Below are 44,018 nucleotides of genomic sequence, written 5' to 3'. Positions count from 1 at the left end.
CCCCCCCCCCCCCCCCCCCCCCCCCCCCCCCCCCCCCCCCCCCCCCCCCCCCCCCCCCCCCCCCCCCCCCCCCCCCCCCCCCCCCCCCCCCCCCCGGGCCGGTCTGCGCAGTGCGTCGAGGGCGGCGAGGAGGTCGGCCGGTTCGGCGCGCCTGGTGCAGGCGGTGTCGACGAAGGCCCAGCGGACGGTGCCGGCCCGGTCGATGACGTGGGTGGCGGGCAGCGGCAGGCGTGTGCGCCTCACCGGCTCCCGCCTGTGCACCCGCCTGCGCGGGAGGCCCACGGCCGTAGGCGCTCAGGAGTCCTTCGATGCGCTGGTTGTTGATGACTGCCGGTCATAAGGACACCTGGCGTGTCGGCTCAGCAGGACCTCGACGCTGTTGCCGGCCCGCTGGGCGACCTCGGCCGGGTCCGCGCCCGCGCACAGCCAGGTGGACGTGGCCGAGTGCCGCGGGTCGTACATGCGCTTCGCGAGTGAGGTGCTGGTCCGCCCACGTCGCGGCACCGTGCTGCGCGACCGCGCGGTCACCGGCCGGCCGGCCCTGGCCCGCGCCGACGATCTGCGGGTGATCACCTCGGCGGCCACCCTGGCGGAGGTGGTCCGCCCGCGGATCAATCGCCCGGCGCTGGAGTAGACCCTGTCCCGCCTGGTCGTCGAACCGGTCACCGAGCCGATCGCCCGCCACGCCGCCGTGCTCCTGGCCGGACTGAGATGCTTGGGCTGCGCAGCACGGCAGGGAATGGTCTTCGTTGAATTCCTGAGCAGGGGTGGGGCATGGGTACGGGTAAGCGGACGCGTCAGTTCATGGACTTCTCCGGAGAATGTTCCGGCACCTTTGATCTGACCTGGAGCCAGAAGCAGGTCTGCTCATGGATGGAGCAAGCGGCCCCGTACACAGCGAACATGAACCTGGCTGGACTGATCGACGTCGGGAGGGGGGTGCTGGTCGATGACGTCGTAGCGGCCCTGAGAGTCGTCGTCGAGCGGCATGAAGCCCTTCGGACGCGGATATTTCTGGACCCTTCAGGAGCATATCGCCAGGTCGTGTATTCCAGTGGGCGCATTCCCGTTGATGTCCGGGAATGCCTCACCGGTGATGAAGCGGACACAGCGCTCGCGGAAATCAAGGCGATGCCCTTCACATCCGTGGAGTGGCCCCTGCGCGTGTCCGTTCTCGTGTCCGCAGGGGAAGTGGTGAAGATCGCGATGTGTGTCTCACATATCGCGACGGACGGCTGGGGCATGGGCGTGCTGCACAGCGAGATGACCGAGCTTCTCTCGCGGGATACCGAGGCGAAGGAGGCCCTCCTGGAGAAGCCGGTGCTTCAACCGCGAGAGCAGGCGGCCTGGGAGCGGGTCGAAGGTGACGCGGCGACGCGTCGTGCGGAGGCGTTTTCCGCCGAGCAGCTGAGGCACTTTCCCAACCAGAGGTTTCCTTTGCCTCGCCAGGTGCCCGAGTCGCCCCGCTTTCCTGAGATCATGATGGAGTCCAGGGCCTCCGCCTTGGCCGTTGCGCAACTGGCCGAAAAGTTTCAGGTGACTCCCCCCACCGTGGTCGTGGGGGCGATATCGGTTCTGCTGAGTGCGCTCGGCCGTACGGACCGAGCCACCTTCCGCCTCTTCTGCTCGAATCGCCTCAACAAGGCGAGTCAGTCGTCCCTGGGCAGCTTCTATCAAGTGGTGCCGGTGAGTGTCGAGGTCGGTGACCTGCCGTTCCGTGAAGTGATCAAGAACGCCTGGAAGAAGACAATGGGTGCCTATCTCCTCGGGCCCGGTGACCCGGTCAGGCTCGACGCTCTCACGGAGTCGGCCACTCACGAGCGCGGAGTGAAGCCCGATCTTGAGTGCTTCGTCAATGTGCACAGCTTCAGGGCAGCAGCTGCCCTGGAGGCGGCGTGTGGCGTTGATGCGGAGGTGCGGGAGGCCACCAGGAGCTGGAAGAGGGGCGGAAACGAGGTATGGGAGCCAGGGAAGTTCTACTTTGATGTGTGGAGTGTCGAGGAAAAGCTTGTGGTATCCCTGTGGGGGGACACTGAGCTGTTTCCTTCGGGCGTTCTCTCGGAGATTCTTTTGTCTCTTGAGGGAATATTGGTGCGGGGTTCCGCCGATAGTGATCTGAGCGCGGGTCAAGTGGTCCAGGAAGTCGGGCATCTCCTTGACGCTCCCCTGCAGAGCGGCTTGGTTTTCGTCGACACATGCTGGGTGGACCTCGCTGAGGTGCGGCAAGCCCTGATCGAGTGCCTTTCCCCGGATGGCGTCGAGGTGGTTCTGGACCACGGAGCCGATACCGGTGAGGGGCGGATGACCGCGTACCTGGACCTGGGCGGCAGGGCACTTACTCCTGGGGAGATCCATCGGCTCGTGGTCGGTGGTCTCGTTGGCCGCAGGTTCGTGATGGCGCCACACCGGTATGTGATCTGCGACGGCTCTCCCGGTGATTCGGGTTCGCCGGAGGCATGGGCTCAGCAGGCAGTTCTCGCTGAAGGACCGGGACGGTGAGTGGACAGACCGATCACACGCTGAGGGCCGCCCGCACTGTCTGCTCGGCGGCCGTCCCGCCCTCGCCGGAGGACGTGACCCGGCCCGCCTCCAGCACGTAGTACCGCTCGGCCGCCCGCATGGCGAAGCCCACGTGCTGTTCGACGAGCAGGACGGACAGGCCGCCGCGCCGCGTCAGGGCGAGGATCGTCTCCTCGATCTCGGCGACGACGGAGGGTTGGATCCCCTCGGTCGGCTCGTCGAGGAGGAGGAGCCTCGGGCGGGTGATCAGGGCGCGGGCGATGGCGAGTTGCTGGCGCTGGCCGCCCGAGAGAAGGCCGGCGCGGCGGCCGGACAGCTCGCGCAGGACCGGAAAGAGGTCCAGGGCCTCCGCGGTGGCCTCCCTGCCGTCGGGGCGCCCGTCGGCGACGAGTTGGAGGTTCTCGGCGGTGGTGAGGTGCGGGAAGGACTGCTGGCCCTGCGGGACGTACGCCATGCCGCGGGCCACCCGCTGGTTCGGGGCGAGGCGCGTGATGTCCTCGCCGTCCAGCAGGACGGTCCCGCTCTTGGCCTTGAGCAGGCCCATCGCGGCGCGCAGGAGGGTGCTCTTGCCGGCGCCGTTGTGGCCGAGGACGGCTCCGACGCCGTCCTTCGGGACGGATACGCTCACGTCGTGCAGCACGGTCGTGCGGTCGTAGCCGGCCTGTACGGAGTTGATCTCCAGCATGGGCGTCACGCCTCCTCGGGGGCGGGTACGGAAGCGGCGGCCGGTTCGGAGGCGGGCCCGGGTTCGGCAGCGGGCTCGGGTTCGGAGGCGCGTCCGAGGTAGACCTCCTGGACCCTCGGATCGGCCTGGACCTCGGCGACCGAACCCTCGCTGAGCACCCTGCCGGCGTGCAGGACGGTGACGCTGCGGGCGAAGGAGCGCATGAAGTCCATGTCGTGCTCGATGACGACGACCGTGTGGTCCTCGCTCACCCGTCGCAGCAGGTCGCCGGTGGCCTCGCGTTCGTCGTGGCTCATGCCGGCGACGGGCTCGTCGAGCAGCAGCAGCCTCACGTCCTGCACCAGCAGCATGCCGATCTCAAGCCACTGCTTCTGGCCGTGGGCCAGCACACCGGCCGGGCGGTCACGGAGGCCGGTCAGGCCGGTGGTCTCCAGCGCCTTCGTCACCGGCTCGGGGATGCCCTTGCGGCGCCGGAGCATCGTCAGCGGGCCGCGCCCGGCGCCCGCCGCGATGTCGAGGTTCTGCAGGACGGTCAGTTCCTCGAAGACCGTGGCCGTCTGGAACGTGCGGCCGATGCCCCTGCGGGCGATGCGGTGCACGGGCTTGCCGAGGAGTTCCTCGCCGCCGAAACGGGCGGATCCGGTGGCCTTCACCAGGCCGGTGACCGCGTCGACGAGGGTGGTCTTGCCGGCGCCGTTCGGGCCGATGAGGAAGCGCAGGTCGCCGGGGCGGATGTCCAGGTCCACGCCGTCGACGGCCGTGAAGCCGTCGAACGTCACCCGCAGGTCGCGGACGGTCAGTCCCTCACCGCTCATGCTGTCTCTCCCGTCGGGTTCGTACGCGTACGGCGGCCGCGCAGGACGGTCACCAGGGACGCCAGTCCGCCGGGCAGGAAGCCCACCGCCACGACGAACAGCAGGCCCTGCAGGTACGTCCACGCGGCGGGGAAGGCGTCCGAGAGCGTGCTCTGCGCCCACGCCACCGCGACCGCGCCCAGCACCGCGCCCACCAGGGACGCCCGGCCGCCGACCGCCGCGCCGATCACGAAGCCGATGGACGGCACGATCCCGATCAGCGCCGGGGAGATGATCCCGACGGCCGGGACGAAGAGGGCGCCGGCCAGGCCCGCCATGCCGGCCGCGACGACGTACGCGACCAGCTTGACGTTGGCCGGGTTGTAGCCGAGGAAGCGGACCCGCTCCTCGGAGTCCCGTACGGCGACGAGGAGTTCGCCGTAGCGGCTGACGAACAGCTGGCGGGCGGCGGCCATCAGCACCAGCAGCACGGCGGCGATCACGAAGTACACCATCCGCTGGTTGACGGGGTCGTTGAGCGAGTAGCCGAAGAAGCCCTGGATGTCGGTCAGGCCATTGGTGCCACCGGTCGTCGCCTGCTGGCCGATCAGCCAGATCGACAGGGCCGCCGCCAGCGCCTGGCTGAGGATCGCGAAGTACGCGCCCTTCACGCGGCGGCGGAAGACGAGGAAGCCGAGCAGAGCTGCGACCGCCATCGGCAGCAGGACGGTCATGGCGAGCGCGAAGGCCGGGTCGGCGAAGGGCTTCCACCACCAGGGCAGCGCGTCGGAGGTGCCGTACAGCTGCATGAAGTCGGGCAGGGTCTGGCCGCTGTCGGCGGCGTCGGCGAGTTTGAGGTGCATGGCCATGGCGTAGCCGCCGAGGCCGAAGAACACGCCCTGGCCGAGGACGAGCAGCCCGCCGCGGCCCCAGGCGAGGCTGACGCCGACGGCGACGATCGCGTAGCAGAGGTACTTGGCGAGGAGGTTGAGCCGGAAGTCGGAGAGGACGAGCGGGGCGACGCCGATGAGCAGCACGGCGGCGAGGAGGAAGGCACCGGGCACCCGGAAGCGGGCCGACGGGGACGCCGGCGGCTGCGCCACGGGCGTCGCGGAGGCCGGGGTCGGGGAGGTCGTGGTCGTCATGCAAGGCTCCGGGTGCGCAGTGTGTACAGGCCCTGGGGTCGCCACTGCAGGAAGGCGACGATCGCCACGAGCACGATGACCTTGGCGACGCTGACCGTCGTCGAGTACTCCAGCACCGACTGCAGCACGCCCAGCGCGAAGGCCGTGATGACGCTGCCCTTGAGCTGGGCGACGCCGCCGACGACCACGACCAGGAAGGCGTCGACGATGTAGTTGGTGCCCATCGTCGGACCGATCGGGCCGACCAGGGTGAGCGCGACACCGGCCACGCCCGCCAGGCCCGAGCCGATGAAGAACGTCGTACGGTCCACCCGCTCGGTGGCGATGCCGGACACCTCGGCGAGGTCGCGGTTCTGCACGACGGCCCGGATGCGGCGCCCGAGCGGTGTCAGCCGCAGGAGCAGCGTGAGGCCGAGCACGCACAGCAGGGCCAGGCCCAGGATGAACAGCCGGTTGTTGGCGAGGGTGATGCCCGCGACCGAGAGGTTGCCGGTCAGCAGGTCCGGGGCGCGGGTCTGGACGTTCGGGGCGCCGAAGACGTCACGGGCGAGCTGCTGGAGCATCAGCGAGACGCCCCAGGTCACCAGCAGGGTGTCCAGCGGCCGGGTGTACAGGCGCCGGATGAGCAGCCACTCCAGCAGCGCGCCCATGGCGCCGGCGACCACGAAGGCGAGCGGCAGGGCGATGAGCAGGGAGACGCCGGCGCCGCTGATGGACTTCTGCAGCACGTACGTGGTGTAGGCGCCGGCCATGATGAACTCGCCGTGCGCCATGTTGATCACGCCCATCTGACCGAAGGTCAGGGTCAGGCCGAGCGCGATGAGCAGCAGGACGGCACCGATGCTGATGCCGGTGAAGGACTGGTTGAGGACGACCGTCATGAAGCGGCTCCGGAGAGGGACGGGTGTACCGGGTGCGTGCGGGATGCGCGGGCGCGGGGCGGACCCGGCCTGCGCCGGGGCCGGGTCCAACCGCTGGGGCGGGGCTCAGGAAAGGCCGGAGGCCCAGTCGTAGCCCTTCAGGTACGGGTCCGGCTTGATCGGCTTGCCCGAGTTCCACACCTCGGTGATCAGGCCGTCCGGGCCGACCTTGCCGATCCGGGCCGTCTTGTGGACGTGCTGGGTGGCGCCGTCGACGGTCACCTTGCCCTCGGGCGCGTCGAAGGTGATGCCGTCCGAGGCCGCCTTCACCTTGGCCACGTCGAAGGAGCCGGCCTTCTCGACCATCTCCTTCCACAGGTGGACCGAGACGTAGGCCGCCTCCATCGGGTCGGACGTCGGCTTGTCCTTCCCGTACGCGGCCTGGTACGCCTTCACGAACTTCTCGTTCGCCGCGCCCGGAGTGGTCTGGTAGTAGTTCCAGGCCGTCAGCTGGCCGTCCAGGTACTGGGTGCCGATGCTCTTGACCTCCTCCTCGGCGATGGAGACGGACAGCACCGGCAGGCTCTTGGCGGTGAGACCGGCGGACTTGTACTCCTTGAAGAAGGCCACGTTGCTGTCGCCGTTGAGGGTGTTGAACACGGCGTCCGCGCCGGCGTCCTTGACCTTGTTGACGATGGTGCTGAACTCCGTGGAGCCCAGGGGCGCGTAGTCCTCGCCCATGATCTCCATGCCGTTGGCCTTCGCGTACGCCTTGATGATCTTGTTGGCGGTGCGCGGGAAGACGTAGTCGCTGCCGACGAGGTAGAGCTTCGTCAGGCCCTGCTTCTTGAGGTAGTCGAGAGCCGGGACGATCTGCTGGTTGGTGGTGGCACCGGTGTAGAAGATGTACGGGGACTGCTCCAGGCCCTCGTACTGCACGGGGTAGAACAGCAGCGACTTGTGGCGCTCGAAGACGGGCTTGACGGCCTTGCGGCTCGCGGAGGTCCAGCAGCCGAACGTGGCGACGACCTTGTCGTCCGTGATGAGGGCCTCCGCCTTCTCCGCGAACGTCGGCCAGTCGGAGGCGCCGTCCTGGCTGACGGGCTTCAGCTTCTTGCCCAGGACGCCGCCGGCCGCGTTGATCTCCTTGACCGCCAGCAGCAGCGCGTTGTGCACCGTCACCTCGCTGATGGCCATGGTGCCCGAGAGCGAGTTCAGCAGACCCACCTTGACGGTGGCGCCGGAGGTGTCGGCCTTGGCTCCGGCGCCTGACGCCGTGTCGCTGCCGGTCTTGGCGCCGCAGGCGCTGAGGGCGGCGGACGCGCCGAGGGCCGAAACGCCCGCGAGGAGACCGCGTCTGCTGATGCTGAGCCCGGACATGCAATACCTCCTTGCCCCGAAGGGCGGTGTGAGCGGAGCGGAAGACTCTGGGGGGAGGAAGACTCTGGGGGGGAGGAAGACTCTGGGGGGAGGGAATGAAGGGGACGCGCTTCAGGGGGCGGCGGTGTTGGCGCACGGATCCCCAGCCGTTCCGGGGTGGCGTCCGGGCTGGTCGCTGAAGTGCGTCCACAGCCTGCGGCGGAACTGTTTCCCCCGCGTTGCGGAGCAATTGAAGAACAGTTTCCAGCGAAAGTATTGGCGCGGGTCAAAGAGAAAGGCTGTTACTGGAGGTGCCTGCGTGTCGGCACTCTCCAGGAACAGCCTTTATTGCTTCCTGCGGAAAGGATGTTTTTTCCCGGTTTCCCTGTCTGGGGTGCCGTGATCGCCGGTAGGCTCCCAGGCACCCCCGCCGTGGGGACATGCGGACGCGAGGTGAGGAGTGCGATGGCGAGGCGGCCTCAGGAACTGCTCCACCTGCTGACCCGGGCGGAGCGCCTCTGGGTGCGCCGAGTGCAGTCCGTGCTCGACGAGTTCGACTGCTCCGTCGAGGCGTGGCGGGTGCTGGACCTGCTCTCCGACGGGCAGGGCCACAACATGACGGCCCTCGCCGACCGCGCCTTCCTCCCGGCACCGACCCTGACCAAGCTCATCGACCAACTCGTCGACCAGAACCTGGTCTTCCGCCGCGTCGACCCCGCCGACCGGCGCCGCGTCCTGGCCCACCTCACTCCGCGGGGCATGGAGCGCCGGCAGCGGATCGCCCGTGAAGTGCGGGCCGACTGGGCGGAGTTGGCGCCCCTGCTCACCCAGGACGAAGGGGAGCGACTGGGTGTGCTGCTGGACAGGCTTGCCGGGGCGCTGGAAGGCGGCAGCGGCACGGTCACGACAACTCGTGCGGAGCGCGCAGCTGGGCGAGCACGGTGAAGTCGAGCCCGTCCGCCTGCGCCAGGTAGATGCGCTGACGCACATGGCGGCCGTCCAGGCTCAGCAGGCCGCGCGGACCTTCGTACGAGACGTGCTCGGCGGCGGCCCCGATGGCGGACACGTCCAGGGTGCGCGCCCGTTCGATGAGGGCGGCGAGCAGCAGGACGCCCTCGTAGCAGGACTCGCCGAGGCTGCCCGGGGTCGGGGCGTCGATCCCGAAGCGGCCGGCGTACTGGCCGTGGAAGTCCATGGTGTTCCGGTCGGCCAGTGAGGTGAAGAAGCCGGCCGTGCTGAACAGGTCGACGGTGGCCTCGGGGCCGCTTCCGAGGAGCATGTTCTCGTCCATCAGCGTGCTCAGCCGCAGGCACCGCTGATCGAGCCCGGAGGCGGCGAAGGCCCGGTTGAAGCGGACCGCGTCGCTGCCGACCAGGAGCATCAGCACGCCGTCGGCGTCCGCCCGCTCGATGCGCCGCAGCACGTCGTGGAAGTCCTCGGTGCCCAGCGGCAGATACGCCTCGCCGCACACCCGGCCCCGGCAGTCGCGCGCGTACCGGCGGGCGGCCCGGGCCGTGCGCCGGGGCCACACGTAGTTGTTGCCCACGACGAACCAGCGCCCGACGCCCCGCGTCTCGGCGAGCAGCCGCATCGCCGGGAGCAGCTGCCAGGCGGGGGTCTCGCTGGTCATGAAGACGCCCTCGGTGCGTTCGCCGCCTTCGTACAGGGCCGTGTAGACGTACGGCACACGGTGCGCGATCCGCGGTGCCACCGCCTGCCGCACCGACGAGATGTGCCAGCCGGTGACGCCCTGCACCGCCCCCGTCGCGACCAGTGCCTCGACGTCCTGCGCGACCCGCCGCGGATCCGCGCCGCCGTCGACCTCCAGCAGCCGCAACTCCCTGCCCAGGACACCGCCCGCCTTGTTGACCTCCTCGGCCGCCAGCCGTGCGCAGGCCTCACAGGTGGGGCCGAAGATCCCGGCAGGCCCCTGCATCGGGTACACGAGCGCGACGTTCAGGGTCGAATCGTCCGCCGTGACCCACTCGCGGGTGTGAAGGCGCAGCGGTGGCCGGTGCATGGCCTCATGATTGCCCCACCATCCACGGCACCCAAGCAGGGGCAGCGATCGAGACCGATTCGTAGGGATGGGGCGGGGCCGGTCACGCTCCCGGTGGGGCATAGGTGTCCGCCCAGCCCAGCGGATACATCTCCGGGTCGTCCAGCGCCGGGGCGACCGGCTCGGCACCGGCCTCGTTGAAGGCGGTGAGGGCCTCGACGAGCGCCGCCCGCTGGTCCGGAGCGAGCCGTTCGACGATCGCGGCGATCTCCGCCTGGCGGCGGGAGGTGACGTGCTCGACGATGCGCAGTCCCTCGTCGGTGAGCCGCAGCAGGGTTTCGCGGCGGTTGGCGGGGTTTGTCTGCCGGTCGGCGAACCCGGCCGCGATGAGCCGGTCGATCATGCGCATGGCGGTGGACGGCGCCACCTGGAGCAGCTCGGCCAGCGTCACGAGTTTGGTGTCGCCTCTGGTGGAGAGCACCACGAGCATCCGGAACTGGGGCAGCGTCACCCGCTCCTCGACCTCGGCAAGCGACCGGGCGGACACCGCCACCAGCAGCCGAGAGGCAGTCAGCACCGCACGGGTCACCGCCTCGACATCCTTCTCGCCACCGTCCGTGGCCTTGCGCTGCGCCATATGCCCTTTGTAACGCGCCCGAAGCCCCGCGTGTTCAGGATGCGGGACCAGTTGACGAGGGGCGCCGTTCCCGCCGCCGCTCCTCAGGCGAGTTCTGCGGCGCCGAAGGAGACGTCGAAGCGGTCGCACCAGATGCTGACGCTGGTGTAGCGGGCGGGGTCGACGTCGTCGGGCAGCGCGTAGTTCTGGTTTCCCTTGTTGCCCTTGAGCTTGCCGAGGCTGACGTACTCGCCGTCGTCGAAGACGTGCCAGCCGGCCTTACCCTCCTTCACCGGTGCGTCGGTCAGCCACACGCGCAGGTCGGGTCCGTTGCTGGTGTCGAGGTTCTCCAGCCGTACGACGTGGGAGCCGTCGGCGAGCCGTACGAGTTTCACCGTGCCCGACGTGGCGTGCTCGTGGGTGATCAGTTCACCGCTCGCCAGCGTCCGCGGGCCGCCGGTGGCCGGGGAGGGCGGCTCGGAGGACTCCTCCGGCGGCGTCGCGGCGGGAGGCGCGGTTGTCTCCTCCGGCGGCGTCGCGGCGGGAGGCGCGGTTGTCTCCACGACGCCGGGCAGGGCCTCCTCGACGGTCTCGTCCTGCCACAGCTTCCACGGCTGGAACCAGTACAGCCCGAAGCCGGCTCCGCCGACCGCCAACACCAGCACCACGATGCCCAACGGCCTGGTCAGTACCTTCCGCACGCGCCCCATCCTCGCCGCTCCTCCTGGGAAGTCACCCGTCTTCTGCGCCCATTCAACAGACGCGGGCCGCCGTCCCGTACCCCCGAGGTGATGACGGAATCCTTACGACGCGCCCGAGCGGGTGCCGATGCTGCTTGCGGGCGGGCAGACCGAACGGTTCCTCGTGCGCTCGCTTCCCGTCCGGCGGATGCTGGTCCCATGGCAGTCGACGTGTCCGCGGAGCGCGTGATCCCGCTCCCGCCCGAGGTGGTGGCCGGGTATGCGATGGACTGGCGCCACGACGCCGAGTGGACCCAGGGGATCCGCACCGCGGAGCTGACCCGGGAGGCGGACGGGGGCGGCTTCGGAGCGGGCGCCGAGGTCACCCGCACGGCGCACTTCCTCGGCCGGCGCATGGCCTACGTCCTGCGCGTGGCCGCGTACGAGCCGCCCCGGTTGCTGGACATGGTCTCCGTGGCCGGCCCGATGCCCATGCACGTCACCTACACCTTCGAGCCGGACCCGCGGGGCACCCTCGCCCGCATCCGTGTCCGGGGTGGCGAGGGCGGTTTCTACCGGCTGGCCGCGCCTGTCCTGGCCCGCCAGGTCCGTTCCTCCCTCGGGAAGGATCTGCGCGACCTCGAACACAGGCTCAGCGGAGCCTAGGAGGAGCCTCCATGGCCTACGACGAAGGGCTGGCGGAACGGATCAGGCATCGGCTGGGTGCCGATCCGGACGTCACCGAGAAGCGCATGTTCGGCGGGATCGCCTTCCTGCACCGCGGGAACATGGCCGTGGGTGTGAGCGGCGACGATCTCATGGTGCGGGTCGGTCCCGACAGCTCGGACGCGGCCCTGGCCCGGCCCGGCACGCGCGTCTTCGACATGACCGGCCGCCCGATGCGCGGCTGGATCCTGGTCGCCGGGACCGCTCTCACGGAGGACGACGTCCTCGACGAGTGGATCGGTGAGGGACACGCCTTCGCGGCGAGCCTGCCGCCCAAGTGAGGACGTTCCCGGGCGCGGTCCTGCCTGGCGCGGTCGTACGGCCGGGTGCGCGGTGTCTTACGGTCCGGTGACGTGGCGGGCGCGGTCGTGTGGTGGGGCGGGGGGCGCCCCCTAGCGTGGGCGCATGCGTGTACTGGTCACCGGCGGCGCCGGGTTCATCGGGTCCCATGTCGTAGAGGCGCTGGCGGCGCGCGGGCACGAGCCCGTCGTGTTCGACATGCGCGAGGACGCGAGTGCGGACGTACGGGACGAGGAGGCCGTCCGCCGCGCCCTGCCGGGTGTGGACGCGGTGTGCCATCAGGCCGCGATGGTCGGGCTCGGCACAGGGTTCTCCGACGCGACGGAGTACGTCTCCCGCAACGACCTCGGCACCGCCGTACTGCTCACCGCCATGGCCGAGCGGGGCGTACGCCGGCTGGTGCTGGCCGGGTCGATGGTGGTCTACGGGGAGGGCCGCTACGGCTGCGCGCGCCACGGGGTCGTGCGGCCGGGCCCGCGGTCCGTCGACGACCTGGCGGCCGGGCGCTTCGAACCGCGCTGTCCGGTGTGCGGGCAGGAGCTGTCGCCGGGGCTGGTCGGGGAGGACGCGCCGGCCGATCCACGCAACGTGTACGCGACGACCAAGCTGGCCCAGGAGCACCTGGCCGCCGCGTGGGCGCGGTCGACGGGCGGGGCGGCGGTGTCGTTGCGCTACCACAACGTGTACGGGCCCAGGATGCCGCGGGACACTCCCTACGCCGGCGTCGCGTCGTTCTTCCGCTCGGCGCTCGCCCGGGGTGAGGCCCCGCGTGTGTTCGAGGACGGCCGGCAGCGGCGGGACTTCGTGCACGTACGGGACGTCGCGGCGGCCAACGCGGCCGCGCTGGAGGCGGATACGGCCGACGGCGTGCTCACCGCGTACAACACCGGCAGCGGCGAACCGCACACCGTCGGCGAGATGGCGCGGGCGCTGGCCGCCGCCTGCGGCGGGCCCGAGCCCGTCGTGACCGGGGAGTACCGGCTCGGGGACGTCCGGCACATCACGGCGGACTCGTCACGGCTGCGCACCGAGCTGGGCTGGAAACCGGAGGTCGGCTTCGCGGAGGGGATGCGGGAGTTCGCGGGGGCCCGGCCGCGCGGAGAGTGAGAGCCCGGCCGGCGCGGGCTCACGGCCCGGCCACGGCAGCGTCACTTCGACCGGGTTCCGCCCGGCTGACGCGCCATCGTCGTGGACAACGGGTCCACCGGCGGCTCGGCGCGCATCGCCCGCGAACTCGGGGCGAGCGTGATCCACGAACCACGCCGCGGCTCGGCGCCGCGTGTCATGCGGGGCTGACTCACTTGTTACCTCTCCTACGGCCTCACCCTCTTCGCCGTGATCGCGAGCGCAGTCCTGCTGCTCGGCCGGCGACAGCCCCGGCCCCTGCTCCACGCCCTCGCCGGAGCCGCCGTCGGCGTGCTCGTGTTCACGGTCGCCGGCAAGACTGCCGGTGACCGCGAGACTGCCAGTACCGCCAGAAAGCACGGAAACCGGCCCGCCCCCACGCGCGCACCGACGCCGGAAGCCCGGACGGGCTGTCCCCGTCCGGGCTTCTCACGCACCGCGCGTGCGGTCACTCCGTGATGGTGACCTTTCCGTTGGCGGAATCGGCGGCTGAGGGCGCCTTGGCCGTCCGGCCCTGGGCGAGTCCCTGGACGAGCTGGGCGAGGTCCACCCCGGTGGTGGAGCTGAGAAGCTCCATGCCCTGGGCGACGTTGTCGGCGACCGTGCGCGGCAACTGTCCGGCGCCGTCCGTGGAGATGACGGTCAGCTTGTCCACGGCGGCCAGCGGCTCGGCGGCCTTGCCGACGACCTGCGGCAGCGCCTCGACCATCATCTGCAGGACGGCCGCGTCGCCGTACCGCTCGTAGGCGTCGGCCTTCTTGTGCATGGCCTCGGCCTCCGCGGCGCCCTTGGCGGCGATCGCGGCCGCCTCGGCGTCGCCTTCGAGGCGTACGGCCTCGGCGAGCGCCGCGCGCTGCGCCTTCTCGCCCTCACCGGTGAGCCGGGCCCGCTCGGCGGCCGCCTCGGCCTCCTTGACCAGCGCGATACGGCGGGCCTCCGCCTCCTGCTCAGCCTGGTAGCGGGCGGCGTCGGCGGGCTTGCGCACCTTGGTGTCCAGCTCACGGTCGGTCAGCGCTGCCTGGCGGGCCGCGACCTTCTCCTGTTCGCTGAGCACCTCCTGCTGCCGGGCGGCCTCGGCGAGCGGGCCGGCGGCGTTGGCGCGGGCGGCGGCCTCGTCCGTCTCGGCCTTGATCTCCGCCTGCTTCAGCGCGAAGGTCCGCTGCGCGATGGCGATCTCCTCCTCCGCCTTGAGCCGCGCCTGCTCGGAGGCGCGCCGGGCGACGGCCTCGGCGATGTCGGCCTCCTGCTTCGCGCGTGCCGCCTCGGGCCGTCCGAGGTCCTCGAGGTAGGAACCCTCGGTGGTGATGTCCTGGATCTGGAAGGCATCCAGCACCAGGCCCTGCCCGGACAGACTGGCCTCGGCCTCCTCCGCGACCTGCCCGGCGAACGCGGCCCGGTCCCGGATGATGTCCTCCACCGACATCCGGCCCACGATGGAGCGCAGCGCGCCCGAGAGCACCTCCTGAGTGAAGCCCACGATGCCGTCCTGCTGCATCAGGAAGCGCTGCGCGGCGGCACGGATCGAGTCCTCGGTGCCGCCGACCTTGACGATGGCGACGCCTTCCAGGTTGGCCTTGACCCCGCGCAACGTGACCGCGCCCCGCACGGCCACCGGGATGTGACGGCTGGACAGGTCCAGGGTGAACTTCTGCTGCACGAACGGCACGACGAAGACGCCCCCGCCGACCACGACCTTCTGGCCGCTGTTGTCGGTGAACACCCGCCCCGTCTCGGGGTCGGTGGCCTTCTTGCCGCGCCGTCCGGTGACGATGAACGCCTCGCTGGGGCCGGCGACCTTGTAGCGGGTGACCACCACGAGGGCCAGCAGGACAAGGAGTACGACGACTCCCACCACGGCGACGACGACAGGACTCATTGGATAAACCCCCTCAGCCCTCCCGGGGGACGGCGAACGGAATCGGATCAGGAACAGAGACGGAGCGAGAGACAGAGACGGAGACGGAGACAGGGACCAGAGACGGAGACGGAGGCAGGGACGGAGACGGAGGCAGAACACGGAGACAGAGGCAGGCAGGCGGGTACGAGACGGGCGGGTACCGAGGGCGCGAAGGGCCCGGAGGGTGGCGTACCCGTCAGCGCTCGACGGGTCGGACCTGCACGGACGTCGCCGAGAGCGCCGCTTCCACCCACACGTCGGCGCCCCGCGCAACGGGCACGTGACTTCTCGCGGCGAGCTTCAGCGGCTGCCCGGCGAGATACACCATCACCTCGCCGTATCCCTCGGCCGGAATGGCCGTGACGACCGAGGCGGAACTGCCGACGAGATCGTCTCCGCGCGGGGCGGGGGCGGTCTCGTCGCTCATCAGGGCGCGGCTGAGCCGGTACGTCGCCCAGCCCGCGCCGACACCCGCCAGCACCCCGACGCCTGTGGCCCCGGTGGCGCCCAGCCCGGTGGTGCCGAGCACGATCGCACCGCTGAAACCGAGCATCGACACGAACCCGGCAACGACGGGCAGCGACAGCCAGCCGTCGAAGACGCCGTCGAGCACCCCGTCGAGCACGCCCTCAAGAATCCCGTCGAAGACCAACGAGAGGGCCAGCAGCACCAGCCCCGCGATGCCCAGCCCCAGAAACCAGTTCATGCGCCCCCCTCCTTCGCACGACGCCCCCTGCGCACGCATGCTCCCATGCGGGCCCGCCACAGGACATTGCCAGTTCCCGGCAGTCTTTACGCCCCCTTCATGCCCACCTCGTGCAGGCGTCGACACTCCGGGTCCTTCCAGCCACCCCGGTCGGCTGTTCCGTGGCCGCCCTCCCCGGTCCACGGCCGGATGCCCTTGGTCTGCACGCCCCGCCGGCACCTCCGGGCCATCGCCCACCGCACGTCGCGTCCCGCGCCGGTCGGCACACTCGCGCCCCGGAGCCACGCGGCGGGCGAAACGGTACCGATCATGCCGGTTTCCGGCAGCCCCACGGTGTGCCGGGAAGCGGGTCGGCGATCCGCCTCGATATGTGCGGGAGCACGGGCCGACCTGGTGTCCTGTCGCCCCGCGAGGTCACGGCGTGGCGTGTGACCGGCCTTGGTCGCTCGGGGCCATGGCGCGGTCGGCCTCGTCCTTCACCAGCCAGGACAGCAGTGAGGCCACGGTCAGACCGGCTTCGGCCGGGTGACGCAGCACCTTGCCGGGGTCGATGCGGTAGGTGTTGGTGCGTCCCTCCCGGGTGTGGGAGAGGTAACCGTCCCGCTCCAGGTCGGAAATGATCTTCTGGACGGCACGTTCGGTGAGCCGGCAGTGCGCGGCGATGTCCCGGATGCGGGCGTTGTGATTGTCGGCGATGGCTGCCAGCACGCGGGCATGGTTGGTCAGGAAGGTCCATCCGGTGTGGGGCTCAGGCACTCCGTCCATGGTCCGACTTTACCGACCAGCCGTTCCCGCACTCAAAAACACGTACCACATTTCATGTATCAGTTGACGTACGTAGGGGTGGGAGGCGAATCTGGGAGCGCAGACAACCGTCGGGACAGGGGAGACAGCGGTATGCCGGAGCCTGCGCGCCCCGCGCGGCCCCACCGTGTGACGGGCGCTGACCGCGCGAAGAGCGGCAGCGGACCGATGGCGCTCCCGCCGTGCCCGGCGACGGTCGAAACCGTGCCGGACGGTGACCGGGTGAACGTGACCGTGCGGGGCGAACTCGATGTCGAGGCCCGGCAGATCCAGGACGATCTGCACGACGCCCTGTGCCGGTCGGGCAGTGGCATCGACCTGGACCTGGACGGGGTCGGATTCTGCGACTGCGCCGGGCTCAACCTCCTGCTCGACCTGCGTCAGAGGGCCCTGAGCCAGGGCAAGACCGTCGCCCTCCGCGGCAGCAGTCCCGCGGTCGAGCGACTGCTCGACCTGACCGGCGCCAAGGCGCTGTTCTCCCGCCACACACCGGACACCTCGCACAGGGCGGACCGCGACGGCCACGACACTGACCCGGGCGAGGCCACCGGCCAGGCCCTGCGCAGCGAGGTCGACCAGCTGCGGCGGGCCATGCGGACCCGGCCGACCATCGACCTGGCCCGCGGCATCCTGATGGCCTCCTTCAGCCTCAGCCCCGAGGCGGCCTGGACCGTGCTGGTCAAGACGTCCCAGAACACCAACACCAAGCTGCACCACCTGGCCTGCACCCTGGTGAGCGCCGTTCACGGAACCACGCTCCCCCAGACCGTGCGGGACCAGCTGGCGGCCGCGGTCGCCCGGACGAACGCCGCGTCAGCGGCCCCGACGAACGGCTCGCGGCAGCCCGCGATCACCTCCGCACACCCTCGGGCGACGAGCGAGGGGCCGGAGCGGATACCCACGAGCCCGGGATGACCGCATCGGGTCACCCGGGCGCCCACCCGCTCGGGACTCCCGCTTCCGAAGCCGACGGGCAGTTGAGCGACACTGCAGGCATTGACGTGCCCGTCCGGGGTACGTGGAGGAGATTGTGTGGTGCGGATGCCGGACGTACGGGATGAAGGGAACGGCATGAAGATCCCCTCCGGCCCGGACGGGCACCCGGCTGCCTCACCGCTTTACGTGACAGGGCTTGAGGTGTACCCACTCGGTGGGCGGCCTGGTCTGCGCGTCGTGGGGGAGGTCAGTGCGACCACCCGCCGTCTCTGGCGGGACGCGCTGAACGAGCTGGCCCGGCGTGGTCAGGGTGCCGTCCATGTGGATCTGGACCAGGTCGCGTTCATCGACGTGGGAGGAGTGACCGATCTGGTGATGTGTGCCCAGGCCCTGCCGGTTGGGCGGCGGATCGTGGTGCACCAGCCGCCGCGGCAGCTGCCCCGCATACTGGACACTCTGTGGCCAGGACTGGACGTGATTGAGGTGGCGCCGTGACGCATGCAGCCGTCCTCGAGCCGTTTGTCCACCCGGCGTTGTTCTACCGTGGCGACGACCAGTACGTCGCCGGGACGGTGCCGTTCCTCCTGGAGGGCCTGGCAGCGGGGGAACCCGTGGCGATAGCCGCCCCACCGGACCGGCTGCGGCTGGTCCGCGACGGGCTCGGCGCGTACGCCGAGAAGGTCCACTTCACCGACATGACCAAGGACGGCCGCAACCCCGGCCGGATCATCCCCTGGGTGCTGCGCGCCTTCGCCGACGCACAGCCCACCCGGCCCGCCGGGCGGGTGCGGATCATCGGCGAGCCGATCTGGCCGGGCCGAACCGCTCTGGAGTACCCGGCGTGCGTGCAGCACGAGGCCCTGATCAACGCGGCGTTCGCCGGGCGGGAGGTGAGCATCCTGTGCCCGTACGACGCCGACCGGCTGGACAAGCGGGTGCTGGCCGACGCGTGGGCGACCCATCCGCTGGTCATCGACGAGGACGGCGAGGCCGCCTCCCCGGACTACGGCCCGGAGGAGGCCGTCGCCCGCTACAACGAGCAGCTGCCGTGTCCGCCGGGCGCGGCGCGGTTCGGTTTCGCCGCCGGGACGCTGCCCGGCGCGCGGCACTTCGCGGTGGAGCAGGGCCGGCAGCTCGGCATGTCGGGGCCGCGGCTGGAGGATCTGGCGCTGGCGGTGGCGGAGCTGACCACGAACAGCATCGTCCACGGCGCCGGATCAGGGACACTGCGGATCTGGGCGGAAGGCGAGCAGGTCGTCTGCGAGGTGCACGACGCGGGCCGGCTGACTGATCCCCTGGCCGGACGGCGCCCCGCCGAGCCCGGCATGCCCGGCGGGCGCGGACTGCTGATGGTCAACCACCTCGCCGACCTGGTGCGCCTGCACACCGGCACGAACGGCACGACGATCCGCTTCTACCTCCACCGCTGAGCGCGAGACGCCCGGGCTTTCGCCGGGTACCCGGCTGGTCGCGGCCTCGCAGCCGTCAACGGGTTCGGGGCGGCGGCCTTTCTTACCCGGTTTCCCGTACGCGTTCAAGGGCGAAGCCGGGGCATCAGGAAAGGACACGCCGGCCGGTGGTCATGCCGCCGAGCGGACCTCCGGCTGGGCGGACGTGCCGCCGGCCGGCGGGCCAGTGGCCGATCAGCGAGGAGAAGAGCGATGGCAGGGCCGGAACAGGCCGAGATCCGCGCAAGACAGCAGGCCACGGCAGCGCCCGCTGTCCTACTCACCCGGTCCCTGGACGCCATCGGGACCGGGGCCTACGTGGTGGACGAACAGGGCCGCATCCTCGCGGTCAACGCCCACGCCGAACAGGCGCTGGCCCGGCCCGTCGAGGAGCTTCTCGGCCGCGACGCGCACGATGTGCTGCACCGGGACGCCCACGGCCGGCCGTTGCCGAGAAGCCGGTGCGCCATGCGGCAGGCGTTCCACGCCGGGCGCACCGCCCAGGCCGAGGAGGACTACTTCGTACGCGGGGACGGCTCCGTCCTGACCGTCTCCTGGCTGATCACCCCGTACGACACCGGCGGTGGCGGGGGCGGAACGCTCGTCGTCTTCCACGCCTTCGACGACGCCCGGGAAACCGGCGCGCGGCCGAGGCCGGCGCAGGCCGACGCCGAGCCGCTCCCGGAGCTCGAACGGCTCGCGCTGCTGGCGGAGACGACCACACAGCTGACCTCCACCCTCGACGTGGAGGAGACGCTGCGGCGGCTGGTGGACCTGGTCGTCCCCCGGCTGGCGGACTGGGCCGTCATCGATCTGATCACCGAGCGCGACGAGGTCTGGCGCACCGCCGTCGTCCACGCCGACGGCGACACCCTGGTACACCACGAGGACCTGCAGGGCCCGATGCCGCCGATCCCGGAGGAGTCCCCGATGCCCCTGTCCAGGGCCCTGCGGGGGGTCGCCTCCACGGTGGCCGGACCCGAGACCTACCAGCGGGAACCGGATTCCGGCATCGCGGTCGAACAGCGCCGCCTGTTCGACGCCACCGGTATCCGCTCCGCGGCCATAGCCCCCATCCGCAGCACCCGCGAGGTCCTCGGAGCCCTCACCCTCGGCCGCGCCGGGCATCCGGGGAACTTCACCCCCGCCGATCTCCCCCTGCTCGAGGACATCGCCCGCCGCGCCGGGCTCGCCCTGGACAACGCCCGCCTCTACCAGCGCCAGCGCAAGGTCGCCGAGACCATGCAGAACCACCTGCTGCCCCAGATGCCGCGCGTGCCCGGGCTGCAGATGACCGTCCGCTACCTGCCCGCCCCCGACGCCTCACAGGTCGGCGGCGACTGGTACGACGCCTTCCCCCTGCCCGACGGCGCCACCGCCCTGGCCATCGGAGACGTCGTCGGCCACGATCTGGAGGCCGCGGCCGGCATGGCACAGGTGCGCAACATGCTCCGCGCCTACGCCTGGTCCCAGCACGAACCGCCCAGCCGGATAGTCGAACGGCTCGACGAGGCGATCCAGCACATCACCGACGTCACCATGGCCACCATGGTTCTCGCCCGCATCGAAGAGGCGGACGACGGCCACTGGAAGCTGTCCTGGACCAATGCGGGTCACCCGCCGCCCCTGCTCATCAGCCACGACGGCCTGGCCACCCACCTCACGGACGGGCACGGCGTCCTCCTGGGCACCGCGGTCGGCTCCCCCCGTCCCGACGCCACCGCCCTGCTGCCGCCCGGGTCCACGCTCGTGCTGTACACCGACGGCCTGATCGAGGCGCCCGGACAAACCCTCGACGACGGTCTGGACCGGCTGCACCGGCACGCGGCCGCCCTCGCCCACCGCCCCCTGGCCTCCTTCACCAACCAGCTGCTGCGCAGGGTCCGGCCGGCCCGAAACGACGACGACGTCGCCCTCCTCGCCCTGCGGACACCCGCCCGCAGGTGACGTGCCGGTCCGGGCCCGGGGCGGCCGACGGGGCATCGCGGTCAGCCCAGGATCAGCGGGAGTCTCGCCCCCAGCTCGCCCAGGGCGGACCTCTCCGCTCCGGTCGGCTCGCGGCGGCCGGTGCCGATCAGCAGCGCGTCCTTGTCGGAGAAGGACGCGGGGAACGCGGAGCCGGCGATCTTCTCCAGCATGGCGCGGGAACGGGCGAGGCACTCGGTGGGCGGTCCCGCGGTGTCCGGGAGGTGGGCGACCAGGTCGAGGTGGTGCAGGGTCCACTCCATGACGTACGCGGAGAGGTAGTCGGCGACGGTGATCACCTCGTCGCGCGTGCGGACCCGGAGGTTCGGGTCGGCGAGTCCGGCGGCGCGGCCGGCGGCGGAGCCGACGTCGTCGAGGTGGAACCTGAGCAGCCAGGGCTCCTCGTACGCGGCCGCCATCCGCACGGTCAGCGCGTCGAGCGGGTCGTCGCCGGCCGGCGGGGCGTGGGCGATGTGCCAGTAGGTCGCCTCGTCGCGCGTGGGTTCGGCATCGGCCGGTGTGACGAGGGTGATCAGGACGTCCTGGGCGTCGATGACCAGGTGGCACACCAGGTCCCGTACGAGCCAGCCGGTACAGCCGGAGGGGCGGGTGAAATCCTCGTCCGGGAGTTCGGCGACCGCCGTGCGCAACGCCGTCCACGAGCGTGAGAACAGATCCACGGCCGCACGCTAGCAACCAGGCGGCCGCCGCAGCGACCGGTTTGGTTCGCCGGCGCACGGGCCGCGCGTGGAGGCCGCCGCACGGCGGCTCGCCTGCCGGCGCGCGACCCGCTCCGGGCCCCTCGTGCACCGTCGGGCGCCGTGCGGGGGCCGCGTGGCGGGTTCGCTTCTATCGTGGAACAGCACGGAGACGCTCGGCGCGGAGGCAGGCGGCCCATGAGCCAACCGCAGATCGACTACGGGGCGGTCTTCCGGGCCCTGCCCGGCATGGTCGCGCTGCTGACACCCGACCTGGTGTACGCCGACGCCAACGACGACTTCGTACGGCTGACCGGGCGCACCCGGGAGCAGCTGGTGGGCCGCTACATCTTCGACGTCTTCCCCGAGAACCCCAACGAACCGGCCGCGGCCGGCATGCGGGAGACCGAGGCGTCGATGCGCCGCGCGGCGGCCACCGGCGAGCGCGACACGATGGCACTGCTCCGCTACGACATCGAGGACCCCGCGCGGCCCGGCCACTGGGACGAGCACTACTGGAGCCCGGTCAACGCCCCGGTCCACGACTCCGAGGGGCGGGTGCAGCTGATCATCCACCGGGTGGAGGAGGTCACCGACCTCATCCACGCGTTCGGCCGGCGGGACGACGACAGAGAGGCCCGTGTACTGGAGGCCGAGCTGTACACGCGGGCCCGCGAACTGCAGGAGGTCAACGAACGGCTGCGCCAGGCGCACGCCCGCGAACGCGAGGTCGCCCTGGCCCTGCAGGCGGCGATGCTGCCACCGCCCGGCGCGAGCGGGCCGCACGGAGCGGCCGTGCGCTACCGGCCCGCCGTGGGTTCCCTGAACGTGTGCGGCGACTGGTACGACCTGGTCGACCTGCCGGGCGAGAGCCTGGCGGTCGCCGTGGGCGACGTGGTCGGCAGCGGACTGGCGGCCGCCTGCGCCATGGGGCAGCTGCGCAGCGCCCTGAGCGCGGCCTGCCGTGTCGCCGACGGCCCGGCGCAGGCCCTGGACGCCCTGGGGCTGTACTCCCGCTCCGTCGGCGGCGCCGAGTCGACCACCGCGGCGGCGACGTTCGTGGACTGGGGCGACCGGTCGATCACCTACAGCTGCGCCGGTCACCTTCCGCCCGCCGTGCTCCGCCCCGACGGCACGGTGGTCTTCCTCGACCAGGCCACCGACCCGCCGCTCGGAGCGCGGCCCGAGCACCTCCCCCGGGTGCAGGCCCGTACGTCCTTCACCGAGGGCACGGTCCTGGTCCTGTACACCGATGGGCTGATCGAGCGCCGCACCGAGGACATCGACAAGGGGCTGGACCGACTCGCCGGCTCTCTCACCGATCACCGGCGCCTCGCCCCCGAGGCCCTGGCCGACGCCCTGCTGGACGACCTCCTGCCGCCCACCGGTACGACGGACGACACCGCCCTCATTGTCCTGCGGCTGTGAGGAGCGGGGAGCCGGAGTCGGGGGCCGGGTCCGGAAACGGTGAAGGACCGGCTCGGCGCCGAGGGCGTCGAGCCGGTCCTTCACCGCGGTGCGTCCCTGCCCGGGCGGGCGGTGCCTGCTGCTTGGGAGACCCCGGCCGGGCGGGCGGCCCCCGGCCCGGCGAGCGGCGCCCGCTGCTTGCGGGGGCCCCGGCTCGGCAAGCGGCCCCGACCGACCGAGCGGGCCCCCGACCGAGCAAGCGGTCGCGGCCCGGAGCGGCCCCACCGAGGGGGCGGCCCCGGCAGGGCGGGCCTGGCCCGACGAGCGGCGCCCGCTGCTTGGGAGGCACCGGCTCGGCAAGCACCGGCCCGGCGGGCGGCCCCCGGCCGAGCGGGCCCCCAACCGAGCGGGCGGCCCTGGCAGGGCAAGCGGCCACACCGAGGGGCGGCCCCCGGCCGGCGGGCGGCCCCGGCAGGGCGGCCCCGGCCCGGCGAGCGGCGCCCGCTGCTTGGGAGGCCCAGCTCGGCAAGCGGCCCCACCGAGCGGGCGGCCCCCGGCCGAGCGGGCGGCCCCCGGCCGAGCGGGCGGCCCTGACCCAGTAAGCGTCCCCAACCGAGCGAGCGGCCCCGGCCCGGCAAACGGCCCAGACCGACCGAGCGGCCCCCGGCCGGGCGGGCGGCCCAACCGAGCGGGCGGGCCCGGCCCGGCGGTGCGGCCCCGGCTCGGCGGGAGTCAGTCCGTGCCGAACTCCATCGCGGCGCGGTCCAGCAGTTCGTCGTCGCCGGAGACCTCGCCGCGGGAGGCGATGGCTTCGGCGCCGCCCTCCGGGAGGGCGCCGATCAGGCCGGTCGCGGCCGCCTGGGCGGCACCGATGGTGGCGGGGCTGCCGGTGCCGATCAGGCCGAGCCCGGCGTACTGCTCCAGCTTGGCGCGCGAGTCGGCGATGTCGAGGTTGCGCATGGTGAGCTGGCCGATCCGGTCCACCGGGCCGAACGCTGAGTCCTCGGTGCGTTCCATGGACAGCTTGTCCGGGTGGTAGCTGAACGCCGGGCCCGTGGTGTCGAGGATCGAGTAGTCCTCGCCGCGCCGCAGCCGCAGCGTGACCTCACCGGTGACGGCCGAGCCGACCCAGCGCTGCAGCGACTCGCGGATCATCAGCGCCTGCGGGTCCAGCCAGCGGCCCTCGTACATCAGCCGGCCGAGGCGCCGTCCCTCGTTGTGGTACTGGGCGAGGGTGTCCTCGTTGTGGATCGCGTTGACCAGGCGCTCGTACGCGGCGTGCAGCAGGGCCATGCCGGGGGCCTCGTAGATGCCGCGGCTCTTGGCCTCGATGATCCGGTTCTCGATCTGGTCCGACATGCCGAGACCGTGGCGGCCGCCGATGGCGTTGGCCTCCATGACCAGGTCGACGGGCGAGTCGAACTCCTTGCCGTTGATCGTCACCGGACGGCCCTGGTCGAAGCCGATCGTCACGTCCTCGGTGAGGATCTCGACCTCGGGGTCCCAGAACCGCACGCCCATGATGGGCTCGACGGTCTCGATGCCGGTGTCCAGGTGCTCCAGGGTCTTGGCCTCGTGGGTGGCGCCCCAGATGTTGGCGTCGGTGGAGTACGCCTTCTCCGTCGAGTCCCGGTAGGGCAGGTCGTGGGCGAGCAGCCACTCCGACATTTCCTTGCGGCCGCCGAGCTCGGTGACGAAGTCGGCGTCCAGCCAGGGCTTGTAGATCCTCAGGTGCGGGTTGGCGAGCAGGCCGTAGCGGTAGAACCGCTCGATGTCGTTGCCCTTGAAGGTCGAGCCGTCGCCCCAGATCTGCACGTCGTCCTCGAGCATCGCCCTGACCAGGAGCGTGCCCGTGACGGCGCGGCCGAGCGGCGTGGTGTTGAAGTAGGCACGCCCGCCCGAGCGGATGTGGAACGCCCCGCAGGTGAGCGCGGCCAGGCCCTCCTCGACCAGTGCGGCGCGGCAGTCGATCAGCCGCGCGATCTCGGCGCCGTAGGTCTGCGCACGGCCGGGCACCGAGGCGATGTCGGGCTCGTCGTACTGACCGATGTCGGCGGTGTAGGTGCACGGGACGGCACCCTTGTCCCGCATCCACGCGACCGCGACCGACGTGTCGAGGCCGCCCGAGAAGGCGATGCCGACGCGCTCGCCGGCGGGAAGGGAGGTGAGGACCTTGGACATGGGAAGAGTATGCATGCTTTCGCATGATCATGCAAAGCCCTGAGGTCGAGGTCCTGAACGAGCACTGCCAGTGGGGCGACGTCTTCGATATGCGCACCGACCGTTTCGGCATCGCATGAATGGTCAACATCACCCAGCCGTGCGCATCGGTGACGTCCCTTCAGGGCCAGCGCACCGCCGGGGCCTGACACCGCCTGCGAGCAGACGCACATGGCTGCCCCCAGGGCCTCAACGAAGAAGCCTCACACCCACACTGATCATCCGTTACTGTTTCGTGATCGCTTCAGCCACATCCGATCACATGCTCATCACACTCTGAAAGAACATGACCGCACACGAACCCAAGCCTTCCCGCTCCCGCCGCTCTGCGGGCGGTCCTGGCGCCGGGCGCCGACGGCGTCGAGGCAGCCGGGGCAAGGGAACCTGGCTGGGAGGCCTGGCGGCGGTGGCCGTTCTCGGGGCCGCCGGATTCGCCGCCGTGGGGTGGGATGCGGGAGACAAGGGAGACTTACCGGGCGAGGCCGCGTCCACCACGCGGGCCAGGCCCACCTCCGCCCCGTCCCGGACCACGCCGAGCCCCTCCGCCCCCCGGAGCCCCTCGGGCACACCGAGTTCCTCCGCCGCGCCCGGCACCCCGGCCCCCTCCCGGGTCGAGAAGATCGACATCCCCTCGACCGGGCCGGGAACGTTCGCGACGGCCTCCGGCGGAAGTGACAAGGTGGGCGAGGGCAGAACCCCGTTCCGGTACCGGGTCGACGTCGAGGACGGCATAGCCCTGTCCGCCGAGGACGTCGCCCAGGAAGTGGAACGCATCCTGGGTGACCCGCGCGGGTGGACGGCGAACGGCCGGTCGGCGTTCCAGCGGGTCTCCGGCGGCGCCACCGACTTCGCCGTCCGGGTCGCGACCCCGGGCACCGTCGACAAGATCTGTGGGCGGTCCGGGCTGAACACCCGCGGTGAGGTCAACTGCCGCGTCGGCGAGGACGTCATGGTGAACCTCAAGCGCTGGCAGCTGGCAACACCCGTGTACGCCAAGGACGTTCTGTCCTACCGCGCGCTCATCGTCAACCACGAGGTCGGTCACTTCCTCGGCCACGGCCATGTCGGGTGCCCCGGCAAGGGCAAACCGGCACCGGCGATGATGCAGCAGATCAAGGGCATGAACGGCTGCGTCCCCAACGTCTGGCCGTACGACGAGGAAGGCCGGCTCATCACCGGGCCGGCCGTGCCCTGAGCGGGAGCGCGGGCCGAGCTCCAGGCCGGCCACCGTCTGGGGTCGCGGGTGGGCCACCCCTGCGGGTCGCGAGCGCGGCGACGAGACGCGGGGCCGGGTGTTCTCCTCCCCCGCGCGCGAGCACCTGAGCTCACCCGTCCGCGCAGGACCCGCCCGGTCGCCGCCGCCCGCACCCGAAGGCGAGGGCGAGGGCGAGGGCGAGGGCGACCGTACGGGTCGTCAGGCGGCGGCCGCGGCCACCAGTTGGGGCCCTTCCGCCTCGTACAGCGACTCGATCAGTGAGCAGCGCGCGCGGGCCACGCGGGAGCGCACCGTGCCCACCGGGCAGCCGCTGACGCGCGCCGCCTCCTCGTAGGGCAGTCCCAGCAACTGGGTCAGCACGAACGCCTCACGGCGTTCGCCGGGCAGCGCGGCCAGCAGTTCCGCGAGGGCGATGCCGTCGTCGAAGCCGGGCAGGCCGCGCGGCTGGACACGTTCGGCCGCGGACTGCCAGTCGTCGGTGTCGGACAGGCGGGGCCGGGCGGCGGCGTGCCGGATGCTGTCGATCACGGCGCGGCGGGCGATGGCCAGCAGCCAACTGCGCGCCGAGGAGCGGCCCTCGAAGCGGTGCAGGCTGCCGAGTGCCCGCAGGAAGGTGTCCTGGGTCAGGTCGTCGGCGGACTGCGGGTCGGCGCCGAGGTGGGTGACGTAGCGGATGACGTCCCGGTGCAGGGCGCGGACGAACTTCTCGACGGCCTCGGCGTCGCCGCCGCGCGCGGCGAGCGCCCAGGCGGTTATCGACTCGTCGTGGGACGGGGGCAGTGCCGTCGGCAGGGCAGGAGTGAACACCTGGTGTCCTTCTCGGGAGTCCTGGAACCGGAGCCGCGCAGGGGCGCGGGCGTTCCGGTGGTCGATGACGTACGGCCGCACGGAGGCGCGCGACCGATGCCCGAGGCGAGGAGCGGAGCGTCGGCGAAGCGACGAGTGGGATGTCGACGAACGGGACGTCGACGAGTGGGATGTCGGCGACGCCTCCGGGTCAGGCCCCGGGGAACCGGCTGTCGTCAGAGGACAGCGGCCTGGGCGGGCGGACCCCGGGAGGTGAGGGCGTGGACGAGGAGGAGCTGCCGCAGCAGCCGGTCCGAGCCGCCCCGGCGGGCGCGGACGCGCGGGCGGTGCGGCGGCGCGGGCAGCCGGAGCAGCAGGCGCAGCGGCGCGACGAACCACCCGGCGAGAACCCGCAGGACGCGGAAGGCGGCGCGCTCGCCGTGGGCGAGCCACACTCCGCCGAGCAGGGCGGCGACCAGGTGGACCACGAGCATGCCCGTCGAGGACATGCCGCCCATGGCGTGCCCCGAATGACCCAGCACGTCCATGCCGCCCGTGCCGCCCATAGAGGCCACCGAGGCCATCGGCCCCGACGCGTCCATGAGTGACGAGTCCGCGGGCGCCACGCCGTCGATGCCGTGGCCCGTGGGGTGCGCGGTGGTCGCGGCACCGTGGGCCGCGTCACCGGTCCCCGGTGGCGAGCACAGTACGTAACGCACCCACCGCTCGGCGAGGGGCGCCCCGCCGGCCGGTCCGGGCCGCTCGACCGCCTGGGCGAGGGAGAACAGCGCGTGGAGGGCCACCTGGGTGGTGACCGCGACGGAACCGACCGCGAGAAGCCCGCGTTCGCGGTGGGCGAGGCACCACACCGTCCCGCCCGTTGCCAGGGTCCCGGCGACGAGCGCCCACCAGGGCACCTCGACACCGGACGTCATCACGTGCCCCTGCACGGCGAACAGCACGCAGACGGCCGCGAACACCGCGGCCCTCAGCGCACGAGAACACCGTCCAGCAGTCATGGCGGTTCATCCTTGCACCCGCGTCTCGGCTGTCCCAGTCAGCTACGGAGATCCACAGGTGCGGTGCTCATATCCACAGACGTGATTCACACCACGGCAAGGCGCCGGAAACGGGGGGAGGTTGGGGCCACCGACCCGTGACACGGGGCGTGGCCCGCCCGCGATCACGCTCTTCCCGGGGTCCCGAGGATGTCGCGCGGTGTCCGGCCTCCTGCCAGGCACCACAGCGCCATGACCGGGTCGCAGATCGCGCAGCCCAGCGAAGAGTCATGGAGGAAGGGGATGATCGGACTGCCCTTGATGTGGTGCACGACGTCCCAGGCGGTGTGCAGCAGCCAGCCGACGCCGATGAGGGTCCACGACTCCAGGCCCCGGTAGGCGACGTACGTGACGACGGCTGTGAAGGCGAACTCCCAGCCGCCCAGGCCGCCGCCACTGAGGTACGCGGCCCCAGCTCTGGCGACCATGACCGCGTTGAGGCGCCGCCGGTGCGGTTCGCGGATGAGGGACATCAGCAGGGCGTAGAGGAGACCGATGACGACGGGTATGGCGTACTGCATGGCGGTGCCTTCGTCCGAGGCGGGTGCGGGAACGGTTCATGACCGTACGGCCGTGCCCGTACGCCTCCCAGAGGCATTGCCGACAGCTTCCAACGGGTTACCGCCATGCCGGGTGGGCAGCTCTTCGGCGACGGGTTTTGCGGGGGCGGCAAAACGGGTCGCGCTGCCCGGGGCGTTCGCCGCATGATCGGAAGTCGTTCGGCACGGTCGGGCGAAGAGCGCACGCGGCGGGCACAGAGCGCACGGTCGGACAGAGAGCGCACGCGCGGGCACAGAACGCACGGCCCGGCTCACAGCGCACGGTCCGCCACAGAGCGCATCGAGGGATGGGGAGCATTCATGTCGCAGCGGGCCCTGGACGTCAGGCACCGGTTGGTTCCCTCGCCGGCGGGGCGGATCCACCTGGTGGAGCAGGGCACCGGCCCGCTGGTCCTGCTCGTGCACGGCTTCCCGGAGTCCTGGTACTCCTGGCGCCACCAGCTTCCGGCCCTGGCCGACGCCGGGTACCGCGCGGTCGCCATCGACGTCCGGGGCTACGGCCGCTCCTCCAGGCCCAGCGGGATCGACGCGTACCGGATGCTGGAACTGGTGGCGGACAACGCGGCGGTGGTGGAGGCCCTCGGGGAGGAGTCCGCGGTGATCGTCGGCCACGACTGGGGGGCGCCCATCGCCGCCAACTCCGCCCTGGTCAGGCCGGACGTCTTCCGCGCGGTGGGGCTGCTCAGCGTCCCCTACTCGCCGCGCGGCGGGCCGAGGCCCACGGAGGTGTTCGGCGCGATGGCCGGCGGCGACGAGGAGTTCTACATCTCCTACTTCCAGGAACCCGGCCGGGCCGAGAGCGAGATGGAGCCCGACGTGCGCGGCTGGCTCGCGGGCTTCTACGCGGCACTGTCCGCGGAGGGCATGGCCGCACCGGTGGCGTCCGGACCGTTCGCCGTCAGCCGGGGCGGGACGCTGCGTGAGCGGTTCCCCACCGGGCTGCCCGCCTGGCTGAGCGAGGACGATCTCGACGTGTACGCCGGGGAGTTCGAACGGACCGGCATGAGCGGGGCGCTGGCCCGCTACCGGAACGTGGACCGCGACTGGGAGGACCTCGCCGGGTTCGACGGCGCCCCCATCACCCAGCCCTCACTGTTCGTCGGCGGCAGCCTGGACGGCCCCACCCTCTGGCTGGCCGACGCGATCAAGGCGTACCCGAACACGCTGCCCGGCCTGGTCTCCTCCCACATCCTCGACGGCTGCGGCCACTGGATCCAGCAGGAACGCCCCGCCGAGACGAACAAGCTCCTGACGGAGTGGCTGGCCGCGCTGCCCGCCTGAAGTCCTCCGGACGGGGCAGGTTGGCGGGAGGCCGGTTCCACCAGCAGGCGGCGGCCATGACGGCGTGGTGCACCCAGTGGAAGGGACGAAACCTTGAGTTCCTGGCAGTTGCGGGAGAGTCTGCGGACGTCGTCGGGGACGGTCCGCTGGGACCGGTGGGGGGACCCGGGCGGGGAGCCGGTCGTGCTGCTGCACGGTACGCCCTTCTCCTCGTACGTGTGGCACGAGATCGCCCCCGCGCTGGCCGCCGGGGGCCGGCAGGTCTTCGTGTGGGACATGGCGGGGTACGGCAGCTCCGAGATGTACGACGGGCAGGACGTCTCGCTCGGCGCCCAGGGGGAGGTGTTCACGCGGCTGCTGGCGCACTGGGGACTGGACCGGCCCTCCGTCGTGGCCCACGACTTCGGCGGGTGCGTGGCCCTGCGCGCGCATCTGCTGCACGGGGCGGACTACCGGCGGCTCGCGCTGGTCGACCCGGTGGCGCTGGCTCCCTGGGGGTCGCCGTTCTTCCGGCTCGTGGGAGCGAACGCGCCGGTCTTCGAGCAGCTTCCCGGCGCACTGCACCGGGCACTGGTGCGGGAGTACGTGGGCTCCGCGAGCCACCGGGGGCTGCTGCCCGGCGCGCTGGACGCGCTCGTCGCCCCCTGGGCGGACGCGACCGGTCAGGCCGCCTTCTACCGGCAGATCGCGCAGGCGGACCAGCGGTACACCGACGAGATCCAGAAGCTGTATCCCTCGGTGCGCCTGCCGGTGACCGTGTGCTGGGGCACCGAGGACACCTGGATCCCGTTCGCCAAGGGCGAGGAGCTGGCCTCGCTGATCCCCGGCGCGAGGTTGCGGCCGGTCCCCGGCGCCGGGCACCTGGTGCCCCTGGACGCACCGGCCCGCCTGCTCGCCGAGCTTCTCGCGTTCCTCGGGGAGCACTGAGGGACGCACACCGCGTGCCGCCTGTAGGGTCGGGCACTGTGGCGGTTCAACCAGTGCAACTGTGCGTGCTGTTGTGGGCCCGGCCGGGTGCCGCCGAGGCGCTGATCGCGTACGAGGACAAGGTCCTGGCCCTGCTCGGTGAGCATGATGGCCGAGTGGTGCAGCGCGCCCGCACGGACGGCACGAACGGCGCCCCCACCGAGGTCCAGCTGATCGAGTTCACCTCGCAGTCCGGCTACGACGCCTTCATGGCCGACGAGCGCCGCACCGCCCTCTCCGGGGAACGCGACGCCGCGATCGCCCGCACCGACCTGTACCAGGTCGAACTCACCTAGCGCCCACCGCACCCCTCAGGGTCCGCGGGGAACTGGGCGACAGGCGTCCGGAACCGAGGGGGCGTCACCGCCTCGGCATCATCCTCGCCCCGCGCGGACCATGCCCGTGCGGGGCGTCACGCACACCCGTCAGGATGTCGCCCGGGCGAAGCGAAGGGACGCCGTGACGGTGGTGCGGCCACGGATCATGCCCATCTGGTTCCAGCCCATGCCGAACTGCTCCCGGTCCACGGTGAACTCCGCCGTCAGCGTGACCGCGTCGGCGCTCGCCTCCGCGAGGCGCGCGGTGAAGGACTGCGGACGGCTGATACCGCGCACGGTGAGCTGACCGGCGACCTCGACGGCGCCGTCGGCCCCGGGCTTCGCGCTGCGCACGACGAAGGTGAGCTCGGGGTGCCAGTCGGCGTCGAAGAAGTGCCCGGACCGCAGATGCGTGTCGCGCTTGGCGTTCTTGGTGTCCAGGGAGGCGGCGTTCAGCGTGATCGAGCCGGTGGCGGACCCGTCGGGACCCACCTCGCCCTCACCCGTGAGCCCGGTGAAGGTGCCCTTCACCGTGACCAGTCCCCACATCGTCTTGTGCTGGACACCGACGGTGGAACCGGCGGGGTCGAGCTGCCAGGTCCCGGTTTCGACTGCGACGGACATGAGGTCCTCCTGAGGGGGCGGGGGCGCAGGTGAAACGACGACTCTTGAGTCGTCCAAATTTGGATGACCTCAGGCTAGTCGATGCTCCAAATTTGGACAACAGATAGACTGGGACATCATGACCGACCCCTCCGCACCCGCCGACCCGCCTGGACACGCCCCGGCGGGAAAGTCCGCCCTGCTGCCGCCCGAACTGCGGGCCTGGATGGGACTTCTGGCCGCGGCGGGCGCGATCGAGCAGCAACTGCGCTCGCGGGTGAAGGAGACGCTGGGGGTCTCCCACGACGAGTTCCTGGTGCTCTGCCTGCTTGCCGACGGCCCCGCCACCGGCCTGCGCATGACACAGATCGCCGAGCGCCTCGGCCGCCCCAAGACGCGGCTCACTTATCAGGTCGCCTGCCTTCAGCACGCCGGGCTGATCACCCGCAACACCGCGTGCGGTGACCGGCGCGGCATCCAGGTGACGCTCACCGACAAGGCGCGCCGGCTGCTGCGCGAAGCCTCCGGCCCACTGGCCGAGGCCGTCACCCGCGCGATCGAGGGCCTGGAGGGTCATCAGGACTGCACGGTGATGCGCGCCCTGCTGCCCGGATCGCTCGGGTCACCAGGATCGGCAGGATCGGCAGGATCACCGAGGTCGGCGGAATCGGCGAACGCCGATAAGGACGCGTAGGCCCCCGGCGCGGCCCCGTCATCGCGCGGAGCGGGCCCCCGAAGCGCTCCATCAGAACCCGTAGAGCTGCCAGAACCCGAGAGCTTTCAGAGAACCCGGGAAACCTCGCCGATGTCGAGCCCGAAGGACCGCTCGGGCGCGGTGGTCCGTGTCGCGAGGCGCAGTGCAAACCCGCCACCGCGGCCAGGCCCCTCACTTGACCAGTCAACCAATCTCCCCCGTCCCGGAAGTGGCCGGAAACGCGCCCCGCCGTGATGTCCCGCACACGCCAGGAAGTGAGAGCTTGAACGCGGAACCAACCAGGCATCAGGGGAACTTGACCGACCCGCGGGAGTCGCCGGAATGGGCACGAGATGAGTCGTACGCCGCACACCCTCACCGTCGCCGAACTGGTCCCCGGAGACCTGCTCGCCCTCTCGGCGCGCGACGCCGACGCCGACCGCTGGTACGTCGTGATGCACACCCTGCCGGTGTGCCCCGACGCGATCCGGGTGACGCTGCGGCCACCGCTCGGCGGACCCGACCGCGACGAGGTGCTCGACCGGACCCGGACCGTGACCGTCGGTGACCACCGCGTGGACCCGGCCGGGGTCCCCCTCCTCACCTCCGCCAACCTGAGGGCCGTGGAGTTCCGGGACGGGGACCGCGTCGGCTTCCTGCGGACGGTCGATCCGCGCGCGGTCGAGGAGACGTACGTACGACGCCGGGGCCGCTGGCGTCCCGACGCGGCGGGCGACCAGGCGCACAACCATGAACACGACCGCGATGACGACCGTGACGACGGCCGGGACGACGGCCGGGACGACGACCGTGAGCGCGACCACGAGCAGCCCCAACAGCATTTTTGGGACGGCGAGTTGAGGGAGCGGGCGGCCGAGGCCGTCGACCACGTCGTGCGGCTCCACCCCCGGCCGGCCCGCCGGGCGGGGCGCGCGGCCGGCGGACCGCGGCGGGTCGTGGTCACCGGGCTGGGCGCCGTGACCCCGCTCGGTGTCGGGGTGAAGGACCTGTGGGCGGGGCTCCTCGAAGGGCGCTGCGGGATACGGGAGCTCGACGGGGAGGAGTTCGCCGGCCTGCCCGTACGCATCGCCGGCACCGTACCCGTGGACCCGGCCGCGCTGCTGCCCCGGCCGCAGGCCCGGCGGATGAACCGGGCCGCGCAGTTCGCGGTGCTGGCCGCGCGGGAGGCGTGGCGGGACGCCGGGTTCGACCCTGTGGGCACGGCCGGGAGCGGGCTGGACCCCGAGCGGGTCGGCGTCTCGGCCGGGGCCATCCTCGGTGACGCGTCCGTACTGGTGGGCGGCGACAGACGGCTGCGGGACGGAGGCCCCCGTGCCGTGTCCCCTCTGACCACCCCCATGACCGTTCCCTCGCAGGCCGCGTCCCAGATCTCGCTCGCGCTGCGGATCACCGGCGAGGCCCGCACGGTGACCAGCGCCTGCGCCTCCGGCACGGAGGCCATCGGGCAGGCCGTCGACCGCATACGGTACGGGCGGATCGACGTGGCCCTGGCCGGCGGGGCCGAGGCCGTCGTCACCCCCGCGATCATGGCGTCCTTCGCGGCCATGCGGGCGCTGTCGGCCCACGGGCTCGGGGACGGCGACAGCCCCTCGCGCCCCTTCGCCAAGGACCGCGACGGGTTCGTGAACGGGGAGGGTGCCGGGTTCCTGTTACTGGAGGCCGAGGAGCACGCGCGGGCACGTGGAGCGCGGATCTACTGCGAGGCCGCGGGCTGGGGGCTCTCCGCCGACGCCCACCACATGGCGGCGCCGGACCCGTCCGGCACGGGGGTCGCGCTCGCGCTGCGGCGTGCGCTGGCGGACGCGGGGGCGGAGGCCGGGGACGTCGTGCACGTCAACGCCCACGCCACGGCCACCGTCGACGGTGACCTCGCCGAGTCGGTGGCGCTGTCGTCCGTGCTGGGCGGTTGCCGGGTGCCGGTCACCGCGTTGAAGGGGCACCTCGGGCATCTGCAGGGGGCGGCGGGCGGGGTCGAGGCCGTCGCCACGGTCCTCACCCTTCATCACGGGCTCGTCCCACCCACCATCGGCTGCGCCGAGCGGGACTCCGCGATCGAGCTGGACGTGGTGACCGGGGCTCCGCGGCCCCTGCCCGCGCGGGGCGATGTGGCTCTGAGCAACTCGTTCGGGTTCGGGGGGCACAACGCGGTGGTCGCGTTGCGGCGGGTGGCGGGGTGAGGGAGCGCCGTAGTGGGTGCGGTGGCCGGCAGCCCGCGGGTTCGTGGTGGCTGGTCGCGCCCGCGCGGCGAAGCAGCACAAAGACTGAGCCCCGCGTCCCTGGCGAGGCGTGAGCCGGAGCGCCGTGGGGCCGGGTGTTCAGGCTGACGTGCGCTTCCTTGTCGCCGTCTTCTTGGTCGCCGCCTTCTTCGTGGCTGTCTTCTTCGCTGCCGTCTTCCTCGCCGTCGTCTTCTTGCCCGCCGTCGACCCGGAGGCCGTCTTCTTCGCCGCCGTCTTCCTCGTGCCCGCCGTCGACTTCTTCCCGGCCGGCTCCTTGGGGGCGGCGCCGGCCGCCTTGCGGGAGGGTGGCTTGTCCTTGAGCGGGGTGACGCCGGCGACCTCCTCGCCGCGGGACTCCTTGGCGGCGCGGACGCTGTTCTCCAGGGCCGACATGAGGTCGAGGACCTTGCCGCCGGGCGCCGGGGCGGGGGCGGCGGGGGGTGCCTCGCCGGAGGCCTTCGCGGCGATGAGCTCCTCGACGGCCTCACGGTAGTCGTCGTGGAGGTCGGCGAGGTCGACCTCGCCGAGGGTGTCCATGAGCGCGTCGGCGAGATCGAGTTCCTTCTCCTGGACGGTGACGTTCGTGTCGGGGGCGACCTCGTCGGTCGCGCGGATCTCGTCGGGCCACAGCAGGCCGTGCATGGCGATGACGTCGTCGACGACACGGAGCATGCCGAGCCGCTCCCGCCCGCGCAGCGCGAACTTGCAGATGGCGACCTTCTTGCTGCGTCTGAGAGCCTCTCTGAGCAGCGCGTACGGCTTGGCGGCGGGCACGCCGTTCGCGGAGAGGTAGTAGGCCGCGTCCATCTGGAGCGGATCGATCCGGTCGGCCGGAACGAACGCCTCGATCTCGATCGTCTTGGCGGTGGGGATCGGCAACGAGGCCAGGTCGTCGTCGGTGATGGGGATGATCGAGCCGTCGGCGGTCTCATAGCCCTTGCTGATCTCGTCCTGCGTCAGCTCGCGGTCCTCCAGCTCGCACACCTTTCGGTAGCGCACACGGCCACCGTCCTCCAGATGGATCTGGCGGAAGGAGATCGAGTGGCTCTCGGTGGCGTTCACCAGCTTGATCGGGATGCTGACCAGGCCGAAGGAGATGGCCCCGTTCCAAATGGATCGCACGGTCCTCACGCTAGCCCCGACCGGCCCGGAGCGCCTGCCGAGAGTGGTGTCACGTTTCGTGGCGCTTTCGTGGGATTCTCGTCGTATGACGCCGATCACGGAGGTGGAGGGCCGCAGGGTGGCCCTCTCCAACCTGGAGAAGGTCCTGTATCCCGCGACCGGCTTCACCAAGGCCGAGATGCTGCACTACTGCGCCACGACCGCGGAACCGCTGCTGGCGCACCTCAGGGACCGTCCGGTGTCGTTCCTGCGCTACCCGGACGGGCCGGACGGCGAGGTCTTCTTCACCAAGAACGTGCCGCCGGGCACGCCCGACTGGGTCACGACCGCCGAGGTGCCGCGCTCGGAGGGACCGGCCCGGATGGTGCTGGTGCAGGACCTGCCGAGCCTGATGTGGGCGGCGAACCTGGTGACCGAGTTCCACACGCCCCAGTGGCGCATCGGTGCGCCGGGTGAGGCGGACCGCCTGGTCCTCGACCTCGACCCCGGCCCGCCCGCGACGATCGTGGAGTGCTGCCGGGTCGCCCTGTGGCTGCGGGAGCGGCTCGCGGCGGACGGGATCGAGGCGTACGCGAAGACGTCCGGGGCGAAGGGGCTGCACCTGCTGGCGGCCGTGCTGCCGACTCCGTCCGGGCGGGTGACGGAGTACGCCAAGGCGCTGGCGGTGGAGGCGGAGAAGGCGATGCCCCGGCTCGTCCTGCACCGGATGACGCGGAGTCTTCGGCCGCGGAAGGTGTTCGTCGACTGGAGTCAGAACGCCGCGCGGAAGACGACGGCTACGCCGTACACCTTGCGGGCGCGTCCTGAGCCGACCGTGTCCGCGCCGGTGACCTGGGACGAAGTCGCGGACTGTACGGATCCGGGGCAGCTGGTCCTTCGTGCGGGAGATCTCGGGGCGCGGTTGCAGGCGTACGGGGATCTTCTGGCCCCCTTGCTCGATCCGGCGGGGGCCGGATCACTGCCGTGAGCGGGGCTCGGCCGGGGGCAGGGCGGGTTCTTCTCGCCCCCGCCGCCCCTACCCGTCCCATCCCTGAGGGCTGCGCCCCCAGACCCCGCGATCGGCCTTCGGCCTCGTCCTCAAGCGCCGGACGGGCTGAAATCCGGCGGCCCCCGCCTCACACCCTCAGCCACGTCCCCCGGTCCCGAGCCACCGCATGGAGCGCCTCCACGTCCGCCGGCTTGAGGATTCCTCCCGAGCGGGCGAGCGCGGGGAGGTCCGTCTCCCGCAGGACGCGGACCTCCCGCAGGGACGCTCCCACGGTGACCCCGGACGGTTCGACCGGAACCAGCACAGGGTGCACCTCCGCCGTGAGCGCGTGCGAGGCACGGGCCGCGTCCGCGCGCACCTGCCGGACCAGGGGCCGGGGCTCGCGCCGGCCCACCGTGACCATCGGGTCGGCGACGAGGACACGCTGCTTGCGGGCGTACAGCGACCGCACGCAGAACAGACCGCCCGGCCCGATCACGAGGTGGTGGATGCGGTCGCCGCCCGGGAGCGGGACCGAGTGCAGGGTGCGCCAGCCCGCGCCCTCCAGCCGGTCCAGCGCCTCACCGACCGTCTGCTCCGCGGTCAGGGCCCGGCGCCGCGGGTCCGGACGCAGCCGCCGGGGCGGACCCGGATCGCGGTCGAGGGCGATCAGGAGCGCCTCTCCGGGGCGGTTCGGGGCGAGGTCGTCGTCCGGGGGCAGCGCGAGCCGGGCGAGCTCCGCGGGGGTCGGCACCGGGGGCGGGCCCACCGTGACCGGGCCGGTCAGGAAGGGTCCGAGCGCGTCGAGCACGTCCTCCCGCCGGTCCTCGCTGAGCAGGTTGACCCGGCCTGCCTCCCTGTCGTACCAGGCGACGTTACGTCCGTCCGTGAGACAGACGTAGAGCCGATCCTGTCCGTGCCGCCCGCTCGGTATGACGCGCAGTCCGTTCATGCACCATCACCCCCGACCATGGGAACAGGCGGGGTGCTCACGGTGCAAGAAGCCGGTTACCTTTGGGGTGACTTGGGGGAGGCGCTGTTGGGGACCCACGGAACGCAGCCCGATGTACCGGCCCCGGACAGCCCGTGGGACGAGATCGTGCCCGGCCTGTGGATGGGCGGTCACGAGTTCGCCGGGCACTCCGGGGGGCGGGAGCATGCCGTCGTGCGCGACGAGTTCGACCTGGTCCTGACCCTGCTGCGGCTGCCGGGGTTCGGGCCGGACGAGGGCGTCGAGCATCATGTGTGGCCCATCCCGGACGGGCCGCTCGACGGGACCCAGCTCGCGGGCGTGATGCGGCTGGCCCGGACCGCCTCCGAGGCGCTGGAGGAGCGGCGCAGGGTACTCGTGCGCTGTTACCACGGGTACAACCGTTCCGGGCTCGTGGTGGCCCAGTCCCTGATCGCAGCGGGCCGCTCCCCCGACGACGCGATCCGCCTCATCCGCTCCCGCCGCTCCCCCTGGGCCCTGCACAACGAGCTGTTCGTGGAGTACCTGCGCACGGGCCTGGCCACGGCACGCCTCCTGGAGGAGCTCGCGGAGGACGCGGCCGAGTGACGACCCGGCCGCGGCCACGCGGCGGAGCCGCATGCTGCGCCTGGTTCAAGTGCACCATAACGTGCTGATTATCACGACATAACGGGACATCAGCAATATCGCTTGCTACGTTCCGGACATGACCAAGGCCGGAACGACCCTGACGGCGCCCCCGTCCCCTCCGGCGGTACGCCTGCCCCGGCGCCGTGGCGTGGAGCTCGCCCTCATCGTCGTCGCCGTTCTGCTCTCCGTGTACGGCTACTGCGCTGTCGGCCTCGCACGCACCGGCACCGTCCCGCCCGGCGCCGCCCGTTACGGCGCCGGGCTCGGCGTGCTCGCCCTGCTCGCGCACTGCGCCGTGCGGCTGAGGGCTCCGTACGCCGATCCGCTGCTGCTGCCCATCGCCGTCCTGCTCAACGGCCTGGGCCTGGTGCTGATCTACCGTCTGGACCTGGAGACCCCGCGCGACCAGGCCGCCCCCACCCAGCTCAACTGGTCGACCCTGGGTGTCGCGCTGTTCATCGCCGCGGTGGTGTGGCTGCGCGACCACCGGGTGCTCCAGCGGTACGCGTACGTGTCCGTCGTCGGGGCACTGGGTCTGCTGGCGCTGCCGATCCTCTTCCCCGCGGTGAACGGCGCCCGCATCTGGATCCGGGTCGCCGGGTTCTCCCTCCAGCCGGGCGAGTTCGCGAAGGTGCTGCTGGCCGTCTTCTTCGCCAGCTACCTGGCGGCGAACAGGAACGCGCTCGCGTACACCGGCCGCCGCGTCTGGCGATTCCACCGGCTCCAGTTGCCCACCGGGCGGATCCTCGGCCCGGTCCTCGCCATCTGGCTGGTCAGCGTGGGCGTCCTGGTCCTGGAGCGGGACCTGGGGACCTCACTGCTGTTCTTCGGGCTGTTCGTGATCCTGCTGTACGTCGCCACCGGCCGCACCGGCTGGATCGCGGTGGGGCTGCTGCTGGCGGTCGCGGGCGCCGTCGCGGTGGGCCGGCTGGAGCCGCACGTGCACAGCAGGGTCGAGGACTGGCTGCACCCGTTCGCGTCGATCGAGGCGGGCCGGGGCGCCAACCAGATCGCCCAGTCCCTGTTCGCGTTCGCCGCGGGCGGTGTGCTCGGCACCGGACTCGGTCTCGGCCACTCGATCCTGATCGGCTTCGCGGCCAAGTCGGACTTCATCCTCGCGACCGCGGGCGAGGAACTCGGTCTCGCGGGCCTGACGGCGATCTTCCTGCTGTACGCGCTGCTGGTGGAGCGCGGGTACCGGGCGGGGCTCGCCCTGCGGGACCCCTTCGGCCGGCTCCTGGCGATCGGCCTCGCCTCGATCATCGCCCTGCAGGTGTTCGTCATCGCGGGCGGGGTGACCGGCCTGATCCCGCTGACCGGCATGGCGATGCCGTTCCTCGCGCAGGGCGGCTCCTCGGTCATCACCAACTGGATCATCGTGGCGCTGCTGATCCTGATCAGCGACTCGGCCCGCAGCCAGTACGACGGGAAACCGGCGCCGTGAGGGGCCCGGACCCACGGGAGGTCCGCGCATGACGAAGTACATCCGCCGGGCGGCCGTCCTCACCGCGCTCCTCTTCGCCGCCCTCCTGGTGAACGCCGCCCGCGTCCAGGTCTTCGAGGCCGGCACGTACGACGGCAACCCCGCCAACCGTCGCGGGGCCATCACCCGCTGGAGCCAGCCGCGCGGGGACATCGTCGTCGGCGGCCGTGCGGTGACCGGCTCCCGCGACACCGGCGAACAGCTCCGTCACGAGCGGACGTACCGCGACGGCCCGCTGTACGCGCACATCACCGGTTTCGCCTCGCAGCTGTACGGCTCGACGCTCCTGGAACACACGGAGGACGCCGTGCTGGCCGGCACCGATCCGATGCTGTCCCTGCTGCCGGCCTGGAACGACGTGACACGGTCCCGCGCCCCGGGCGGCAGGGTGGTGACGACCCTCGATCCGGCGGCGCAGCGGGCGGCCTTCGCGGGGCTGAGGAACCGCCGGGGGGCGGTCGCGGCGCTCGAACCGGCCACCGGGCGCGTCCTGGCGCTGGTGTCCACACCCTCGTACGACCCGGGAGTACTGTCGGGGAACGGCTCGGAGGCGGCCATGGCGTGGGCGCGGCTGAACGGGGACCCGGCCAGGCCGATGCTCAACCGGGCGATCCGGCAGACCTATCCGCCCGGTTCGACGTTCAAGGTGGTCACGGCCGCGGCGGCGCTGGACTCGGGTGTGGTCAGGAACCTGGACGCGAAGACCGCCTCCCCGGACCCGTACACCCTGCCCGGCACGCGGACCTCCCTGTCGAACGCGGCCGAGGGCTGTGAGAACGCCTCCCTGCGCCATGCCTTCGAGTGGTCCTGCAACACGGTCTTCGCCAAGCTGGGCGCGGACGTGGGGCTGAGCCGGATGACGAGCACGGCACGGAACTTCGGCTTCAACGACTCCCGGTTGCGGATCCCGTTCGGGGTCGCGCCGAGCACCTTCGACACCGCCATGGACCGGGCCCAGCTCGCGCTGTCCTCCATCGGGCAGTACAACACGCGGGCCACCCCGCTGCAGATGGCCATGGTCACGGCGGCCGTGGCGAACGGCGGCTCGGTCATGACACCCCATCTCGTGGAACGGACGACCACGAGCATCGGCGCCACGATCGAGGCCCGAAGTCCACGGACCCGGCGGCTGGCGATGACCCCGGCGACGGCCGCGGAGCTGCGCGAACTCATGACCGACGTGGTGGAGAAGGGCACGGGCGCGAAGGCCGCGATCCCCGGCGCCACGGTCGGCGGCAAGACCGGCACCGCCCAGCACGGCATCGGCAACTCCGGCACCCCGTACGCCTGGTTCATCTCCTGGGCCCACGCGGACGACGCGCTGGAACCGGCCGTCGCGGTCGCCGTCGTCGTCGAGGACGCGGAAGCCGACCGTGCGGAGATCAGCGGCGGCGGAGACGCGGCCCCGATCGCCCGCGCGGTGATGAAGGCGGTGCTGAAGAAGGCTGCCGCGGACGGCCGCTGACGCCTCATCAGCCAGCTTGACCATGCTCACGTGGTGAGACGAGGGCTGGGCCAGGGGCCACGCCCGACCTATCGTTCGGTTCATGACGCATCCCGCCACGTACGAACTCGCCCAGGTCAACATCGCCCGCCTCAAAGCCCCGCTGGACTCCCCGCAGTTGAAGGACTTCGTGAACGCCCTCGACCCCGTGAACGCCGTGGCCGACGCCTCGGACGGCTTCGTCTGGAGGCTGCAGGACGAGTCGGGGGACGCCACGAGCATCCCCGTGCTGGGCGACGAGTGGCTGATCATCAACATGTCGGTGTGGCGGGACACCAACGCCCTCACCGCGTTCATGTACCAGGGGCAGCACCGCGAGTTGCTCGCACGGCGGCGTGAGTGGTTCGAGCGGGTGCGGGAGGCGATGGTCGCTCTGTGGTGGGTGCCGGCCGGGCACCGGCCGACCGTCGCGGAGGCGGAGGAGCGGCTGCTGCATCTGCGGGCGCACGGGCCGACTCCGTACGCGTTCACGCTGCGGACGTCGTTCCCGCCCCAGGAGGCACTGCCGGTCACGGGAGCGGAAGCGGGCGGACGGGTGACCGAAGACCTGGGATGCCTGGTCTAGAGGCATCCGTTCCCGCTCGGCGCGGCAGCCGACGGCAGCAGGCGGCAGTAGACGGCTTGTCAACAAGTGGCGTGCGAGGGATTGACGGGCTTGCTGACAAGCGGTCTCATAACCGGTGACCGGCGGTAACACAGGTGTGAGGCGAGGACGGCGACGATGACGACGGTGACCGAGGCCGAGGTGCTGCGCGACGCTCTCGGGCTGATCAAGGACCGGGAACAGGTGGCCGAACGGCTCCTCGCCTCCTCCGCCAAGCACTCCTTCGACCCCGACACGGAACTGGACTGGGACGCGCCCTTCGAGGACGGCAAGTGGTTCTGGCCGCCCGAGCTGGTGTCGCTGTACGGCACGCCGATGTGGCGGCGGATGAGCGAGGAGCAGCGGATCCTGCTGTCGCGGCACGAAGCGGCCTCGCTCGCGTCGCTCGGGATCTGGTTCGAGATCATCCTGATGCAGCTGCTGGTGCGGCACATCTACGACAAGGCGGCGACGAGCGCGCACGTCCGCTACGCGCTGACCGAGATAGAGGACGAGTGCCGGCACTCGAAGATGTTCGCCCGCCTGATCGCCCGGGGCGGGACGCCCTGGTACCCGGTGAGCCGTGTCCACCAGCAGCTGGGCCGCCTCTTCAAGACGATCTCGACCACACCGGGCTCCTTCACGGCCACGCTGCTGGGCGAGGAGGTGCTGGACTGGATGCAGCGCCTGACCTTCCCCGACGAGCGCGTCCAGCCCCTGATCCGTGGCGTGACCCGCATCCACGTGGTGGAGGAGGCCCGTCATGTCCGCTACGCCCGCGAGGAACTCCGCCGCCAGATGCTCACGGCCCCCCGCTGGTCCCAGGAGTTCACCCGCGTCACCTCGGGCGAGTTCGCCCGCGTCTTCTCGGTGGCGTTCGTGAACCCGGAGGTCTACACGAACGTCGGCCTCGACAGGCACGAGGCCCTGGCCCAGGTCAAATCCAGCGCCCACCGCCGGGAGGTCATGCAGACGGGAGCGAAGCGGCTGACGGACTTCCTCGACGACATCGGGGTGTTGCGGGGAGTGGGACGCCGGCTGTGGAAGTCGTCGGGCTTGCTGGCGTAGGGCTTGCCGGCCTAGGGCTGCGAAAACAGTCCCAGGCCACGCGGCTACCCTGCCTGACATGACCCCCCAGGCCCCCACCCCCGCCTACAGACGCCTCAGCGTCGAACAGCGGCGCAGCCAGCTGCTGGAGGCAGCCCTCGAACTGTTCGCCCACCGGGCCCCGGAGGAGGTCTCCCTCGACGACGTGGCGGAGACGGCGGGCGTCTCACGGCCCCTGGTCTACCGCTACTTCCCCGGCGGCAAGCAACAGCTGTACGAGGCCGCCCTCCGCTCGGCCGCCGAGGAACTGGAGCAGTGCTTCGACGAGCCTGCTCAGGGCCCCCTCACCCAGCGGCTGTCCCACGCGCTCGACCGCTACCTCGCCTTCGTCGACGAGCACGACGCCGGGTTCAGCGCACTGCTGCAGGGCGGCAGCGTCGTGGAGACGTCCAGGACCACCGCCATCGTGGACCGCGTACGCCGGACCGCCGCCGAACACGTCCTCAGCCACCTGCGGGTCACGGACCCCGGCCCCCGCCTCCGCATGACCGTACGGATGTGGATCAGCTCCGTCGAGGCCGCGTCGCTGATCTGGCTGGACGAGGGCAAGGCCCCGCCGGCCGACGAGCTGCGGGACTGGCTGGTCGAGCAGTTCGTAACGTGTCTCGTGACCACCGCGGGACGCGATCCGCAGACGGCCGGCGTCGTGCGTGCCGCCCTCGCGACGGAGCGTGCCGAGGGGGCCGTCGGCGGACTCGCACGCCGGGTGCTGCCCGTCGTGGGGGACGCCGGGCATCTGCTGTGAGCCCAGGTGACACTGGTGCCGTGAAGAGCGAAGACACTCCCTTCGTGGGCGGCCCCCTGGACGGGCGTGTCCTGCCCGTGCTGCTGGGCATCACCGGGCATCCGCCGAGGACGTACCGGGTCCCGGTCCCGGACGCCGCCGGCGGCCCCCCGACCGTGCTGGTCTACCGGCGCGTCCCCCGGCCGGAGGCCGGACGGTTCGCCCTCGGCCACAAGTGGCAGTACGAGTTCGATCCCGAGGGCCGGAAGGACGGGCCCCGGTGGCCGTGGTCGAAGCCCGCCCCGAAGCCAGACGCCGCG

The 44,018-nt window shown here is 71.7% G+C and carries 43 protein-coding genes and 3 pseudogenes (1 of these 46 cut by a window edge); 26 read left to right on the top strand and 20 right to left on the bottom strand.

Features of this window, described 5'->3' with window-relative positions; genetic code table 11:
• Positions 1–108: 108 nt before the first annotated feature.
• Positions 109–237: pseudogene (locus ACZ49J_RS23425) on the bottom strand (AhpC/TSA family protein); the annotation flags it as partial.
• Between the two features lie 223 nt (positions 238–460).
• On the opposite strand from ACZ49J_RS23425, the pseudogene ACZ49J_RS23420 reads away from it, so the two are divergent.
• Positions 461–703, top strand: a pseudogene (locus tag ACZ49J_RS23420) (hypothetical protein); the annotation flags it as partial.
• Between the two features lie 71 nt (positions 704–774).
• Positions 775–2,499, top strand: a complete 1,725-nt coding sequence (locus ACZ49J_RS23415; protein ID WP_467450782.1) for a condensation domain-containing protein — start codon at positions 775–777, stop codon at positions 2,497–2,499.
• 13 nt (positions 2,500–2,512) lie between these two features.
• Here ACZ49J_RS23415 and urtE read toward each other — a convergent pair whose 3' ends face one another.
• The 5 genes from urtE to urtA form a co-directional block, all read right to left on the bottom strand.
• The gene (urtE, locus tag ACZ49J_RS23410) at positions 2,513–3,205 is read right to left on the bottom strand and encodes an urea ABC transporter ATP-binding subunit UrtE (protein WP_467450783.1); all 693 of its coding nucleotides are present in this window, start codon (positions 3,203–3,205) and stop codon (positions 2,513–2,515) included.
• Between the two features lie 5 nt (positions 3,206–3,210).
• A complete protein-coding gene (gene urtD, locus ACZ49J_RS23405) occupies positions 3,211–4,020 on the bottom strand; it encodes an urea ABC transporter ATP-binding protein UrtD (RefSeq protein ID WP_467450785.1) in 810 nt (269 codons plus the stop codon).
• Positions 4,017–5,144 carry an urea ABC transporter permease subunit UrtC gene (gene urtC, locus ACZ49J_RS23400; RefSeq protein WP_467450786.1) on the bottom strand — a complete coding sequence of 376 codons (1,128 nt, stop codon included), beginning with the start codon at positions 5,142–5,144 and terminating at the stop codon, positions 4,017–4,019. The genes urtD and urtC overlap by 4 nt, the downstream gene beginning before the upstream one ends.
• On the bottom strand, positions 5,141–6,025 hold the full coding sequence (gene urtB / locus ACZ49J_RS23395) for an urea ABC transporter permease subunit UrtB (protein WP_467450787.1): 885 nt from the start codon (positions 6,023–6,025) through the stop codon (positions 5,141–5,143). The genes urtC and urtB overlap by 4 nt, the downstream gene beginning before the upstream one ends.
• Before the next feature lie 105 nt (positions 6,026–6,130).
• Positions 6,131–7,384: an urea ABC transporter substrate-binding protein gene (gene urtA / locus ACZ49J_RS23390; RefSeq protein ID WP_467450788.1), complete on the bottom strand. Its 1,254-nt coding sequence runs from the start codon at positions 7,382–7,384 to the stop codon at positions 6,131–6,133.
• A 444-nt stretch (positions 7,385–7,828) separates the two neighbouring features.
• On the opposite strand from urtA, the gene ACZ49J_RS23385 reads away from it, so the two are divergent.
• Positions 7,829–8,308, top strand: a complete 480-nt coding sequence (locus ACZ49J_RS23385) for a MarR family winged helix-turn-helix transcriptional regulator (protein ID WP_467450789.1) — start codon at positions 7,829–7,831, stop codon at positions 8,306–8,308.
• On the opposite strand, the gene ACZ49J_RS23380 is transcribed toward ACZ49J_RS23385, so the two are convergent.
• From ACZ49J_RS23380 to ACZ49J_RS23370, 3 genes are all read right to left on the bottom strand, one after another.
• Positions 8,265–9,383 carry a substrate-binding domain-containing protein gene (locus tag ACZ49J_RS23380; RefSeq protein WP_467450790.1) on the bottom strand — a complete coding sequence of 373 codons (1,119 nt, stop codon included), beginning with the start codon at positions 9,381–9,383 and terminating at the stop codon, positions 8,265–8,267. The genes ACZ49J_RS23385 and ACZ49J_RS23380 overlap by 44 nt on opposite strands.
• Before the next feature lie 82 nt (positions 9,384–9,465).
• Complete coding sequence (locus ACZ49J_RS23375) at positions 9,466–9,999, bottom strand: MarR family winged helix-turn-helix transcriptional regulator (protein WP_467450791.1); 534 nt, start codon at positions 9,997–9,999, stop codon at positions 9,466–9,468.
• A gap of 83 nt (positions 10,000–10,082) precedes the next feature.
• Positions 10,083–10,688 (bottom strand): DM13 domain-containing protein, encoded by a 606-nt coding sequence (locus ACZ49J_RS23370; protein WP_467450792.1) that lies wholly within the window; start codon positions 10,686–10,688, stop codon positions 10,083–10,085.
• Between the two features lie 189 nt (positions 10,689–10,877).
• Between ACZ49J_RS23370 and ACZ49J_RS23365 the strand changes: the two genes are divergently transcribed.
• The 4 genes and pseudogenes from ACZ49J_RS23365 to ACZ49J_RS23350 form a co-directional block, all read left to right on the top strand.
• On the top strand, positions 10,878–11,324 hold the full coding sequence (locus tag ACZ49J_RS23365) for an SRPBCC family protein (RefSeq protein ID WP_467450793.1): 447 nt from the start codon (positions 10,878–10,880) through the stop codon (positions 11,322–11,324).
• 11 nt (positions 11,325–11,335) lie between these two features.
• Positions 11,336–11,665: a TfoX/Sxy family protein gene (locus tag ACZ49J_RS23360; protein ID WP_467450794.1), complete on the top strand. Its 330-nt coding sequence runs from the start codon at positions 11,336–11,338 to the stop codon at positions 11,663–11,665.
• A 124-nt stretch (positions 11,666–11,789) separates the two neighbouring features.
• Positions 11,790–12,791 (top strand): NAD-dependent epimerase/dehydratase family protein, encoded by a 1,002-nt coding sequence (locus ACZ49J_RS23355; RefSeq protein WP_467450795.1) that lies wholly within the window; start codon positions 11,790–11,792, stop codon positions 12,789–12,791.
• Between the two features lie 69 nt (positions 12,792–12,860).
• Positions 12,861–12,979, top strand: a pseudogene (locus ACZ49J_RS23350) (glycosyltransferase); the annotation flags it as partial.
• Positions 12,980–13,257: 278 nt separating this feature from the next.
• Here the strand turns inward: ACZ49J_RS23350 and ACZ49J_RS23345 are convergent.
• The 3 genes from ACZ49J_RS23345 to ACZ49J_RS23335 form a co-directional block, all read right to left on the bottom strand.
• Positions 13,258–14,685, bottom strand: coding sequence for a flotillin family protein (locus tag ACZ49J_RS23345; protein WP_467450796.1), 1,428 nt, complete (start codon positions 14,683–14,685; stop codon positions 13,258–13,260).
• 217 nt (positions 14,686–14,902) lie between these two features.
• A complete protein-coding gene (locus ACZ49J_RS23340) occupies positions 14,903–15,412 on the bottom strand; it encodes a hypothetical protein (protein WP_467450798.1) in 510 nt (169 codons plus the stop codon).
• A 414-nt stretch (positions 15,413–15,826) separates the two neighbouring features.
• Entirely contained in the window at positions 15,827–16,177 is a 351-nt protein-coding gene (locus tag ACZ49J_RS23335; RefSeq protein ID WP_467450799.1) for a helix-turn-helix transcriptional regulator, read from the bottom strand.
• Between the two features lie 243 nt (positions 16,178–16,420).
• Between ACZ49J_RS23335 and ACZ49J_RS23330 the strand changes: the two genes are divergently transcribed.
• The 4 genes from ACZ49J_RS23330 (at position 16,421) to ACZ49J_RS23315 (ending at position 20,547) form a co-directional block, all read left to right on the top strand.
• Positions 16,421–17,131 carry an STAS domain-containing protein gene (locus ACZ49J_RS23330; RefSeq protein WP_467450800.1) on the top strand — a complete coding sequence of 237 codons (711 nt, stop codon included), beginning with the start codon at positions 16,421–16,423 and terminating at the stop codon, positions 17,129–17,131.
• A gap of 156 nt (positions 17,132–17,287) precedes the next feature.
• On the top strand, positions 17,288–17,647 hold the full coding sequence (locus ACZ49J_RS23325; protein ID WP_467450801.1) for an STAS domain-containing protein: 360 nt from the start codon (positions 17,288–17,290) through the stop codon (positions 17,645–17,647).
• A complete protein-coding gene (locus tag ACZ49J_RS23320; RefSeq protein WP_467450802.1) occupies positions 17,644–18,582 on the top strand; it encodes an anti-sigma factor RsbA family regulatory protein in 939 nt (312 codons plus the stop codon). The genes ACZ49J_RS23325 and ACZ49J_RS23320 overlap by 4 nt, the downstream gene beginning before the upstream one ends.
• Before the next feature lie 231 nt (positions 18,583–18,813).
• Complete coding sequence (locus ACZ49J_RS23315; protein WP_467450803.1) at positions 18,814–20,547, top strand: SpoIIE family protein phosphatase; 1,734 nt, start codon at positions 18,814–18,816, stop codon at positions 20,545–20,547.
• Positions 20,548–20,588: 41 nt separating this feature from the next.
• On the opposite strand, the gene ACZ49J_RS23310 is transcribed toward ACZ49J_RS23315, so the two are convergent.
• On the bottom strand, positions 20,589–21,245 hold the full coding sequence (locus tag ACZ49J_RS23310) for a maleylpyruvate isomerase N-terminal domain-containing protein (RefSeq protein ID WP_467450804.1): 657 nt from the start codon (positions 21,243–21,245) through the stop codon (positions 20,589–20,591).
• 216 nt (positions 21,246–21,461) lie between these two features.
• Here ACZ49J_RS23310 and ACZ49J_RS23305 point away from each other — a divergent pair, with 216 nt between their 5' ends.
• Positions 21,462–22,691, top strand: coding sequence for a PP2C family protein-serine/threonine phosphatase (locus tag ACZ49J_RS23305; RefSeq protein ID WP_467450805.1), 1,230 nt, complete (start codon positions 21,462–21,464; stop codon positions 22,689–22,691).
• 711 nt (positions 22,692–23,402) lie between these two features.
• Here the strand turns inward: ACZ49J_RS23305 and argG are convergent.
• Entirely contained in the window at positions 23,403–24,851 is a 1,449-nt protein-coding gene (gene argG, locus ACZ49J_RS23300; RefSeq protein ID WP_467450806.1) for an argininosuccinate synthase, read from the bottom strand.
• 325 nt (positions 24,852–25,176) lie between these two features.
• Between argG and ACZ49J_RS23295 the strand changes: the two genes are divergently transcribed.
• On the top strand, positions 25,177–26,085 hold the full coding sequence (locus ACZ49J_RS23295; RefSeq protein ID WP_468350052.1) for a DUF3152 domain-containing protein: 909 nt from the start codon (positions 25,177–25,179) through the stop codon (positions 26,083–26,085).
• Positions 26,086–26,304: 219 nt separating this feature from the next.
• On the opposite strand, the gene ACZ49J_RS23290 is transcribed toward ACZ49J_RS23295, so the two are convergent.
• The 3 genes from ACZ49J_RS23290 to ACZ49J_RS23280 form a co-directional block, all read right to left on the bottom strand.
• A complete protein-coding gene (locus tag ACZ49J_RS23290; protein ID WP_467450808.1) occupies positions 26,305–26,913 on the bottom strand; it encodes a sigma-70 family RNA polymerase sigma factor in 609 nt (202 codons plus the stop codon).
• Between the two features lie 215 nt (positions 26,914–27,128).
• Positions 27,129–27,911, bottom strand: coding sequence for a hypothetical protein (locus ACZ49J_RS23285; RefSeq protein ID WP_467450809.1), 783 nt, complete (start codon positions 27,909–27,911; stop codon positions 27,129–27,131).
• Positions 27,912–28,075: 164 nt separating this feature from the next.
• Positions 28,076–28,471 (bottom strand): DUF6010 family protein, encoded by a 396-nt coding sequence (locus ACZ49J_RS23280; RefSeq protein WP_467450810.1) that lies wholly within the window; start codon positions 28,469–28,471, stop codon positions 28,076–28,078.
• A gap of 339 nt (positions 28,472–28,810) precedes the next feature.
• On the opposite strand from ACZ49J_RS23280, the gene ACZ49J_RS23275 reads away from it, so the two are divergent.
• The 3 genes from ACZ49J_RS23275 to ACZ49J_RS23265 all read left to right on the top strand — a co-directional run bounded on the left by ACZ49J_RS23275 (position 28,811) and on the right by ACZ49J_RS23265 (position 31,053).
• Complete coding sequence (locus tag ACZ49J_RS23275; protein WP_467450811.1) at positions 28,811–29,791, top strand: alpha/beta fold hydrolase; 981 nt, start codon at positions 28,811–28,813, stop codon at positions 29,789–29,791.
• Between the two features lie 93 nt (positions 29,792–29,884).
• Positions 29,885–30,718, top strand: a complete 834-nt coding sequence (locus ACZ49J_RS23270; protein ID WP_467450813.1) for an alpha/beta fold hydrolase — start codon at positions 29,885–29,887, stop codon at positions 30,716–30,718.
• A 38-nt stretch (positions 30,719–30,756) separates the two neighbouring features.
• Positions 30,757–31,053 carry a hypothetical protein gene (locus ACZ49J_RS23265; protein WP_467450814.1) on the top strand — a complete coding sequence of 99 codons (297 nt, stop codon included), beginning with the start codon at positions 30,757–30,759 and terminating at the stop codon, positions 31,051–31,053.
• A 129-nt stretch (positions 31,054–31,182) separates the two neighbouring features.
• Here ACZ49J_RS23265 and ACZ49J_RS23260 read toward each other — a convergent pair whose 3' ends face one another.
• A complete protein-coding gene (locus ACZ49J_RS23260; RefSeq protein ID WP_467450815.1) occupies positions 31,183–31,698 on the bottom strand; it encodes a YceI family protein in 516 nt (171 codons plus the stop codon).
• A 118-nt stretch (positions 31,699–31,816) separates the two neighbouring features.
• Between ACZ49J_RS23260 and ACZ49J_RS23255 the strand changes: the two genes are divergently transcribed.
• Together ACZ49J_RS23255 and ACZ49J_RS23250 are read left to right on the top strand one after the other, a co-directional pair.
• Positions 31,817–32,371: a MarR family winged helix-turn-helix transcriptional regulator gene (locus tag ACZ49J_RS23255; protein WP_467450817.1), complete on the top strand. Its 555-nt coding sequence runs from the start codon at positions 31,817–31,819 to the stop codon at positions 32,369–32,371.
• 353 nt (positions 32,372–32,724) lie between these two features.
• A complete protein-coding gene (locus ACZ49J_RS23250) occupies positions 32,725–34,569 on the top strand; it encodes a beta-ketoacyl-[acyl-carrier-protein] synthase family protein (RefSeq protein ID WP_467450818.1) in 1,845 nt (614 codons plus the stop codon).
• A 138-nt stretch (positions 34,570–34,707) separates the two neighbouring features.
• On the opposite strand, the gene ku is transcribed toward ACZ49J_RS23250, so the two are convergent.
• Positions 34,708–35,730: a non-homologous end joining protein Ku gene (gene ku / locus ACZ49J_RS23245; RefSeq protein WP_467450819.1), complete on the bottom strand. Its 1,023-nt coding sequence runs from the start codon at positions 35,728–35,730 to the stop codon at positions 34,708–34,710.
• Between the two features lie 85 nt (positions 35,731–35,815).
• Here ku and ligD point away from each other — a divergent pair, with 85 nt between their 5' ends.
• Positions 35,816–36,697 (top strand): non-homologous end-joining DNA ligase, encoded by an 882-nt coding sequence (gene ligD / locus ACZ49J_RS23240; protein WP_467450820.1) that lies wholly within the window; start codon positions 35,816–35,818, stop codon positions 36,695–36,697.
• 148 nt (positions 36,698–36,845) lie between these two features.
• Here ligD and ACZ49J_RS23235 read toward each other — a convergent pair whose 3' ends face one another.
• A complete protein-coding gene (locus ACZ49J_RS23235; RefSeq protein ID WP_467450821.1) occupies positions 36,846–37,649 on the bottom strand; it encodes a nuclease-related domain-containing protein in 804 nt (267 codons plus the stop codon).
• Between the two features lie 162 nt (positions 37,650–37,811).
• Between ACZ49J_RS23235 and ACZ49J_RS23230 the strand changes: the two genes are divergently transcribed.
• From ACZ49J_RS23230 to ACZ49J_RS23200, 7 genes are all read left to right on the top strand, one after another.
• Positions 37,812–38,255: a protein-tyrosine phosphatase family protein gene (locus ACZ49J_RS23230; protein WP_467450974.1), complete on the top strand. Its 444-nt coding sequence runs from the start codon at positions 37,812–37,814 to the stop codon at positions 38,253–38,255.
• A 118-nt stretch (positions 38,256–38,373) separates the two neighbouring features.
• A complete protein-coding gene (locus tag ACZ49J_RS23225) occupies positions 38,374–39,741 on the top strand; it encodes an FtsW/RodA/SpoVE family cell cycle protein (RefSeq protein WP_467450823.1) in 1,368 nt (455 codons plus the stop codon).
• Between the two features lie 28 nt (positions 39,742–39,769).
• Complete coding sequence (locus ACZ49J_RS23220) at positions 39,770–41,245, top strand: peptidoglycan D,D-transpeptidase FtsI family protein (protein ID WP_467450825.1); 1,476 nt, start codon at positions 39,770–39,772, stop codon at positions 41,243–41,245.
• Between the two features lie 82 nt (positions 41,246–41,327).
• Positions 41,328–41,849, top strand: a complete 522-nt coding sequence (locus ACZ49J_RS23215) for a DUF3291 domain-containing protein (protein ID WP_467450827.1) — start codon at positions 41,328–41,330, stop codon at positions 41,847–41,849.
• Between the two features lie 156 nt (positions 41,850–42,005).
• Positions 42,006–42,935: an AurF N-oxygenase family protein gene (locus ACZ49J_RS23210; RefSeq protein WP_467450828.1), complete on the top strand. Its 930-nt coding sequence runs from the start codon at positions 42,006–42,008 to the stop codon at positions 42,933–42,935.
• Between the two features lie 58 nt (positions 42,936–42,993).
• A complete protein-coding gene (locus ACZ49J_RS23205; protein ID WP_467450830.1) occupies positions 42,994–43,719 on the top strand; it encodes a TetR/AcrR family transcriptional regulator in 726 nt (241 codons plus the stop codon).
• A 20-nt stretch (positions 43,720–43,739) separates the two neighbouring features.
• On the top strand, positions 43,740–44,018 hold the 5' portion of the coding sequence (locus ACZ49J_RS23200) for a hypothetical protein (protein ID WP_467450831.1). Its footprint extends 33 nt past the window's final position; the window shows 279 of its 312 coding nt (coding positions 1–279); its start codon is at positions 43,740–43,742; its stop codon lies beyond the right edge, outside the window.

This window comes from Streptomyces sp. NPDC030840, assembly GCF_055572015.1.
Note: the sequence above shows the minus strand (reverse complement) of the source record. Positions and strands in the feature narration are given on the sequence as shown.

Coding starts and splice junctions, on each gene's coding strand:
- ACZ49J_RS23235 (WP_467450821.1), bottom strand. CDS start 37,649: ATGAACGGACTGCGCGTCATACCGAGCGGGCGGCACGGACAGGATCGG.
- argG (WP_467450806.1), bottom strand. CDS start 24,851: ATGTCCAAGGTCCTCACCTCCCTTCCCGCCGGCGAGCGCGTCGGCATC.
- ACZ49J_RS23370 (WP_467450792.1), bottom strand. CDS start 10,688: ATGGGGCGCGTGCGGAAGGTACTGACCAGGCCGTTGGGCATCGTGGTG.
- ACZ49J_RS23225 (WP_467450823.1), top strand. CDS start 38,374: ATGACCAAGGCCGGAACGACCCTGACGGCGCCCCCGTCCCCTCCGGCG.
- urtD (WP_467450785.1), bottom strand. CDS start 4,020: ATGAGCGGTGAGGGACTGACCGTCCGCGACCTGCGGGTGACGTTCGAC.
- ACZ49J_RS23345 (WP_467450796.1), bottom strand. CDS start 14,685: ATGAGTCCTGTCGTCGTCGCCGTGGTGGGAGTCGTCGTACTCCTTGTC.
- ACZ49J_RS23415 (WP_467450782.1), top strand. CDS start 775: ATGGGTACGGGTAAGCGGACGCGTCAGTTCATGGACTTCTCCGGAGAA.
- ACZ49J_RS23255 (WP_467450817.1), top strand. CDS start 31,817: ATGACCGACCCCTCCGCACCCGCCGACCCGCCTGGACACGCCCCGGCG.
- ACZ49J_RS23210 (WP_467450828.1), top strand. CDS start 42,006: ATGACGACGGTGACCGAGGCCGAGGTGCTGCGCGACGCTCTCGGGCTG.
- ACZ49J_RS23295 (WP_468350052.1), top strand. CDS start 25,177: ATGACCGCACACGAACCCAAGCCTTCCCGCTCCCGCCGCTCTGCGGGC.
- ligD (WP_467450820.1), top strand. CDS start 35,816: ATGACGCCGATCACGGAGGTGGAGGGCCGCAGGGTGGCCCTCTCCAAC.
- ACZ49J_RS23325 (WP_467450801.1), top strand. CDS start 17,288: ATGAAGATCCCCTCCGGCCCGGACGGGCACCCGGCTGCCTCACCGCTT.
- ACZ49J_RS23305 (WP_467450805.1), top strand. CDS start 21,462: ATGAGCCAACCGCAGATCGACTACGGGGCGGTCTTCCGGGCCCTGCCC.
- ACZ49J_RS23375 (WP_467450791.1), bottom strand. CDS start 9,999: ATGGCGCAGCGCAAGGCCACGGACGGTGGCGAGAAGGATGTCGAGGCG.
- ACZ49J_RS23385 (WP_467450789.1), top strand. CDS start 7,829: ATGGCGAGGCGGCCTCAGGAACTGCTCCACCTGCTGACCCGGGCGGAG.
- ACZ49J_RS23230 (WP_467450974.1), top strand. CDS start 37,812: ATGGGCGGTCACGAGTTCGCCGGGCACTCCGGGGGGCGGGAGCATGCC.
- ACZ49J_RS23260 (WP_467450815.1), bottom strand. CDS start 31,698: ATGTCCGTCGCAGTCGAAACCGGGACCTGGCAGCTCGACCCCGCCGGT.
- ACZ49J_RS23335 (WP_467450799.1), bottom strand. CDS start 16,177: ATGGACGGAGTGCCTGAGCCCCACACCGGATGGACCTTCCTGACCAAC.
- ACZ49J_RS23220 (WP_467450825.1), top strand. CDS start 39,770: ATGACGAAGTACATCCGCCGGGCGGCCGTCCTCACCGCGCTCCTCTTC.
- urtC (WP_467450786.1), bottom strand. CDS start 5,144: ATGACGACCACGACCTCCCCGACCCCGGCCTCCGCGACGCCCGTGGCG.
- ACZ49J_RS23360 (WP_467450794.1), top strand. CDS start 11,336: ATGGCCTACGACGAAGGGCTGGCGGAACGGATCAGGCATCGGCTGGGT.
- ACZ49J_RS23380 (WP_467450790.1), bottom strand. CDS start 9,383: ATGCACCGGCCACCGCTGCGCCTTCACACCCGCGAGTGGGTCACGGCG.
- urtB (WP_467450787.1), bottom strand. CDS start 6,025: ATGACGGTCGTCCTCAACCAGTCCTTCACCGGCATCAGCATCGGTGCC.
- ACZ49J_RS23285 (WP_467450809.1), bottom strand. CDS start 27,911: ATGACTGCTGGACGGTGTTCTCGTGCGCTGAGGGCCGCGGTGTTCGCG.
- ACZ49J_RS23205 (WP_467450830.1), top strand. CDS start 42,994: ATGACCCCCCAGGCCCCCACCCCCGCCTACAGACGCCTCAGCGTCGAA.
- ACZ49J_RS23250 (WP_467450818.1), top strand. CDS start 32,725: ATGAGTCGTACGCCGCACACCCTCACCGTCGCCGAACTGGTCCCCGGA.
- ACZ49J_RS23340 (WP_467450798.1), bottom strand. CDS start 15,412: ATGAACTGGTTTCTGGGGCTGGGCATCGCGGGGCTGGTGCTGCTGGCC.
- ACZ49J_RS23215 (WP_467450827.1), top strand. CDS start 41,328: ATGACGCATCCCGCCACGTACGAACTCGCCCAGGTCAACATCGCCCGC.
- ACZ49J_RS23315 (WP_467450803.1), top strand. CDS start 18,814: ATGGCAGGGCCGGAACAGGCCGAGATCCGCGCAAGACAGCAGGCCACG.
- ACZ49J_RS23355 (WP_467450795.1), top strand. CDS start 11,790: ATGCGTGTACTGGTCACCGGCGGCGCCGGGTTCATCGGGTCCCATGTC.
- ACZ49J_RS23275 (WP_467450811.1), top strand. CDS start 28,811: ATGTCGCAGCGGGCCCTGGACGTCAGGCACCGGTTGGTTCCCTCGCCG.
- urtA (WP_467450788.1), bottom strand. CDS start 7,384: ATGTCCGGGCTCAGCATCAGCAGACGCGGTCTCCTCGCGGGCGTTTCG.
- ACZ49J_RS23365 (WP_467450793.1), top strand. CDS start 10,878: ATGGCAGTCGACGTGTCCGCGGAGCGCGTGATCCCGCTCCCGCCCGAG.
- ACZ49J_RS23280 (WP_467450810.1), bottom strand. CDS start 28,471: ATGCAGTACGCCATACCCGTCGTCATCGGTCTCCTCTACGCCCTGCTG.
- urtE (WP_467450783.1), bottom strand. CDS start 3,205: ATGCTGGAGATCAACTCCGTACAGGCCGGCTACGACCGCACGACCGTG.